47 protein-coding genes (1 of these 47 only partly in view) are annotated in these 50147 nt (G+C 45.9%); 20 read left to right on the plus strand and 27 right to left on the minus strand.

The features are described from left to right. Positions 1–527, plus strand: partial view of a bifunctional helix-turn-helix transcriptional regulator/GNAT family N-acetyltransferase gene (locus BTR1S_RS14980; protein WP_006638669.1) — the 3' portion only. It extends 391 nt beyond the left edge of the window; the window shows 527 of its 918 coding nt (coding positions 392–918); the start codon falls outside the window, past its left edge; it ends in the stop codon at positions 525–527. Between the two features lie 16 nt (positions 528–543). Then, entirely contained in the window at positions 544–1809 is a 1266-nt protein-coding gene (locus tag BTR1S_RS14985; protein WP_006638668.1) for an MFS transporter, read from the plus strand. Between the two features lie 210 nt (positions 1810–2019). On the opposite strand, the gene mmsB is transcribed toward BTR1S_RS14985, so the two are convergent. The 6 genes from mmsB to BTR1S_RS15015 form a co-directional block, all read right to left on the minus strand. Continuing rightward, positions 2020–3231: a multiple monosaccharide ABC transporter permease gene (gene mmsB, locus BTR1S_RS14990; RefSeq protein ID WP_006638667.1), complete on the minus strand. Its 1212-nt coding sequence runs from the start codon at positions 3229–3231 to the stop codon at positions 2020–2022. Then, on the minus strand, positions 3206–4774 hold the full coding sequence (mmsA, locus tag BTR1S_RS14995; RefSeq protein WP_029418933.1) for a multiple monosaccharide ABC transporter ATP-binding protein: 1569 nt from the start codon (positions 4772–4774) through the stop codon (positions 3206–3208). The genes mmsB and mmsA overlap by 26 nt, the downstream gene beginning before the upstream one ends. Before the next feature lie 4 nt (positions 4775–4778). Further along, positions 4779–5858, minus strand: a complete 1080-nt coding sequence (gene chvE, locus BTR1S_RS15000) for a multiple monosaccharide ABC transporter substrate-binding protein (RefSeq protein WP_006638665.1) — start codon at positions 5856–5858, stop codon at positions 4779–4781. A 126-nt stretch (positions 5859–5984) separates the two neighbouring features. Continuing rightward, on the minus strand, positions 5985–7187 hold the full coding sequence (locus BTR1S_RS15005) for a response regulator transcription factor (RefSeq protein ID WP_029418932.1): 1203 nt from the start codon (positions 7185–7187) through the stop codon (positions 5985–5987). Further along, entirely contained in the window at positions 7180–8943 is a 1764-nt protein-coding gene (locus BTR1S_RS15010) for a cache domain-containing sensor histidine kinase (protein WP_305765069.1), read from the minus strand. Before BTR1S_RS15010 ends, BTR1S_RS15005 begins: the two co-directional genes overlap by 8 nt. Further along, a complete protein-coding gene (locus tag BTR1S_RS15015; RefSeq protein WP_006638662.1) occupies positions 8936–9928 on the minus strand; it encodes a substrate-binding domain-containing protein in 993 nt (330 codons plus the stop codon). Before BTR1S_RS15015 ends, BTR1S_RS15010 begins: the two co-directional genes overlap by 8 nt. Before the next feature lie 482 nt (positions 9929–10410). On the opposite strand from BTR1S_RS15015, the gene BTR1S_RS15020 reads away from it, so the two are divergent. From BTR1S_RS15020 to BTR1S_RS15045, 5 genes are all read left to right on the plus strand, one after another. Then, a complete protein-coding gene (locus BTR1S_RS15020) occupies positions 10411–10794 on the plus strand; it encodes a YwqH-like family protein (protein WP_006638661.1) in 384 nt (127 codons plus the stop codon). Between the two features lie 14 nt (positions 10795–10808). After that, positions 10809–11087, plus strand: a complete 279-nt coding sequence (locus BTR1S_RS15025) for a YwqI/YxiC family protein (RefSeq protein WP_029418930.1) — start codon at positions 10809–10811, stop codon at positions 11085–11087. A gap of 16 nt (positions 11088–11103) precedes the next feature. Beyond that, positions 11104–12729, plus strand: a complete 1626-nt coding sequence (locus BTR1S_RS15030) for a ribonuclease YeeF family protein (protein WP_006638659.1) — start codon at positions 11104–11106, stop codon at positions 12727–12729. Positions 12730–13108: 379 nt separating this feature from the next. Then, the gene (locus BTR1S_RS15040; RefSeq protein WP_006638657.1) at positions 13109–13912 is read left to right on the plus strand and encodes a YfjC family protein; all 804 of its coding nucleotides are present in this window, start codon (positions 13109–13111) and stop codon (positions 13910–13912) included. 93 nt (positions 13913–14005) lie between these two features. Then, entirely contained in the window at positions 14006–14452 is a 447-nt protein-coding gene (locus BTR1S_RS15045; RefSeq protein WP_006638656.1) for a hypothetical protein, read from the plus strand. A gap of 33 nt (positions 14453–14485) precedes the next feature. On the opposite strand, the gene BTR1S_RS15050 is transcribed toward BTR1S_RS15045, so the two are convergent. Genes BTR1S_RS15050 through BTR1S_RS15065 form a run of 4 tightly spaced genes read right to left on the minus strand, consistent with a single transcriptional unit; the run spans position 14486 to position 17210 of the window. Next, positions 14486–14944 (minus strand): pyridoxamine 5'-phosphate oxidase family protein, encoded by a 459-nt coding sequence (locus tag BTR1S_RS15050; protein ID WP_006638655.1) that lies wholly within the window; start codon positions 14942–14944, stop codon positions 14486–14488. A 14-nt stretch (positions 14945–14958) separates the two neighbouring features. Next, positions 14959–15186, minus strand: coding sequence for a non-oxidative hydroxyarylic acid decarboxylases subunit D (locus BTR1S_RS15055; RefSeq protein ID WP_006638654.1), 228 nt, complete (start codon positions 15184–15186; stop codon positions 14959–14961). A gap of 19 nt (positions 15187–15205) precedes the next feature. Continuing rightward, positions 15206–16627 carry a non-oxidative hydroxyarylic acid decarboxylases subunit C gene (locus BTR1S_RS15060; protein WP_029418929.1) on the minus strand — a complete coding sequence of 474 codons (1422 nt, stop codon included), beginning with the start codon at positions 16625–16627 and terminating at the stop codon, positions 15206–15208. Between the two features lie 13 nt (positions 16628–16640). Further along, positions 16641–17210 (minus strand): non-oxidative hydroxyarylic acid decarboxylases subunit B, encoded by a 570-nt coding sequence (locus BTR1S_RS15065; protein WP_006638652.1) that lies wholly within the window; start codon positions 17208–17210, stop codon positions 16641–16643. 126 nt (positions 17211–17336) lie between these two features. Here BTR1S_RS15065 and BTR1S_RS15070 point away from each other — a divergent pair, with 126 nt between their 5' ends. After that, on the plus strand, positions 17337–18209 hold the full coding sequence (locus BTR1S_RS15070) for a LysR family transcriptional regulator (RefSeq protein ID WP_006638651.1): 873 nt from the start codon (positions 17337–17339) through the stop codon (positions 18207–18209). A gap of 181 nt (positions 18210–18390) precedes the next feature. On the opposite strand, the gene BTR1S_RS15075 is transcribed toward BTR1S_RS15070, so the two are convergent. Genes BTR1S_RS15075 through BTR1S_RS15085 form a run of 3 tightly spaced genes read right to left on the minus strand, consistent with a single transcriptional unit; the run spans position 18391 to position 20034 of the window. Continuing rightward, positions 18391–19014 carry an FMN-binding negative transcriptional regulator gene (locus tag BTR1S_RS15075; RefSeq protein WP_006638650.1) on the minus strand — a complete coding sequence of 208 codons (624 nt, stop codon included), beginning with the start codon at positions 19012–19014 and terminating at the stop codon, positions 18391–18393. Positions 19015–19038: 24 nt separating this feature from the next. After that, complete coding sequence (gene paiA, locus BTR1S_RS15080) at positions 19039–19557, minus strand: spermidine/spermine N(1)-acetyltransferase (protein ID WP_006638649.1); 519 nt, start codon at positions 19555–19557, stop codon at positions 19039–19041. A 24-nt stretch (positions 19558–19581) separates the two neighbouring features. Further along, entirely contained in the window at positions 19582–20034 is a 453-nt protein-coding gene (locus BTR1S_RS15085; protein ID WP_006638648.1) for a MarR family winged helix-turn-helix transcriptional regulator, read from the minus strand. 114 nt (positions 20035–20148) lie between these two features. Here BTR1S_RS15085 and BTR1S_RS22090 point away from each other — a divergent pair, with 114 nt between their 5' ends. After that, positions 20149–20793: a YczE/YyaS/YitT family protein gene (locus BTR1S_RS22090; protein WP_081723736.1), complete on the plus strand. Its 645-nt coding sequence runs from the start codon at positions 20149–20151 to the stop codon at positions 20791–20793. Between the two features lie 480 nt (positions 20794–21273). On the opposite strand, the gene rocF is transcribed toward BTR1S_RS22090, so the two are convergent. The 3 genes from rocF to BTR1S_RS15105 form a co-directional block, all read right to left on the minus strand. Beyond that, entirely contained in the window at positions 21274–22167 is an 894-nt protein-coding gene (gene rocF / locus BTR1S_RS15095; protein ID WP_006638646.1) for an arginase, read from the minus strand. Between the two features lie 11 nt (positions 22168–22178). Further along, entirely contained in the window at positions 22179–23573 is a 1395-nt protein-coding gene (locus BTR1S_RS15100) for an amino acid permease (RefSeq protein ID WP_236836329.1), read from the minus strand. 240 nt (positions 23574–23813) lie between these two features. Next, positions 23814–25016: an ornithine--oxo-acid transaminase gene (locus tag BTR1S_RS15105; protein ID WP_006638644.1), complete on the minus strand. Its 1203-nt coding sequence runs from the start codon at positions 25014–25016 to the stop codon at positions 23814–23816. Positions 25017–25247: 231 nt separating this feature from the next. Between BTR1S_RS15105 and BTR1S_RS15110 the strand changes: the two genes are divergently transcribed. From BTR1S_RS15110 to BTR1S_RS15125, 4 genes are all read left to right on the plus strand, one after another. After that, on the plus strand, positions 25248–26657 hold the full coding sequence (locus BTR1S_RS15110; protein WP_006638643.1) for a sigma-54 interaction domain-containing protein: 1410 nt from the start codon (positions 25248–25250) through the stop codon (positions 26655–26657). 132 nt (positions 26658–26789) lie between these two features. Beyond that, positions 26790–27596, plus strand: coding sequence for a cystine ABC transporter substrate-binding lipoprotein TcyA (gene tcyA / locus BTR1S_RS15115; protein WP_006638642.1), 807 nt, complete (start codon positions 26790–26792; stop codon positions 27594–27596). Next, positions 27583–28284, plus strand: a complete 702-nt coding sequence (locus tag BTR1S_RS15120; RefSeq protein ID WP_029418926.1) for an amino acid ABC transporter permease — start codon at positions 27583–27585, stop codon at positions 28282–28284. The genes tcyA and BTR1S_RS15120 overlap by 14 nt, the downstream gene beginning before the upstream one ends. Before the next feature lie 14 nt (positions 28285–28298). Then, the gene (locus BTR1S_RS15125; RefSeq protein ID WP_006638640.1) at positions 28299–29042 is read left to right on the plus strand and encodes an amino acid ABC transporter ATP-binding protein; all 744 of its coding nucleotides are present in this window, start codon (positions 28299–28301) and stop codon (positions 29040–29042) included. Between the two features lie 37 nt (positions 29043–29079). Here the strand turns inward: BTR1S_RS15125 and BTR1S_RS15130 are convergent, their stop codons facing one another. From BTR1S_RS15130 to BTR1S_RS15140, 3 genes are all read right to left on the minus strand, one after another. Next, complete coding sequence (locus tag BTR1S_RS15130) at positions 29080–30801, minus strand: methyl-accepting chemotaxis protein (protein WP_006638639.1); 1722 nt, start codon at positions 30799–30801, stop codon at positions 29080–29082. 15 nt (positions 30802–30816) lie between these two features. After that, positions 30817–32481 (minus strand): pyridoxal phosphate-dependent decarboxylase family protein, encoded by a 1665-nt coding sequence (locus tag BTR1S_RS15135; RefSeq protein ID WP_029418925.1) that lies wholly within the window; start codon positions 32479–32481, stop codon positions 30817–30819. Positions 32482–32815: 334 nt separating this feature from the next. Further along, entirely contained in the window at positions 32816–33673 is an 858-nt protein-coding gene (locus tag BTR1S_RS15140; RefSeq protein ID WP_006638637.1) for a LysR family transcriptional regulator, read from the minus strand. A gap of 125 nt (positions 33674–33798) precedes the next feature. On the opposite strand from BTR1S_RS15140, the gene BTR1S_RS15145 reads away from it, so the two are divergent. The 5 genes from BTR1S_RS15145 to BTR1S_RS15165 all read left to right on the plus strand — a co-directional run bounded on the left by BTR1S_RS15145 (position 33799) and on the right by BTR1S_RS15165 (position 38777). After that, positions 33799–34917: a Gfo/Idh/MocA family protein gene (locus BTR1S_RS15145; protein ID WP_006638636.1), complete on the plus strand. Its 1119-nt coding sequence runs from the start codon at positions 33799–33801 to the stop codon at positions 34915–34917. 145 nt (positions 34918–35062) lie between these two features. Then, positions 35063–35725 carry a YczE/YyaS/YitT family protein gene (locus tag BTR1S_RS15150; RefSeq protein WP_006638635.1) on the plus strand — a complete coding sequence of 221 codons (663 nt, stop codon included), beginning with the start codon at positions 35063–35065 and terminating at the stop codon, positions 35723–35725. 399 nt (positions 35726–36124) lie between these two features. Continuing rightward, a complete protein-coding gene (locus tag BTR1S_RS15155; RefSeq protein WP_029418924.1) occupies positions 36125–37096 on the plus strand; it encodes a hypothetical protein in 972 nt (323 codons plus the stop codon). After that, entirely contained in the window at positions 37026–38357 is a 1332-nt protein-coding gene (locus BTR1S_RS15160; RefSeq protein ID WP_081723735.1) for an MFS transporter, read from the plus strand. Before BTR1S_RS15155 ends, BTR1S_RS15160 begins: the two co-directional genes overlap by 71 nt. 18 nt (positions 38358–38375) lie before the next feature. Next, on the plus strand, positions 38376–38777 hold the full coding sequence (locus tag BTR1S_RS15165; RefSeq protein WP_006638632.1) for a hypothetical protein: 402 nt from the start codon (positions 38376–38378) through the stop codon (positions 38775–38777). Positions 38778–38913: 136 nt separating this feature from the next. On the opposite strand, the gene BTR1S_RS22100 is transcribed toward BTR1S_RS15165, so the two are convergent. The 4 genes from BTR1S_RS22100 to BTR1S_RS15175 form a co-directional block, all read right to left on the minus strand. Further along, positions 38914–39072 carry a YrzI family small protein gene (locus tag BTR1S_RS22100; RefSeq protein WP_081723734.1) on the minus strand — a complete coding sequence of 53 codons (159 nt, stop codon included), beginning with the start codon at positions 39070–39072 and terminating at the stop codon, positions 38914–38916. 20 nt (positions 39073–39092) lie between these two features. Next, the gene (locus BTR1S_RS23365) at positions 39093–39578 is read right to left on the minus strand and encodes a GyrI-like domain-containing protein (protein ID WP_255265721.1); all 486 of its coding nucleotides are present in this window, start codon (positions 39576–39578) and stop codon (positions 39093–39095) included. Positions 39579–39641: 63 nt separating this feature from the next. Further along, positions 39642–39863, minus strand: coding sequence for a helix-turn-helix domain-containing protein (locus tag BTR1S_RS23635; protein WP_309521056.1), 222 nt, complete (start codon positions 39861–39863; stop codon positions 39642–39644). A gap of 168 nt (positions 39864–40031) precedes the next feature. Then, positions 40032–40784, minus strand: coding sequence for an alpha/beta hydrolase (locus BTR1S_RS15175; protein WP_006638629.1), 753 nt, complete (start codon positions 40782–40784; stop codon positions 40032–40034). Positions 40785–40890: 106 nt separating this feature from the next. On the opposite strand from BTR1S_RS15175, the gene BTR1S_RS15180 reads away from it, so the two are divergent. After that, a complete protein-coding gene (locus BTR1S_RS15180) occupies positions 40891–41562 on the plus strand; it encodes a 4'-phosphopantetheinyl transferase family protein (protein ID WP_029418923.1) in 672 nt (223 codons plus the stop codon). A gap of 40 nt (positions 41563–41602) precedes the next feature. Here BTR1S_RS15180 and BTR1S_RS15185 read toward each other — a convergent pair whose 3' ends face one another. Continuing rightward, complete coding sequence (locus tag BTR1S_RS15185) at positions 41603–42952, minus strand: aminotransferase-like domain-containing protein (protein ID WP_029418922.1); 1350 nt, start codon at positions 42950–42952, stop codon at positions 41603–41605. Between the two features lie 112 nt (positions 42953–43064). On the opposite strand from BTR1S_RS15185, the gene BTR1S_RS15190 reads away from it, so the two are divergent. Further along, the gene (locus BTR1S_RS15190; RefSeq protein WP_051056692.1) at positions 43065–44012 is read left to right on the plus strand and encodes a DMT family transporter; all 948 of its coding nucleotides are present in this window, start codon (positions 43065–43067) and stop codon (positions 44010–44012) included. A gap of 29 nt (positions 44013–44041) precedes the next feature. On the opposite strand, the gene BTR1S_RS15195 is transcribed toward BTR1S_RS15190, so the two are convergent. From BTR1S_RS15195 to BTR1S_RS15205, 3 genes are all read right to left on the minus strand, one after another. Then, positions 44042–44773 carry a thioesterase II family protein gene (locus BTR1S_RS15195; protein WP_029418920.1) on the minus strand — a complete coding sequence of 244 codons (732 nt, stop codon included), beginning with the start codon at positions 44771–44773 and terminating at the stop codon, positions 44042–44044. 1 nt (position 44774) lies between these two features. Next, a complete protein-coding gene (locus BTR1S_RS15200; RefSeq protein WP_029418919.1) occupies positions 44775–48620 on the minus strand; it encodes a non-ribosomal peptide synthetase in 3846 nt (1281 codons plus the stop codon). A 60-nt stretch (positions 48621–48680) separates the two neighbouring features. After that, a partial coding sequence (locus BTR1S_RS15205; protein ID WP_082800494.1) for a condensation domain-containing protein occupies positions 48681–50147 on the minus strand: 1467 nt, incomplete at its 5' end.

Raw genomic sequence — 50147 nt, forward strand, 5'->3', positions numbered from 1 at the left:
TTGCCCGGGCGATGCAGACGGTCGAAAGCATATTGTCAGAGCAGCTGTCGCCGCAAGAAAACACGATTTCAATTAGGGATTACTATCTATCAGACGATATAAAGCTGATGATTGAAAAACAGCGGACATTTTATGCCGAGGCGCACGGGTGGGACCAGACATTTTCAGACTATCTGCAAGAAACGTTTGACGCCGACATCGAAAAAATTTGGATCGCCGAAAGTGCGGGAAGGTTCGCGGGATGCGTCGGACTTGTCAAGCACGATGATCGGACAGTGCAGCTCAGATGGTTCCTTGTCGATTCCGCTTTTCGCAATCAGGGAGTCGGCAGCCGCCTGCTCGGGGAGCTCATCGATTATTGCCGGGAAATGCGATTTGAACGGATCTTTCTTTGGACAGTCAGCACAATGGCTGAAGCCCGCCCTCTATATGAAAAATTCGGATTCAGACTGACTGAAGTCAAAGATGAGGCGCCGTTATGGGGGCAGCGGCTCCAAGAGGAACGATGGGACAGAGAATTAGACTGATGATACGGGAGGATTTATGAAACGAAAATTACACTATGCTTGGATTATCGTTTTTGTGACGTTTTTGACGCTTTTGGCCGTTCAGGGAGTCCGCCTTTCATTCGGGGCCTTTATCCAGCCGTGGGAGGAAGAATTTTCGCTGGACAGAGGGACAATTTCACTCATTTCCACGCTAAGCTTTATTATCTACGGGGTTTCTCAGCCTGTAATCGGAAGGCTGGTCGACCGGTTTGGCCCGAGGGTCATTTTGTCGTTCAGCACGCTGCTGGTGGGCTTGAGCATCTTTTTTACATATCTTGTCACATCTCCATGGCAGCTGTTTATCCTTTACGGCATCATCGCTTCCCTTGGGGTCGGCGGAGCCTCGAATGTCGCTTCAACCGTAATTGTGACAAATTGGTTTAATGAAAAACGGGGCCTTGCCTTCGGCATTATGGAAGCGGGGTTTGGCGCGGGGCAGATGCTTCTCGTGCCGGGGTCCTTGATGCTGATTCACTGGTTCAACTGGAAGATCACTGTGATCGTGCTGGGGATTTTCTTAATCCTGATCGTATTTCCGATCGTCTTATTGTTTTTGAGAAATAGTCCTTCCGAAAAAAACTTGCAGCCGATTGGAGGGGCGAATAAGGAAAGTACGAAAAGCGAACCAGCTGATAACAACCAAATTCCGTACCGGGCCGTTTTTTTCAGCAAAAAATTTTGGTTTCTCATTTTGCCGTTTTTTATATGCGGATTTACGACAACCGGATTAATGGATACCCATCTGATTCCATTTTCACATGACCACGGTTTTTCAACCGGAGTCACCAGCGCGGCTGTCAGCCTTCTGGCGGGCTTTAACATCATCGGCATTTTAATATCAGGGGTCGTCGCTGACCGCTGGAGCAGCCGAAAAATCTTATGTTTTCTATATGCCGTGCGGGCGCTGTCCCTTGTCATTCTGCTGTCAAGCCATCAGCCCGTTCTCCTGCTCGGGTTCGCGATTTTGTTTGGCCTGGTTGACTTTGCGACCGTCGCACCGACGCAAATGCTCGCGACCCAGTATTTCAAGCAGTATTCCGTCGGGTTTATTCTCGGCTGGCTGTTTCTCAGCCACCAGATCGGTTCAGCGCTCGGGGCTTATTTGCCGGGCGTGTGGTACAGCCAAACCGGCAGCTATTCTCTGTCTTTCTATTTGTCGATCATCATTTTGGCAGGAGCAAGCATTTTGAACATCCTGCTGCCTGAGCCTAAAAAGATCAGCAGCACGCTTGAACATGATCACTCCGTCCAGCAGAGCTAATGATAGAAACCTGTTTTTGCCTGTTCAAAAACAGGTTTTTTTATGTTATTTGCCGCCACCTCTTGAATGCTTTTTAAATTGGTGAACGGTTTCCTCAAGCTGATCAGCTATATTTTATAGACTTAAAGAAATAGCCTCCTAAAAAATAAGCATTTATGTTTTTTACAGACAAAAACATCTCCTTTCTCAATCCGAAAGGAGATGTTTTCATTACGATACTTTATTTTTATTGTATATATCAAAAGCGACGGCGATGAGAAGAACAAGTCCTTTAATAGCCTGCTGCCAGTCAATTCCGAGACCGAGCAGGGACATGCCGTTGTTCATGACGCCCATGACAAGACCGCCGATAATCGCTCCGCCGATCGTGCCGATTCCGCCGTAGGCCGAGGCGCCGCCGATGAAGCAGGCCGCGATGGCGTCAAGCTCAAACAGGTTCCCCGCCTTCGGCGTCGCCGCATTTAGACGCGCGGCAAAGATAAGCCCCGAAAGCGCGGCCAAAACCCCCATGTTGACAAAGACCATAAACGTCAGCCGTTTTGTTTTGACCCCGGACAGCTCGGCCGCTTTTTCATTCCCGCCAATCGCATAGATTCTCCGCCCGGCTACGGTTTTTTTCATGACAAATGTATAGCCGGCTATCAAGACAAACAGCGTGATCAAAATAAGCGGGATCCCTTCATAGGTTGCGAGAATGTAAGTGAACAGATTGATGATGGCGATGATAAAAAATACTTTGGCAGCAAACAGCCCTTTTCCCTGTATGTCAAACTGAAATTTTTTCTGCATGTTTCTTTGCTGCAGCTGATACACGATATATATAACCGAAGCCACGATCCCGACCGCAATCGTCGTCAGATGAAAAGCGCCCCCGTTCAGCCAGTCCGGGATAAACCCGGAGGCCATCCGCTGAAAGGAAATGGGGAACGGCGCGATCGACTTGCCTTCAAGAACGATCATCGTCAGCCCTCTGAACAGAAGCATCCCCGCCAGCGTTACAATAAATGCCGGAATCTTCACATAAGCGATCCAAAAACCCTGCCAGGCGCCGATCACCGCGCCCAATAAAAGCGACAGTACGACAGCGGCAAAGATCGGCATGTCATTCTCGATGATCATCATCGCCGATACAGCGCCGACGAAAGCGGCCACCGAACCGACCGATAAATCAATATGCCCTGTGATAATGACAAGCATCATCCCGATCGCCAAAATAAGAATATAGCTGTTTTGCAGTACGAGATTGGTAATGTTCAGCGGCCTGAGCAAAATCCCGTCCGTCAGTATTTGAAAGAGCAGCATGATAAACACGAGCGCAATCACCATGCTGTATTTCCGGATGTTCTGTTTATACATGTCGCGAAACAGCTGTAAATATCCGGGCTGCCCCCGGTCTTTATCGGTTTGCACCGGTGTCTGCATACGCCTCTCCCCCTCTCTCCATCCGTATTGTCATGTATTTCATCAATAGCTCCTGATCGGCTTCTTCTTTGGCGAATTCGGCGGTGATCGCCCCTTCGCACATCGTATAGATCCTGTCGCACATGCCAAGCAGCTCAGGGAGTTCTGAAGAAATGATAATCACCGCTTTTCCTTCCTCAGCCAGCTGATTGATGATCGTATAGATTTCATATTTGGCCCCGACATCAATTCCCCGGGTCGGCTCATCGAGAATTAACACATCAGGCTCTGAAAAAATCCACTTGCTCAGCATGACCTTCTGCTGATTTCCCCCGCTCAAGTTTCCGGTTTGCTGATAGACGTCCGGCGTCTTGATGTTTAATTTCCTGCGGAACGCTTCCGCTTCATGTTTTTCTTTCCGCTCATCCATCACAAGGCGGTGTGATACCTTTTCCAATTTTGCCAGGGTGATGTTTTCTTTAATGCTGTCCATTAAAATCAATCCGTTGCCTTTGCGGTCTTCAGTGACATAAACGATGCCGTTTTTGATCGCTTCCCCGGCATTCCTGAGCGTCAATTCCCGGCCGTCTTTGTTAAGCGTGCCGGAAATGTTTTTTCCGTAGGATCTGCCGAAAATGCTCATCGCAAGCTCTGTTCTTCCCGATCCCATCAATCCGGCGATTCCGGCGATCTCGCCTTTTCTGACGGACAGATTAGCGGTTTTCACCACTTTCCGATCCTGTCGAAGAGGATGGTGCACAGTCCAGTCTTTTACTTCAAAGATGACCTTTCCGATCTCGGCGTTTCTGTCAGGGTAGCGGTTTTGCAATTCCCGGCCGACCATGCCCCTGATGATCCGGTTTTCAGTCAATTGCTCGCTTTTGACATTAAGCGTTTCAATCGTCTGTCCGTCACGGAGCACAGTAATCGAATCCGCCACTTTCGTAATTTCATTTAATTTATGCGATATCATAATCGAGGAAATCCCTTGTTTTTTCAGCTCCAATAAAAGCTGAAGCAAATTTTCGCTGTCAGACTCGTTCAAAGCGGCCGTCGGTTCATCTAAAATCAACAGCTGAACCTTTTTTGCCAGCGCTTTCGCAATTTCGACCAATTGCTGTTTTCCGACGCCGATTTGGGAAATCAGCGTGTCCGGCGATTCCTGAAGGCCGACCTTTTTCATCAATTCGAGCGTTTCCAGCTTTGTTTTCCTCCAGTTGATCACACCGCTTTTAGCCTGTTCATTTCCCAAAAAGAGATTTTCCGCAATAGAAAGTCCGGGGATCAGTGCAAGTTCTTGATGGATGATGACAATCCCCGCTTCCTCGCTTTGCTTAATATTTTTAAACTGGCAGACCTCTCCTTTGTATAAAATATCGCCCGTATACGTTCCACAAGGATAGACACCGCTCAACACCTTCATGAGCGTCGATTTGCCCGCGCCGTTTTCCCCGCACAGCGCATGGATTTCGCCCGCTTTGACGCGCAGATGCACGTTATGAAGCGCTTTGACGCCGGGAAATTCTTTTGTGATTCCTCTCATCTCTAAAATGACATCTGACATGGCATCACTTCCCTAATTCCGATTCTTTGTAATAGCCGCTGTCGACCAAAACCTTTTGATAGTTTTCTTTATCAACGACGACCGGCTCAAGCAAATAAGACGGGACGACTTTTTCCCCGTTGTCATATGTCTTTGTGTCATTAACCTCGGCTTTTTTGCCCTTTAAGACAGATGTCGTCATCTCAACGGCTTTTTTCGCCAGTTCTCTCGTATCTTTAAAGATCGTTGACGTCTGTTCGCCTTTTATGATCGAATTGACGGAAGCAAGCTCCGCATCCTGCCCGGTGATGACAGGCAGCGGCTTTTTATCCGTTCCATAGCCGGCTCCCTTTAATGAGGAAATGATTCCGATGCTGATCCCGTCATATGGTGAAAGCACCGCATCAAGCTTCGCCTTTGTATAATGGGCGCTTAGCAGATTGTCCATGCGCGATTGCGCGGTCGCGCCGTCCCATCTCAATGTCGCCCCTTGTTCAAAAGAGGTCTGGCCGCTTAAGACTTTCAGTTTTCCGGAATCGATGTAGGGCTTCAATACAGACATTGCCCCGTCAAAGAAATAATGCGCATTGTTATCATCGGGCGACCCGGCAAACAGCTCGATGTTAAACGGCCCTTTTTTGTCTTTTAAACCAAGCTTTTCTTCAATATATTTCCCCTGGAGCTGACCGACCTTATGATTGTCAAATGTCGCATAATAGTCGACATGCTTGCTGTTCATAAGCAGCCTGTCGTAAGAAATAACCTTGATATCCTGTTTATTCGCTTTTTCAAGGACATCTGTCAGCGCTTCCCCGTCAATTGAAGCAATGACGAGCACATTGACACCTTTTGTTATCATGTTTTCGATTTGCGATACCTGGTTCTCGACTACATCTTCCGCATATTGAAGATCTGTTTTATACCCGAGTTTTTCAAATTCTTTCACCATATACTTTCCGTCATACACCCAGCGTTCCGATGATTTTGTCGGCATTGAAATTCCGACGTAGCCTTTTTCTCCCCCTCCGCTCGCCTGATTGCCCGAGCAGGCGGAAACCATTAAACAAAGCAGCAGTGCAGCGATCAACAGCCAGCTTTTCTTCACGCTTGATATCCCCCTTTTCATTTCTCCCATCGTGAATCAAGCCAACTGTACCACTTCTGATCGTTTTTCGTCTTTTGAATTAATTAACTATTTTTATAAAAATCAGACTTTTTTAAAGCGCTTACATTACAATTTTCCACCTGTCCGTTCAATTGTCGACATGCGGCGGTACTGATTCGGTGATGCTCCCATCGTTTTTTTAAATACGGTGCTGAAATAGTGCTGTGTATCATAGCCCGTCTGTTCAGCGATATCATGGATCGGCAAAGCCGTTGTCTTCAAAAGATGCACCGCTTTTTGCATGCGCATTTCCGTCAGCAGCTGAATAAATGTCACTCCGAGCTCACGCTTCATCATCCGGCTCAAATAGACAGGCGACACTTGCAGGGCATCGGCCGTCTGCTTTAAGGAAAATGACCGTTCAGCAAAATGCTTTTGCATATATTCCCTGGCCCGGGCCACAACCGGTGATACGTCTAACGCCTGCGCGGCCTTTTTTCTGCAAAATTGATAGGCTTGAGGTACGGTTTGCCCCGTCTCCGCAAGATTTACGAAGCAGAAAGTAACACCAGTCTGCAGTTCGGCCCGCATCTCATCTCTAAACGCCTGCTGCTCTGCTTCTGTCAAAACGCGCCACAAGCAAATGCCGATCAGATGTTCATCACCAGAAAAAACCGCTTTTTCAGGCTCTTCTTCGAAAAACCGTTCAGCCTTTTCTTTTACACGATCCGCCGCGGGCGACTTGAGCGACAAAGTCCCAGTGCCGACAACGCCGAGCATATCGGGCATCCGCGCCGGGAGCTGAAGACATTCGAGCTGCTGGTGCACATCCTCATCCCGGACCCGGCCGTGAATCCAATTGTTAAAAAAATGCTCTTTGAGTAGGCCGAGATTGTGCTGAATATGGCGTTCTGCGAGTATTTGCTCGCGCTGCTTCTGTTTTTCACTTGCAAGCGAGCTGCTGATGTTTCTCAGCACTTTGTCGAGCTGGCCGGGCTCCACAGGCTTGAGCAAATAGTCATCGACCTGAAGGCGGATCGCTTCCTGGGCGTATGAAAACTGATCATAGCCCGTCACAATAACAAACCGGCAGCGAGGCAGCGCCTGGCGCAGTTTTTTCATCAGATTCAATCCATTCACGATCGGCATGTTCAAATCGACGATCAATAAATCGATCGAATGTTGAAGGGCAAGCTCAAACGCTTCTTCTCCATTTTCCGCTTCAGCCGACACCTCCATATAATAACGCTCCCATGAAACGGCATCCCGTATTCCCTCCCTGATCCAGGGCTCATCATCGGCGATCAGCACACGCCATTTGTCATTCAATTGCATCCACTCCTTTTTTTAAAATCGGCAGACGAATCGTGACGGCGGTTCCGGCTCCTTTTTGGCTTTCAACCGTTAAACCGTATGCCTCCCCAAATGTGAGGGCAATCCGTTCATGAACATTGATCATGCCGTAGCCTTCTGTGCTTTCCCGCTTTTTCAATTGATCGGAAATTTGTGCTAATGCATCCCCGTCCATTCCGGCTCCGTCATCTTCAACGCGTATGATCAGACAGCCGTCTGTTTCCTTTCCGGTGATCGTGATATGCCCAGGGCCCTTCTGTTCTTTAATCCCGTGATAAATCGCGTTTTCTACAATGGGCTGAAGGACGAGCTTGAGAATCAAGCGCTCTTCCCCAATGGCTGGGGCCACAATCTCATAATTGAGCTTATCGCGGTATCTCGCTTTTTGGATTTTCAAATAGTTTTCTACATGTTCGAACTCATCTGATAAAGGAATGATGTCCCTGCCTTTGCTTAAGGAGATGCGAAACAGCTTTGATAAAGCCTGTACCAGATCCGTGACCTCATGGGCTCCCTTTTTTCTCGCCATCCAGTTGATCGTATCCAGCGTGTTATAGAGAAAATGGGGGTTGATTTGTGCCTGCAGCGCTCTCAATTCCGCCTCTCTTTTTTGCCGCTCCTGTTTTTCGGTTAATGACATCAGCTCCTTGATTCTGAGCATCAAGCTGTTGAAGCTCCTTCCCAAAAGCCCGATCTCATCCTGTCTGTCCTCTTGGTAAAGCGTTGAAAAATCGCCGCCTTCCGCTTTCTGCATAAAAGAGTTCAGCTTCAAAATCGGCTTTGACATCGAATGGGATAAATAATAGGAAGCGGTCATCCCCAGAAAAGCCGCCGCCAATAAAAACAGCATCACATATAAGTGGATTTCCTTCACCTCGCTGACCGGTTCACCCGCCTTAAACACACCGACTGTCGTCCAGTTTGTAAAAGCGGACGTCTCATAGATAAGCTGATATTCCTCCCCCTTGATCCGCTTTGAAAAAGCCCCGGAGCTTTTTTTCTGAAACCACCGCTTCGGTAAAAACAGCTCTGAAGCTTCAGGCAAATAAATATTCCCGCCATTCTCATCCATGATCAGCAAATAGCCCGTTTTTCCCAACCGGATATGTTTCGTCGCTTCAGCCAGCACCCTCAGCTTCAGATCGATTAATATCACGCCTTTAACACGCTGTGTGTCCGGATCGATCACGGCTTTGACCGCTGATACGACTTCATCTTCCCTGTAGTGCACATGGTTTCTGATATTCCGGTTGACGGGTTTACCGATCATTTTGAAAATCCCTTCATTTTTTACAGCCTCTTGATACCACGGCTCCTTTGTCAAATCTGTCTGCGTCCGTTCATACATCTCATTGCTGATCATGTCCCCTTTGTCATTTACAACGAGAATGCCTGCCGCCTCAGAGTATAAAGAAGTAAGCCCCTGCAAAAATGACCGCCGTTTGTAATCCGCTTCACCGTCATCTGTCTTGTGATCAAAAAACGCTTCCATTTCTTCATTCATTGAAATCAAATATGTCAGGTTCTGCATGTGGCTGACATAGACTTCCGTCGTTTTATTCACTTCACCGATCAATTGCAGCGTATGATCGATCACCTGTTTTTCGATAATGTTTTCAACCGCCCATCCCGACAGAACACCCAGACCGATCGACGGCAGCATGCTGATCAACAGCAGAAGGCTGATCAGTTTATAGCGGATCGGCGCGTTGTTGATAGAGCGTTTAATCATTCGCATAGTAGGCTTCCACATTTTCCTTTGTGATGATCGTAATTCCTGTATCGATTGAAGACGGGAGTGGGCGCGGTTTTTTCAAATGATGGTTTGAGAAAAACAGCATATGCAGCGACCAGTAGCCCATCTGCCATGTGTCCTGGCCGAGGGTGGCGGCAATCGATCCGTCTGTAATCCCGTCAAGTGTTTTTTTATCTTTATCAAACCCGATGATGTTCACTTTTCCTTTTAATCCGGCCGTTTCCACAGCCTGTGCCACTCCGCTCGCACCATTCGCTTCAGTCGTGAAAATTCCCTTGATGCGCGGGTTTTGCTTCAATAGCGCTTCAGCTGCTTTTTTCGAAGTGAGTTCATCCCCTTTGCCGTCCAGAACAGCCGAAACCTTCATATTCGGATAGCTTTGCTCAATCGTTTTCCGAAATCCTTTCGTCCTTTCCTGATGATTGTATTGATTCGGCTGGGTGATGACGGCCGTTTCCCCTTTTCCCTCCAAAAATTTGGCCATTTCCCGGGCGGCGGCTGCGCCGGCTTCCCTGTTATTGGTGCCGATGTATGTCGAAGCATTGCTGAGGGGCGCGTCTGAGTCAAATAAAACGACCGGAATCCCCTGCTCGCGCGCCTTATCGATAACAGGGTTCAGCGCCTCGGGATCAATCGCCGAAACGGCAATCCCCGCTGGTTTTTTGGCGATGACCTGCTCCAGCACGGTCGTTTGTTCATGGGCATCATAATGAGCCGCACCGCGGTATTCGACTGATACATTGAAAAGCTGTGCAGCATCTTCAAAGCCTTTCAAACCGCTTTTCCAGTATTCAATCCCGGACTGAAATGTCACCATCACATACTTTTCCGACAGACTCCCTGCTAAAGGCCCGCTTTCCTCCCCTTCGTTTGAACCGGCTTTTTCACTGTGTGAATAATCGTAAACATATACAAAAAACAAACAAAGCATGACCGCATACAAAGCCAACAGCTTTTTCATCTTCCTCCCCCAGTTGATCAGGAACATGACAGCGGTTTCCAATCATCAATAACTACGTATTTTCCAACAAATATTCAATAGCGTTCAGTTGCGGCAATTGACAGGAAACTCGTCCCGTCCCCTTTTTTCATCACAAATAGACAATGATCCCCCTTGTGCATATGAAATACCTAAACTATTTGACATTTCGTGTGAAAAACCTTGTTCGGCCATTTTTTTCTTAACATAACCTTAAATTTCTCGAAAAAGTAAATAAATATCATAACGGAAGAACTAGGCCTATAGGTCTATCCATTAGTTGATCGAGAGCATATTGCTTTTTATTTTCAGCTTTTCCATATTCCACGCGATTTTAAGGGTTATAGTAACGGTTCATTTTTCCTATTCACCTTATTTATACCATGTAGTAACATTAAAATGGTCCTTTTCCGAACAATTACAGGTATGCCATTTGAATCAAATTCATCAGGAGGTGGCAGATCATGATCTGGGAAAAAACGAAACTATTTACAATGCAAGGCATGCTCAATGCCAAAGAAGAAGAACTGAAACAGTTAAAACATTGCAAAACTGACTTAGAACACATACAAAGGGAATTCAGCGATTCGAAAGGCAGCATGAAAAAGCCGGAACTATCATCGACAACGTGGCAGGGCAGCCTTGCCGATTCTTTTAAAAACGTCAGAAATGATATGAAATCAGACTATGATGATATTTGCGGGAAGCAATTTGATGATCTGTTCAAAAAATTAAACGAGCGCATCAACTCTTTAAAGAATGACATCCACTCGCTCGGCCAAGATATCAGCTCACTTCACAAAAAGATTGAGAAACTGGAAAAAGAAGCGAAAAAAGCTCACCACTAAAGGAGTCTGAAAACATGAGCCAAGAAATCAAAGTCAAAACAGGTGAAGTCAAACAAGCACTCTCAAAACTGAAACACTCGGCCTCCGCGATCAAGCCGGCCGTTCCGACGGACATCAAAGGCCAAAATAAGCTCGATGTCGTCGACAAAATCGAAGACATGAACAAAGACTTAAAAAAGCTGACAACGGCCTATGCTTCGGCACTCTCAAAACAAATCGTCCAAACCGAATCAGCCGTAGAGATGATGAAAGATACAGACAAAAAACTGGCATCATCGATGAAAGCAAAATAGAAGGAAGGGAATCGCATTGAAAACATTAGATGTTCAGACGTTTCAAAACGGCCTTGACAAAACGCTCTCCGAATTGAAAAATCAGAAAGACGACATTTCAAAAGTCAAACAAAGCGTCAAAGGCATCACCTCTCTCGACGATGCTTTAAAAGGCTCAGGCGGCGAAGCGATCCGTTCCTTCTACGAAGAGTGCCACACCACTTTTCTTCTTTTTTATGAATCTTTTATCTCAGACTATAAAGGAATTTTAGAAAAGACGAAAAGCGCCCTTCACTCCCTCGAACCGAACCATAACGGCTTCATCTCACAGAGCTTTCTCGAAAATGAACTCCATGACGGCGTCAGCCAGGCCGAATCATTGACAGCCAAATTGACGGCAAAAGCCAATCAGACAGCCGCCACGGTCAGCCACATTGTCGATCTGCCTGATCTCGACGATTCCGCTGTCAACGAAAACGCAAAAAAAGCCAAAAGGCAAATCAGCGAAACGCTCGAAAAGCTCCACACCTTCGACCGCGAACAAACAAACGCGTTAAAAGCGGCAAGGCAGGATCTCGATACGATGAAGCAGTATGTCGAGCAGCTGGAGAAGATGTATACGGGGCCGAAGATCGAGATTCAGGATTATCAGAGCGGGTCGATATTGGAGCCGCAAGACGATTCAACAATCAATCAAGCTTCCGGCGGCTTGCAAAGCGGTGTGCAGAACACCGGCAAAACGCCAATGGAGAAAATGCTTGGACGATTGGAAGAAAAAGCGGAAGCGTCATTAAAGAAAACCGATAAACAAGATAAGGACAAAACGAGTACAGCACACGAAATCCTTAGTTATTTTGAAACAATCGGAGAACCGTTAGATGTCGGCGATAAAGCCTTATTAGGGTATCACGCAGCAAATGCAACAGCATCAATCGCCTGGACGCGAAAGTTAAAAATTTATTATCAAGGAGGAAAACCGACTAAGTGGCAACGAATTAAAGGGGAATATAAATTCCAGGTCATGACACATCGCTCTTGGACTTCTCAAGGGGATCACAGTTCTAGAGTAGCGAGAACCATTAAAAATATCTCTAACTCCAATCCTAGCAACCCATTACTGAAAAAAGCGCAAAAATTTGTCGCTTCTTATGATAGTCCTTCCATGCTATTTAAACATGCTGTTGGTTTTCCTAAAAATCAGCACAGTTTTATAGATGGAAAAGAGTTTCGCGGAAGAATTGCATCAAGGACAGCAGCAGGGACAGCTGATATAATGGAATCTGCAGCTAAAGCTAAAGGACTTGCAAAAATAGGAGAAAGAATCCCAGTGGTCGGTAATGCTATTGCTGTTGGATCTAATTTAACAGAATTCACAGATCCTGATAATTCCGACAAAACTGCTGTGGAGAAAACCGGGCGCTTTATAACAGGTACAATGACAGATATTGGTGCTGTAACTGTTGGTGCTGAAGTTGGAGCCACAATTGGGAGTGTCGGTGGTCCTGTAGGAGTAATAGTAGGGGGAGCAATAGGTGGAGTAGTCGGCGCTGTAGCAAGTTCCCAGTATGGGGATGCACTTAAAGATGTTGGTGAGAAAGTTGCTGGATCGATTGAAAATGGAGTAAAGAGTGGTCTTAATTCTATTAAAAAATGGTTTAGCTAAGCAGGAGGGATTATGACACCCGAAATTTTTGTTGAATATTCAGAATATGCGTTATGCGCTATTTTAGGCGCTCAATTTGGTTACGGATTATTACTATTAATACTTGGAAACTTAATGATAAATAATTATGAACGTGGAACATTTGAAATACCTTCAAACTTGTTCAAAAAGATTGTTAATTTTTATACTGGTCTCTTTTTCGGTGCTAGTTACTTTGTATACAAACGACTATACAAGTATAACTGGTTCCTGAGAAAACTATATTTTTCCCTCTACCTTCTGGGGAGCGGTATTTTAAGTATCATCATTTTCTATATTTTATCTTTTATCCTTCACTTCATTTTCAAGGTTTAAGTTTATAAACAAGGATGTGAAAACAATGAAACATCTCATCACATGTACATCAGAAGAGCTTGCACTTTTAGTAGGGTTATGCGACTACCCTGGTGTTGGAAAAGGAATTCTTGAATCATCGCTAGGAAAAAAATCAAGAAAAGAATGGGACGCAATTGCAGCCGCAACCGTCAACCAGCTCATTTTAAAACAATACTGGAACGAAGAAAAAAGCGCCAAGGATGAAAATCCTTTAAGCGAAGAGATGCAGAAGTTCATCGTTTCCTACGTGAATTCAGAACAAATGATCCGCTGTTCCAATCTTGATAATAAAAACACTTTAATGCTTCACCATTTTGAAAATGAAACATGGCTTTTCCATATGATTGACCGCGACATCATCCACGAGTTTGCGTATGCCGACGAGCAGGAAATTGCCGAGCTGATGAAAGACTATTACCACTTTTCAGCTGACGAAGAGCATGTCCCTTTAAAACTGCGTCTTTCAGATAAGTGCTTTGACTGGCTGAGTAATAAAGACATGACAGAAAAGGTTCGGAAGAAAAGTTCTTTTTCACCGGAGGAAGAACATAGCTTTAATCAGTTGATAGCAGATCTTGAAGCAAACCAATGGTCGCTACACAATATCTCACATTTTTACATCCCAAGCTTAGAAGATGGGCCATTCTTGCAAAATATCGTCTTCTTCATTCCATCTGCCCGCGGCGTTTGGGTTGCTCAGTATGATGAACACAATGAAAAACCTGTACATATTTCATTAAAAACACTTGAACAATGGAACCAATTATTAAAAGGGCTTGAGTATACAGTATCATTTCAAAATACATAATGCAGCAATGCGAGAATGAATAATTTCAAAGCATCTCATCCCCGGGATGCTTTCTCTTATGCAAAAATCTCATTCAGGACTGGAGAGATAAAAATGTCCAATTTTTTTCAGAAACCGAGAAACAAAGCGATCTTTGGCATCTACCTGTTTTTCGTATGCGGTTCCCTTATCACCATTCCCCTTAACCCTGACATGGGCTGGGGGGAAAAACTGTTTATGATCTGTTTTAATATCATTTCGGCAACGATATTCGCGTTTATCATTTATATCTTGCTAAATAAATTGATGAAACATGAAGACCGCAAACATCCGTCTGATCCCGCCAGAAATGGGATCAACCAAGTGATTTGGATGAAATACAGAAAGCCGCTTATCCTGTTTTTTTATTTTGGCAGTCTTTTTGCCGTCTGCACCGCTGTCTTTCTGATGCCGATGTATACCGTTGCCGAAAAGCTCGTGATCCTTTTGATCGCAATTGTTTTGATCACAATAGCTTGCATCCTGGCCTACAAAGTGACGAATAAAATGCTGCAGAAATAATGGAAAGGACCATGGTTCGCCATGGTCCTTTCTTCATTTCCTTAATTCTTCAAGCGTCTCTTCCCACCGCTTGATAACCGCCTCTTCATCCTTTAATTCAATTTGAATCCCTGATATGATGTCAGCGTATTTCGCAATGTCTTCCCGGGTCGATTCGACGGTGCCGGAGAACCGTGCTCTCGGGTGTTTCGCACCTTTTAATTCGGGCAGTTCGGATAGGGACAGCCTGACATAATGGGCTTTGCCTTTCCAGCATGTGACAAGCATCGCCCGGCCTGTGCGGACGATATTTGCCGTTGTTGTGGTGCCTTTCCAGAGAGCCAGGCGGATATCGGTTCCGTTCAGGGCAATGATTTCGCCGGCGCTGATCATGGCCGTGTGGGGCCATCCGTCTTCTGTGACGGTTTGGAGCATCATCGCTTCGTGCCGTTTAGAAGCGAGGTTTTTGCCGTTCAGCAGCTCCAGCAGTTCGCTTGATATTTGAAGTGGCATGTCGGACACCGCCTTTAGTTTTTTCGTTTCGGAACCGCCGGTACTTGGACGGCGGTTTCAACTTCGGCCGGATCGATTTTAAATGATGGATTGTATTTTTCCGGGTTTGTGATCGTATCCGGTTCAGACGATCTCCAAGTGAAAAAGCAATGCTGGCATTGGTAGGCTTCCCATGCACCTTCTACTGGAGACTTGCTGACGGTTTCCGCTTTTTTCGAATCACAGCGTGGACATGTATGCATATTGAAACACTCTCCTATCTTATCGATTTAATAGATCCATTAATCTCTTTTCCCATTCCTTCGTATTGACTGGGGAATCAAGCGGCTGTGAATAGTGTCCTCTTGTTTCCGGTGCAACAGGTGTTGTGGCGTCCAAGATCATTTTGTGGGTAATACCCGCAGGTTCAGAACCTGGATCAAGCGCCAGAACAGATAAATCCGGGATGATGACTGCATCGTGTTTTGGATGCATTTTCGTTGATAGCGCCCACATGACCTGCGGGAGGTTAAACGGATCGACGTCTTCGTCAACGACGATCACCATTTTGCAGTAGCCGAGGCCGTGCGGGGTTGTCAGCGCGCGCATGCCGACTGCTTTGGCGAATCCGCCGTAACGGCTTTTCGTTGAGACAATGGCGATCAAACCGTGGGTATACATCGCGTTTACTGCGACAATTTCATTCGGATATGCTTCTTTTAGCTGCTGGTAAAGCGGCACGCATGTATTAATGCCGACCATATAGTCAACCTCAGTCCAAGGCATGCCTAAATAAAGATGTTCAAAAATCGGGTTGTTGCGGTGGCAGACGCGCTTGATTTTGATGATCGGCATGCTGCGTCCGCCTGAATAGTGGCCGGTAAACTCGCCGAACGGACCTTCATACTCGCGTTCGCCCGCCAGGATTTCACCTTCGAGCACCACTTCCGCTCCCCACGGGATGTCTAAATCGGACAGTTTTGATTTGACGATTTTATAAGGTTCGCCTTGCAATGCGCCTGCCATTTCGTATTCTGATTGATCGTATAATAGCGGTGTGGACGCCGCCGTTGTAATGACCGGTTCACAGCCGAGCGCGATGGTGACAGGCAGGTTTTCGCCGCGTTCTTCAGCCTGGCGCAAGTGGATCGCAATGTCATGCTGAGGGACGGGCTGAATGCCGAGGCGGTCTTTTCCTTTTACCTGCAATCTGTACATGCCGACGTTTTGCTTGCCGAAGTGATCCGGATCCTCGACGTCTCTGGAAATGACGCACGCCTTGTCTAAATAAAAACCGCCGTCGCCCTGATTGATACGGAAGAGCGGCAGTATGTCAAACAGATTGATGTCTTCTGTGATTTCGTTTTCGTGAAACGGCGCCGTCGCCTCTCTTTGCACTTTGACAGGAAACTGATCATAGCGGCGGGCAAATTCAAAGAATTGTTCTTTGACGGGCGTGTCTTTTGGAAGGCCGAGCATTAACGCGTGGTTCGGCCAGGAGCCGATGACATTCAGCGCGATTTGGGCATTGTTGTAGCCGTAAATGTTGTTGAATAAAAGAGCGGGCGACTTGTCTCCGAGGTTGTTTGCGGCGCGCGCGGCGGCTCCCAAATCGGGTTCCGGTTTCACCTCTTCCTGAACTTCAAGAAGCTGTCCTTCTTGTTTTAATGAGTTTAAAAAATCTCTAAAGTCTTGATAAGCCATTCTTTCATCCTCCTTATTTTTCCTGTTTCATTCCTTCCCAGCGCTTCGCTTCCGATAGATGGATGCCAAACTGGTCCAGCGTGCGGAATACGATATGGTCGACCATTTCGGTCAGATTTTGGGGATGGTTATAAAAAGCCGGCATGGGCGGGAGAATCATCGCACCCATTTTGGTCAGCTCAAGCATGTTTTCGAGATGAATCTGGTTGAGCGGGGTTTCCCTTGTTAGCAGAACGAGTTTTTTCCGTTCCTTTAGCATGACATCCGCCGAACGGGTCAAAAGATTGTCCGCCAAACCTGTACGGATGCCGGCCAATGTTTTCATACTGCACGGTGCCACAATCATTCCGTCTGTTTGAAAGGAACCGCTTGAAATACGGGCAGCCTGGTCTTTATGGGAATACGTAAAAGACGCGAGCGCTTCTAAATCTTTTATGGTGTATCCCGTTTCATGCCGGATGGTTGCGCCAGCCCACGGAGAGATGACAAGATGCGTCTCAACGCCGGCTGTATTCAGCCACTCCAGCATCCGCACGCCAAAGATAGCGCCGGTCGCGCCCGTGATTCCGACAATGATCTTCATATGCGTCCTCCTTTCTCTTCTGTGATGCCTCCAACTCAAATGATACGCCTCTATTTACCATATTGAAAATATCTATTATATCTATATATAATACCTTTAAGGTATATAAGGAGAGTGCTGCCGAAAATGGATATCCGTCAGTTAAAATACTTTGTCACGATTGCGGAGGAAGGAAAAATTACAGCGGCGGCAAAGCAGCTTCATATCGCCCAGCCGCCGCTTTCCAGACAGTTGAAGCAGTTGGAGGAAGAACTCGGAGTCGTGTTGTTCGACCGCAACAAGAAGAAGAATCTGACGCTGACCTATGAAGGGGAAGTCTTTTATAAAAGGGCGAAAGACATTTTGCATAAACTGAGGGATTCGATTCTCGAAGTGCAGGAATTGCGTGAGGAAGTCGCCGGAACGCTCGCCGTCGGCTCAACGATCTACTGTGCCGCGCTTTTATTGTCAAAGGTGTCGCAGATCAGAGAGAAGCATCCCAACCTGATGTTTAACATTTGGGAAGGGGAGCCCTCACGGCTCCACAAACTGCTGGAGAACCGGCAGATTGACGCCGCCATTACGACAACGCCTTTTTACAGCAAAAACATCGAATCGAAAAGTCTTCCCGACATCCCCTGCAAGCTTGTCCTTCCGGGGAATCAATCATACGGCCTCAGCGGAGATGCCGACATGAAAGAAATTTCAGAACTGCCGTTAATCCTCCTCAGGCCGTCACACGGAAAAGGAATATACGACAAGGTTATCGAAGCTTTTCAAAAATCAGGCGCAGAGCCGAAGGTCGTCTGTGAGTGCCATGACTCAACAACGCTGCTCAGCCTCGTCACCTCGGGGTTTGGAGCCACGATTCTGCCTTTATCAATGCTTCCCGAGCATTTTGCCCGTTACGTTCAGACGTTGGAGATCAAGGACAACCCGTTTATTTTGACGCCGTCGGTCGTCTGGCGGGCCAACAGCTTTTTGCAGAAGCCTGTGAAGGAGTTTTTGGCTTTGTTTTAAGGACAATTAGTTAAGGTCTGTATCGTAGATTAGCGAGTAATCATTGATACAGGCTTTTTTTGAAAATTTCTCTTCAACTAAGGCATCCGTTACTTTAAGTACAATCTGAAGAGAAGCCGCCAATATGACAGCTCCGTTCCGTTCTTTAGTTCTTGCATCTGAGGGTTGAATAAAAGTGGGCTTATATTTGATTTTTTAATCTTTTTTCCATCAGCTCTGCCATTTGTTTCGAATTTGGATTTCCTTCATTTCGTAATTGATCAATGATGTTAATATAATCCGTTTCATTTCGGTTCTGACTTAACTTATATGCAGCCTGAATTTCTCCCACCTTAATCTTAAATCCAACAATACCTTTCAGTTGACTTTCTAAGAGTTGAGGAGAAAGTTGATCCCATAAAATCGGATTTTCTCGATGTTTTTCGTATTTTTCCATCATCATTGTTAATTCTGCTATTAATTCATCTTTCTCTAAAATGCTTGCTTTACCATATACATGGACGGCTTGATAATTCCATGTTGGAACATCTTCATGCCCATACCAAGAAGAAGAAATGTAAGCGTGCGGTCCCTGAAACATAACAAGCACATCTTCACAGGTTTCAAATGTTCTCCACTGGGGATTTCCATAAGCCATATGCCCGGTGAAATAGTAATCATCACCTTTTTTATGTAATCCCAAGGGCAAATGAGTGGCAATTGGTTTCCCTTGTTCTGTCGTGACAATCGTGCCAAAAGAGTTGTCTTGTATAAAATCCCAAATTTCATCAGCATTTGTGACCTTATAATATTTTGGAATATACATCATTATCCCCTCCCCTAAAAAAAGTTATATGATTGTTTTGGTCATGATAAAGTCTGTTTGTTCTTCATCACCCATATAAAAAGAGTGGGCTCCGGTTTGAACAAACCCCATTTTCTTATAAAAAGCAATAGCATTTTCGTTTTTTTCCCATACACCCAGCCAGATTTTCTTTTTATTCAGTTCCAGCGCAATTTCCTCAGCTTTATTTAGCAGATACTTACCAAGCCCATGTTTTTGAAATTTGTTCTTGATATAAATCCTCTCGATTTCAAGTGATTCATCACCCATTTTTTCAGACTGAGCATGATCGGTGTTGACCTTTAAATATCCAGCGGCTTCATTATTAAAATAAACAAAAAAGAATTGCGAAGAAATATTGGATAATTCTTTTTCTAATTGTTGTAAGTTAAAAGCCTTTTCTAAATAGGCATTCATATTTTCAGGTGAATTCTGATGCTTAAATGTCTCATTAAATGTTTCACAACTAATTTCTTGAAGTTTGCGTAAGTCTTTAAGGGTACACTTTTTTATATTTATAGTCATTTAAATATGTCACTCCTTATAACATCAATAATTTCTCTTGTTTCCCTTTTTTACAAATTCCCAGTCTTTTTCGATATTTTTTCTTACTCTTTGAAGAAGATTGAAAATGGTTTCCGCTTCTCTTTCGGAAAATCCCGCTAATGCAACATTATTCGAATGCTCATTTTCTCTTTTTATAAAAGGAAATACCTTTTTTCCCTTTTCTGTTGGAAAGAGTTTTTTTATTTTTTTGTTATGTTCATCATCTTTCTTTTCAATAAAGCCCTTCATTTCAAGTTTTTTGATTGCACGAGCTGCGGTTGTTCGGTCTACTTTAATCATCTCAGCTAACTTTTCCTGAATGATTCCCGGGTTTTCACATATTCGGACAAGGTACAAATACTGCCCTTTTGTAAGGTCATATTCTTTAAATTCGATATTGCTTATGGAATCTAACGCCCTGGCAATCATTCCAATTTCACGAAGAATTTCTTTCATAATTTCCTCCTTGGCACATATTTTTGTTGCAAATGCAATAAAAAGGGTATACATTGAATATAACCCAACTTTGTTGCATTTGCAATAAAAATCATGATCAAGAGGTCGACTAAAATGAAATATGTTTTTTATGTATTAGGAATTTTAATATTATCTCTTGGTATTTCTTTCACGATCCAATCAGACTTTGGAACTTCACCTTTTGATGCACTTTTGGTAGGACTGTCTATAAATGTCGGGCTAACTGTGGGAAGTTGGGAAATAATAATAGCTTCCATATTGATATGTTGTAATTCATTTTTAAAAAGACAAAAACCAGAAGTTTTGGGGTTGTTAACAGCATTTATAACGGGTATTGGTATTGATATGTGGCTTTTTTTATTGCACTCTTTTGTAACACCTGAATCTTTGTACAGTAAAGTTGTTTGTTTTGGAATCGGCTTAGTTGTTATAGGATTAGGAACTGCAACATATTTACACACAAATTTTGCACCGATTCCAGTTGACCGATTAACATTAATCATACAAGAATTAACGAGGACAAATATATTTTTTTCGAGAACATGCATTTACCTCGTATTCTTGATAATGGCAATGATTTTAAATGGACCAATTGGCGTTGGAACTGTATTAACCGTTTGTTTAGGCGGGCTAATACTTAATTGCTTTATGCCATTTACCGGAAAAGTATTAGATCGCATATTAATACACTCTAGTACACCACCAAATGAGGAAAAAGAGGAAAACCATTCAATATAAAATGCAGCTTACATGTTTTTTCCTACAAGCTTTTGATCACTCGTCCATTTTTTATGTTCAGAAAGAGAAAAAGCCCTCCCGCACACCTAGCCAAGCTTGGCCGGTTGAGGGGGGCTCTTAGCGGCGGTGAGGGGAACTTGTTCGCTCACATATTGTCTTCCCCTCAACCGGCAGTAGCGCAGCCAATGCAGCTGTTTTGAATATGCAAAGCTTCGCTCTATTTTTTCTTATTTTGCAGAGGATTTTTCCGGAGTCAAGTCTTGAGAAAACCTCCTGATGATTTTTCGATCTGATATAGTTCTCAAGCGAGGGCTTGAGACGACAAACTGATCAAACAACACCGGGAAGAATTCCTTGTATTGAATATGGACACAGACATCGTCCTTTTAGAAGGTTTTTCTTTGTTATAAAATGGTGAAATGAATAAAAAGGCTGTCGATTTTCTCGACAGCCTGAGAGCGATGATGCGTTCTTTTTTGTTTACAGCAGTTTTTTCCCCAGCAATGACTCGACCAGCTCGACGGCCGCTTCACCGGTTTTATTTTTATGATCCAGTATCGGATTGACTTCGACAAATTCTGCGGAAGTAATGATATCCGCATCATAAAGCATTTCCATCGCCAAATGGCTTTCCCTGTAGCTGATGCCGCCGACGACCGGTGTACCCACTCCGGGAGCGTCGCTTGGATCAAGGCCGTCCAAATCCAGGCTTAAATGGATGCCGTCGCAATTGGCCGACAGGTATTCAATCGTCTCCTCGATCACCTTCGACATTCCCAACCGGTCGATTTCATGCATCGTATAGACCTTCATTCCGGTCTTCTTGATATATTCCCGCTCTCCTTCATCAAGAGAACGGGCGCCGATGATGACGACGTGCTCAGGTTTGATTTTCGGGGCGTACCCGTAAAGATTGACAAGCTTTTCATGGCCCAGGCCAAGGCTTACAGCAAGCGGCATGCCGTGGATGTTGCCTGAAGGCGATGTTTCCAGCGTATTTAAATCTCCATGTGCATCATACCAAATGACACCGAGCTGTTGATAATGCTTTGCCACACCGGCCAATGTCCCGATGGCAATGCTGTGGTCTCCCCCCAGCACGAGCGGAAAACGGTCCTGCTCAATGACATGGTCGACAATATCGGCCAATTTTTGATTCCCTTCCAAAACAGAGGCTAAATTTTTTAATCCTTCGTCATGTTTAGGCTGGTCGCGGTTGATCGGCACATCCCCGAGGTCATGAATGTCGTATCCCAACTCAGCGATGCGTTCCACGATATTTGCGTAGCGGATGGCGCTTGGCCCCATATCCACTCCGCGCCTTGACTGTCCCAAATCCATCGGCATACCAATTAAAGAAATGTGTTGATTCATCAGCTTTCACCTCATTGTTGATTTTGTTTTGGGTAGATCATGACGTTTTCCTGTTTTTGCTGCGCATCCATGCGTTTCTTTCTATAAAACAAATGATAGACAAAATAGCAGCCTGCCATAAATAAAATCCCGCAGTATAATGCCATCCTCTGCTCTGAATCAAAGGCTAAGCTGACCAGCACGGTGCTGTTTAAAATAAACCCGGCAAGCGGCAAAAACGGATAGAAAGGCGTTTTGAATTTCAGATCTTCCACCTTTCCGCCTTCTTGCACATACCGTCTGCGGAACAACAGCTGCGACAGCGTGATCGTGATCCAGCCGACCTGCGCGCTCAAACCGGCAAGCGACAGCAGCCAGATATATAAGGTTTCTGCGGCGACAACGCTTGAAACAAGAGACAGTCCCGCAAAGCCCAAGGTGATCCAAAGCGCGTTCATCGGGATGCCCCGATGATTGACCCTGCTTAAAGCAGAAGCGGCCATCCCTTCTTTCGCCAATGAATACAGCATCCTCGTCGATGCGTATAAACCCGAATTCGCAACCGACAGCAACGCGATCAAAATGACGAAATTCATCAAATCGGCGGCATAAGGAATCCCAATCTGTTCAAACACGATGACAAACGGACTTTCGACGACTCCTGCTTTTTCCCACGGAATCAACCCGGCAAGCACGAATACGGACAAGCCGAAAAACACGAGCGTCCGCCATACGGTTTGCTTAATGGAACGCGGCACCGTCTTTTCGGGGTTTTCGCTCTCCCCTGCCGCAATCCCGATCAGCTCGGTTCCCTGGAAAGCAAAGTTGACGGTAATCATCGTAATGAAGATGGCGCCGATCCCGTTTGGAAAGATGCCGTCACCCACCAAATTGGAGAAAAACGGTGCAGGCTGCCCTCCTTTCATGTCAATCAAGCCGAACATCGCACCTCCGCCAAGAATAATGAACAGAAGAATAACGATGATTTTAATGCCGGACAGCCAAAATTCGGATTCTCCAAAAGCTTTTGCAGACAGCGCATTCAGCATAAAAAGCAGCCCCCCGAAAACAAGGCACCATATCCAGACATCGACATGGGGAAACCACCTTTTCATCAGCTGCCCGGCGGACAAAAATTCCAAAGCGACAGTCACCGACCAGCCGAGCCAGTAGATCCATCCGACGGCAAAACCAGTCGCGGGTCCGATAAACTTTGTCGCATATGTCTGAAATGATCCTGACACCGGCATGGCCACCGCAAGCTCTCCAAGACAGAGCATCGTAAAATACATAATCATCCCGCCCGCCAAATAGGAGAGAATCGCTCCGATGGGCCCCGCCTCATTGATGGTATATCCTGTACCCAGGAAAAAACCCGTCCCGATCACCCCGCCGAGCGAGATCATAAATAAATGCCTTGACTTCATCGTCCTTTTCAATGTATATTGCTGATCTTGTTCACGATTCAAACATTCCACACCCCTTCTGATTCATTTCTCCCTGTTTTTTAGCACCCTTTGTCAGACATCAAAACTGTCCTTGCATATGACAAAATAACTATTTTTTCAATCTTCTGAACATTTTCCTTATATTTCAATTTTTGACAAACTTCGCAAAACAGCGAAAAAAACAGGCTGAACAACCCCTTTATTGTTCAGCCGTTCCCCTTACTTCGACAAAACACGGGTAATCTTTTCAATGGCCCAGTCGAGATCCTCTCTAGAGATCACCAAAGGAGGCGCAAAACGAATGACCGTCTCATGCGTCTCTTTGCACAGCAGCCCTTCTTCTTTCAATTGTTCACAATACGGACGCGCTGCTTCGGTAAGCTCCACTCCGATAAAAAGGCCTCTTCCGCGGACTTCCTTAATCTTAGGATGGTCGATTTGCGAAAGCTTTTCTTTAAAATAAGCCCCAAGCTCCAAAGAGCGTTCGGCAAGCCGCTCATCTTCCAAAACCTCAAGGGCGGCGATGGATACGGCGCATGCCAGCGGATTTCCGCCGAAGGTCGACCCGTGAGAGCCTGGATTAAACACGCCCAGTACATCACGGTTTGCTGCAATGCATGAAATCGGAAATACGCCGCCTCCAAGCGCTTTACCCAAAATGTACATATCAGGATCGACTTCCTCCCAGTCGCAGGCAAACATCTTGCCCGTACGCCCCAGTCCGGACTGTATTTCGTCGGCGATGAACAAGACATTGTTTTCCTTGCAAATCTCAGCGGCCTGTTTTAAAAAGCCTTCAGGCGGAATGACGATTCCGGCTTCCCCTTGTATCGGCTCGAGCAAGAAAGCCGCGGTGTTTGGCGTGATCGCCTTTTTCAGCGCTTCCAAATCTCCGTACGGAATCAGCTTGATGCCCGGAAGCATCGGCCCAAAGCCGCGCTTATATTCTTCTTCTGATGAAAGGGACACGGCCAGCATTGTCCGCCCGTGAAAGTTTCCTTCACATGCGATGATTTCCGCTTGATTGTCGGCTACGCCTTTGACATCGTAAGCCCAGCGCCGCGCCGCTTTGATTGCGGATTCAACCGCTTCGGCCCCGGTATTCATTGGGAGCACCATGTTTTTTCCAGTCAATGCTGCAACCTTTTCATAAAAAGGACCGAGCCGGTCATTGTGGAAAGCTCTTGACGTCAAGGTGATTTTATCGGCCTGGTCTTTCAGCGCCTGAATGATCTTCGGATGTCTGTGCCCTTGGTTGACGGCGGAATAGGCGCTCAGCATATCCATATATCGATTTCCTTCAGGGTCTTTTACCCATGCCCCTTCAGCCTCTGAAATAACGATCGGCAGAGGATGATAGTTGTTTGCACCGTATTGTGCTGTTTGCTGCATAATTTCTTCGGACTTAGATAAAACAGTCATTATGATTCCTCCTTCTTGTTATAGGACAACAGCCAGATGTCATTTTTTCTGTCTCGCTCTTCTTAATTGCAAGTTTCATGCCAAGCGACAAATTACCGGAAATTCAGGCAATTCGCGCAACTCATATGCCAATTTTTTTGCACTTTTACATCGTATATGCATGAAAATTTTGCACCCCGGAACATTCTTCGCTTAAAATAAAAGCAGATTGGGACAAAGGGGGATATTCATATGCTGATGGATCTTGAACTCCTGCAGCTTATTTTTCAGCGAATCATCAATGAAATTGATATCGGCCTGCACATCGTCGATGAAAACGGCACATCGGTCGTATACAACAATAAAATGAAGCAGATTGAAGGAATGGATGTGGAGGATGTGCTCGGCAAAAACCTTCTCGATGTGTTTACATTTGCAGAGCATGACAGTACGCTCCTCCAGGCTCTTCAATACGGCAAAACGATCAAAAACGTGAAGCAGACGTACTTTAATAACAAGGGCCAGGAAATCACAACCGTCAATCATACGTTTCCCATATTGAAAAACGGGAACATTAAAGGTGCGATCGAGATCGCAAAAGATGTCACAAAGCTGGAGCGGCTGATCAGAGATAATATGAATAAAACGGAAAATGCAAAGTATACGTTTGACAGCCTGATCGGGGACAGCCCGGCGTTCAGGGAGGTGTGCGAACACGCAAAACGGGCGACCCGCACCTCTTCATCGATTCTCATCGTCGGAGACACCGGAACCGGAAAAGAGCTGTTTGCCCAAAGTATACATAATGGAAGCCAAAGATCAACAGGGCCATTTGTCTCACAAAACTGCGCCGCTCTCCCCGAAAGCCTTGTCGAAGGCCTTCTGTTCGGAACGACGAAAGGAGCCTTTACAGGCGCTGTCGACCGTCCCGGCCTTTTTGAACAGGCAAATGGCGGTACACTGCTGCTTGATGAAATCAATTCACTGGATTTAAATTTGCAGGCCAAACTTTTGCGTGCCATCCAGGAGAAAACGATTCGGCGGATCGGCGCTTCCAAAGACACGCCGATCGACGTCAGAATCATTGCGACGATGAACGAAGATCCCGTCGATGCCATCAGCGCCCAGCGGCTTCGCAAAGATTTGTATTACAGGCTGAGCGTCGTCACCTTGTTCATTCCTCCATTAAAAGATCGAAAAGAAGATATCCTGCCTCTCGCACTCCATTTTATCGATAAATACAATGCGCTGTTTCAAATGGAGGTCAAAGGCATGGAGGATGAAGTCAGCGAATTTCTGCTTTCTTATGATTGGCCTGGGAACGTCAGGGAGCTTGAACATTTGATCGAAGGCGCGCTGAATATGATGTCATATGAAGAAACCATCGATCTTACACACCTTCCCTTTCAATACCGGACAAAATCACAGACAAAAGACCGGCTGCAAAAACACTACGGCTATGAATTTTTTGCAACGCTGCCTTCCGGTTCCGCTCCCCCTTTAAAGGAACAGATTGAGAATGCCGAGAAATATTTTATTCAAAAAACGATCAAAAAATGCGACAACAACATATCAAAGGCGGCAAAAACACTGGGGATCAGCAGGCAGAGCCTTCAATACCGCTTAAAAAAATGGGGAATCCGGCCGGATCAAGAACGGTGATCACCTTCAAACGCTTTTCATCACTAAAAACGAATTTCTTGACTCATACTAAAAAAAGTTTATGCTTTACTTTTGGAAGGCCCTTAAGTAAAATCATATCAAATAAATCCAATCAGAAAAGTGGGGAATAAAATGAAAAAAGCAATATTCGCAGCGCTCATGACACTATTGATCGCCGTAACAGCGGCTTGCGGAGCCACAGGTGATAATGCTAAGGATCAAAACACAGGGGGCGGCAAAAACCTTTGGTCTCAGGTGAAAGATAAAGGTGTACTAACAATCGGTACGGAAGGAACGTATGAACCTTTCACGTTCCATGATAAAAAAACCGACAAACTGACCGGATATGATGTAGAAGTCATGCAGGAAGTCGCAAAACGGCTCGGCTTGAAAGCTGAGTTTAAAGAAACGCAGTGGGATAGTATGTTTGCCGGCCTGAACTCAAAACGTTTTGATGTCATCGCCAACCAGGTTGGTAAAAAAGGCCGTGAAGACAAATACGAATTTTCCGATCCATATACGACTTCCCAGGCTGTCGTCGTTACAAAAAGCGGCAGCGAATTGAAAGCTGAGAACGATGTCAAAGGAAAAACAGCGGCACAGTCATTGACGAGCAACTATAACGATCTGGCGCAAAAAGCCGGCGCGAAAATCGAAGGCGTTGAGGGCATGGCCCAGGCTTTCCAGCTGATTCAGCAGGGCCGTGTTGATCTTACTTATAATGACAAGCTCGCGGTGCTCAACTATTTGAAAACATCAGGCAACAAAAATTTGAAAATCGCTTTTGAAACAGGCGATCCGCAAACAACACATTTCACATTCCGAAAAGGAAGCGGCGAGCTGGTTGATAAAGTGAATGGTGCGCTGAAAGAAATGAAAGAGGATGGTACGCTGTCTAAAATCGCGCAGAAATGGTTTGGCGAAGATGTTTCTAAATAATATGCAGGCGGCCATCGGAACAGCCATCCCGTGGGATCTTGTCCGGGAGTCGTTTTGGCCGATTTTTTTAAGGGGAATCTACTACTCGATTCCCCTTGCCATTCTCTCTTTTATATTCGGAATGATCATCGCGCTCATTACGGCGCTGGCGAGAATGTCAAAATCTCGGATTTTAAAAGCGATTTTCAGCATATATGTCTCAGCGATCCGCGGAACGCCGCTGCTCGTTCAGCTGTTTATCATCTTTTACTTGTTTCCGGCGTTTCAAGTGACGATCGATCCTTTTCCAAGCGCTGTCATCGCGTTTTCTCTTAATGTCGGCGCCTATGCGTCAGAAATTATCCGCGCTTCCATCCTGTCGGTTCCAAAAGGGCAGTGGGAAGCCGCTTATTCGATCGGGATGACCCAGAAAACGGCGCTCTCACGAGTCATTTTGCCTCAGGCTGTGCGCGTTTCGATTCCGCCATTATCAAATACATTTATCAGTTTGATTAAAGACACATCTCTCGCATCACAAATTTTGGTTGCCGAATTATTCCGGAAAGCCCAGGAAATCGGCGCTGCCAATCTTGATCAGATTTTAATTATCTATATAGAAGCCGCATTTATCTACTGGATCATCTGCTTTGTTCTTGCGCTCGTTCAGCAGCAGATCGAACGGCGCTTAGACCGGTATGTGTCCAAATAAGGAGGGATATCTCAATGCTTGCGATAAAAGGGCTGAATAAATCTTTTGGCGAAAACGAAATCTTAAAAAAGATTGATTTGAATATCGAAAAAGGGAAAGTAATCGCCATTTTAGGGCCTTCCGGTTCGGGAAAAACGACGCTGCTTCGCTGCCTGAACGCGCTTGAAATTCCAAACCGCGGAATCCTTTCATTTGACGACTTTACAATCGACTTTTCAAAAAAACATAAGCAGGCCGACCTGCTTCGACTGCGGAGAAAGTCGGGAATGGTGTTTCAAGCCTATCACCTGTTTCCACACCGCACCGCGCTTGAAAATGTGATGGAAGGGCCGGTAAAAGTGCAAAAACGCGACAAAGCGGAAGTCAAAAAAGAAGCGATTCAGCTTTTAAAAAAAGTCGGCCTCGAGGAAAAAATGGACCTCTATCCGTTTCAGCTTTCAGGCGGACAGCAGCAGCGCGTCGGCATCGCCCGCGCCCTAGCCATCAAACCTGAGCTGATGCTGTTTGATGAGCCCACATCCGCCCTTGACCCTGAGCTGGTCGGAGAGGTGCTGAAGGTGATGAAAGATCTGGCAAACGAAGGCTGGACAATGGTCGTCGTCACCCATGAGATCAAATTCGCGCAGGATGTCGCGGATGAAGTCGTGTTTATCGACGGAGGCGTGATCGTTGAACAGGGACCGCCGGAGCAAATCTTTTCGGCGCCAAAAGAAGAGCGGACAAAACAGTTTTTAAACCGGATTTTGAACCCGGTGTAAGCAAAACAGCCTGATCTTAGATCAGGCTGTTGCTGTTTTATTCGGCTAATTTAAACCGGGACGCCGCTTCTTTCAATTCTTCAGACAGCGAGGACAGCTGCTCAATGGCTGAAGCGATCTCTTGCATGCCGGCGCTTTGCTGCTCGGCTGCGGCGGCCACTTCTTCAGAGCCTGCCGCCTGCTCCTCGGTAACGGCAGATATCTGCTCCATGGCAGAAGAAATGTTCTGATAGGATTCTTTCACTTTTAACAGAGATTGCAGCAATTGATCCGTTCTCTCGGCAAATTGAGAAATCCCTTGAAAGATGCCTGAAAAATTCTCATATGTTCCATTAATTAAAATCTGGCCTTTATCGACCGCTTCACTGCCTTCATGAATGCGCTCCATGACAAGACGGCTGCTCTCCTGCGTTCCCGCTACAAGCTGTGAAACGGATAATGCGGCTTCTGCCGAGCGCTCGGACAGCTTTCTGACTTCCCCGGCGACAACCGCGAAGCCTTGTCCTTCTTCACCGACCCGCGCAGCTTCAATCGAGGCGTTCAGCGCCAGTAAATTCGTCTGTTCGGCAATTGAAGAAATCATTCCAATGACTTTTTCGATTTCCTCTGTATGGTTGTGCATGTCTTGGGCCGCTTGCTTTGACTCTTCCATAACGTTTTTGATTGTATTGGTTTGCTGCAAAGTTTCTTCCACAAGCTCCTGCCCTGTCTTGGAATCTTTGCTGACACCTTCTGCAACCTGCTTCATCTCGTTCACCTTGTCGGTCACGTGTGAGATCTGCTTATCGATTTCAGCTGCGGATGTATGACAATCCGTAACAGATGAGACGACTTCATTGATTCCCTCGCTCATGCTGTTCATCGATTCCGCCACCTGCGCCGCGCTCTCACTTGACTCGGAAGATACATTTTTCAGCTGAAGGCTCGTGTTTGACACCTCTTGCGAAGAGGCGGATATGTGCCCGATCAAACGTCTTAAATTATCGCTCATCCGCTCAAAAGAGGCCGCTAATTTGCCGACTTCATCGCTGCTTTTGACGGACACTTCGGCAGATAGGTCACCGTCGGCGATTTTTTCCGACGCCTTCATCAACTGTCTGATCGGCTTGGCAATATACGTGCCGAGGAAATAGGCCATCAGCATTCCGATCAGTATGACAAACAGCGAGATCCCCAGCGTATACCATTGCGCTTTTTCAGCTGTTTTTGGGATCACGGAAGCATCAAGGTCAATGCCCAATATACCGGTCTGCTCCCCGGAATCGTCCGTAAGCGGCAGAAAAATCGATTGATGAATCCCGTATTTGTCTTGATATACGTCGCTTACCATCGTTTTATTGTCGGCTATCGCCTTTTTCATATCGGATGAAAAAGCATACGCCGTCCCGAAATCATTCTCTGTATCAGATAAAGCGATGATTCGTTCTTTGCCGCCTTGGTTGGAAAGAATATAAATATTTTCGAGCTTGTTTTTCTTTTTCAGCTCATCAAGGGCTTTTCTCGTCTCCTGGTACAAATCGCTGTCAGCGGATGTAATGTTCAGCTTATTGCCTTCAATGCGGTTAATCTGGCTTTCTGCAAGATGGATATCTGTATAAAGCCGGTTTTCAAACTGCTGTTTTAATTGCTCTGACAAATCTTTGCTGATCACGTTGAAAATAGCTGAAAAGCATGCAATCGTAATGATCAGGACCAAAGCGACGCCGAGCATGATTTTGACTGAAATGTGCCCTGTTAACTTTTTCTTTAGCTTGTTCATCATCCATATCCCCTTTTACTTCATCACCGTGACAGTTTCAAACTGCCGGCAGACATCCTCGATGTTTTCTTTTAAGTAGTCGATGATTTGCGGTACATGCTCAGGCAATGTATAAGGAGAAATCACGAAAAATTTGCTGACGTACAGCGGAATCTCAGCACCTTCACGCGTTCCCGCCAACAGGTGCTTTTTCGTATCTCCGAAAAACATCTTGTCCCGATTCGCACCCAGCTTCTCGAATAGCTTCTCATTCAAACGGTTGTTTCTTTCAAGCTCTTGAACGGTGCATTGTCCCGATATTTCATCGGCAAATCTCGGCGCTCCTTCAGGATAAATCCGAAACAGCGTAGACATGCCGTGGTTATCAGGATTCATAATGTCCGCCTGCGGTATGCGGCGGATGAGCTGTTCACGAAAATGAAGATTCACTTCAAGGAACTGGCCGAGCAGTTTTTGATACCCTTCGCGCCCAAATGCCATCAGCGCGCTGTACATGCTGATGGAGCTGGCCATCCGTGAACATTCCAACGTATAGCCTGTATGATAGTCGCCGTAGCCGCGGTGGCCGACATAAGGCGTCTCCTCAGGATCAAGGTCGATCCGTTTCAGATCATTTGCTTTTTTGACAAGGAACAGGCTTGTGACATAAGGCGTCTGGCCCAGCTTCTGAAAATCAAAGCAAAGCGAGTCGGCTTCATGCAAGTGCTGCATTTTATCCTTGATCGCCTTGATCATGCCAAGGACGCCCGGACTGAAGGATAAAGCGTTCTCATCCACATCATAATCATTGAAAAAAGCAAAAAATCCGCCCAGAGCAGAATCTGCATGAATATGCGGAACAGGCAGATCAAAATCACCGGCTATTTCCTCAGCGGCTGACCGTACGGCCCGGACATCATCGATCCCGATCGCATCCGTCGTTCCCGTCGTGGCGACGATATAAACCGGAATACCGCCATTTTCGCAAACTTCTCTCATTTTTTTCCGCAAATCGTCCGTGTCCATGGAGTGATCAAGGTGCGTTTTGACTTTGATCAGGCGGTCGCTGCCAAGACCCGTCGCCTCCATTGACTTATACAGGCTGTAATGAGCCGCTTCTGAACAGAAGGCATAGAAGTTTCCGGGAACTCCTTCCTTAAGAGCCGAAGGCGACATTTTCGCAATCGCGATCCGCAGCCCCGTGTAAACCGCGCCTTGTCCGCCCCAAGTCGTATAGCCGCCGCTTGTCTCGGCATCATAGCCCGCCAGCTTCGACATCATCGCGGTGACCTTCACTTCAGCCTCCGCACCGGCCGGCCCGTACACATCCCATAAATTATTGCCATTGACCATAAAGGCGGTGAGCATGCCTAAAATTCCCGGAATGCTGGCCATCGGAAGAATATTGGTAAAAAAGTATTTTGTATGGTACGGATGGCTGTGCAAAAGCTTCAGCAGCTCTTCATTGACATCTTCCATCGGACGTCCTGAAACGGGAATTTTGCTTTCGGAAATCAATTTTTCATAAAAAAGGCCTTCCCTGTTCTTTTCCCCCTTGAGGTTGACCTGATCCGGATGTTTTAAATCGTCGACTCCGCGGATCAGCTGCTCGATCAGAGATAAAAATTCGCTTCTCTTCGCTGCATTTCCGTCTTCGCTCGGAAACCATTTCTGTACATCTGATGTCTTGCTTTGCTGCATGTTTCTCTCTCCTGACTGTATTTATGTTGATTTTCAAAAAAAATATCTCACTCGCCATATCGGGCAATATACCTAAATTTTTAGGATTTCGAGCCAATTTTCGTGAAAATGTTTTATTTTTGCGGTTTTTGCGGTAATGTAAAAAACTTCTTAACGTGTTGTTAAGAAGCTTATGTGAAATTATGCTTAAAAACCTGTTCCATTGACCTATAAAAAGAAGCTTCAGATTGAGGAGCGTAAACACGGGACAGAGACGGATGCAAACATACCGGCTAAAAAACAAAATACAGCACCATGAATCTCCATTCTTTTTCAGTTTGAAAAATCTCAGTTTCTAGTCATTGTACATAAGCGACTGGCTCAGCTCTCTAAACTGCTTTTCGATCGGTGTCAGCTGATGATGCAAACGGGTGATCATATACGTATTGACGTATCGATATGAAGGCGGCGCCTCCAAATACGGTCCGGTCTTAAAGCGTTTTGCGACTCTTTTGGAAACGAGGGAAATGCCCATGCCGATTGAAGCAAGCTGAACGAGCGTCTGGATGTCGCCGACCTCGATCGTTTCGCCGCGGGTTATGTTCATGTCTGCGAACATATTGTTCAAGATCGAGAGGTACAAACATTTATCTGAAAGGATAAGGACGCTTTTGCCTTCTATATACTCTTCCAATCTCGTGTTTTCTCCAATCCCTTCTCCGATGATAACCATTTCCTCCACACCCAATTGTTCGTAATGGATGTTCTTGTTGCCCATTGATCCGATCGCATGCGCAATATCAATATTTCCCAGAAGAAGCTGTTCCTCGATATATTCCGTTGATCCTGTTTTCAGCGTCACCGATAAGTTCGGATGCATTTGATAAAGCGTGCTTAATGAACCCGCCAATTGCCTTCCGCCGACCGATATCATCGTGCCGATCCGGAGTACCGGATCATATTTTTTCATTTTATTTTCTGTTTCTTCCCATAGAAGCAGCATTTTTTTAAACTGCTGATAGAGAACCTCGCCTTCTTTAGTTAATTGAACACCCTTTGAGCTTCTGATGAGCAATTCTTGACCGTAATGGGCTTCAATTTTTTTCATCTTGGCCGTCATATTTGATTGCAGATGATTGAGCTTGACCGCGGCAGCCGATATGCTGTTCAGCTCCGCAACGGAAACAAACGCCTTCATGTTTTCGATATCCACCGATTTTCGCCTCCCATCAAAAAAAGTGATATCAGCATCATACATTAACATTTTTCATGATCATGATGTCTCATTATACTTGAATTACATTTAATTGCCACATCACGGCATTGGAGGGAACATTCATGAATCATCATGTAATCAAAACGGGTATTATCGGCGGCTCTATGAATAATCAGTGGGCCAGCCGGGCCCATATACCGGCTCTTACAGAGCATCCGGATTTTCAAATCACGGCGATCGGAACATCCAACATGGAGTCTGCCAAAAAAAGCGCGGCGGCTGTCGGCGCGCCGCTCGCTTTTGCGGATATCCAGGCATTGGCTGAATCAAAAGATGTCGATTTAGTCGTCGTCAGCGTAAAGGTTCCGTTCCATTATGAAGCTTCCATCGCGGCGATCGAGGCGCACAAGCATGTGTATTGCGAATGGCCGCTTGCGATTGACACAAAACAAGCGAAGAAGCTGGCGGAATTGGCGGAGAAAGCGGGCATCCATCATGCCGTAGGCCTGCAGGCAAGGCAATCCCCTGAAATCAACTACTTGAAGCAGGCGGTGCAAAAAGGCGAGATCGGAAAGGTGCTGTCCTGCACCATGCATGTCGCTACTCAGGGAAAAGGCGGGATAACCGATGAGAAAAGCAGCTATCTGTTATATCAAGAAAACGGCGCCGACTTGCTGGCAATCAACGGCGGACATTCTCTTGATGCGCTATGCTATATCCTTGGCGGCTTTAAAGAGCTTTCCGCTTTGACGAATATCAATTATCCGGAAGCCATTGTACAGGAATCCGGTGAACGGATTCACAAAAACACCGCTGATCAAATATTAATAAACGGAACCCTTACAAGCGGCGCATCAGCTTCCGTTCATATTCAAGGGGGCGTTTATCCGGCATTTCGTTTAGACATACAAGGAGAGAAAGGCGCTTTCCGCCTGTCACAGCAGCGTTCTGCCGGACATGTGCAATTCGGCCGGCTTACGCTTGAAAAACTGTCCTATTCCGACAGCTCGGCTCTATTCACAGATGCTGAAGAAATCCGCTGGGAAAGCGTAAGACAGTCATCGGAAAAAGACGCGCATCCGGCGGGCTACGTCAAAAAAGCGTTTCATGTGCTGGCGGGAGATATTGTTGAAAACAAACGGGACATTCCCGACTTTCACGACGCGGTGAAGCTGCACATGCTGTTGGATGCGGTTCGCGAGTCGGCTGAGACAGGACGTAAAATCGTTATCGCACAATGATCGGAAGGGCTTCATCTTGCCGGCGCAACGGTTCATTCCTCTAAAACGCTTGTTCCACGGCATTCAGTGAATAATTCCTATTCTGCTCCGCATCTGATTATGATACAATAACACTCGATTGTGTTTTGGAAAGAGGGGAATCCATTTGAAGCGAGAACTTGTTCTGCGCTGGCTTTTTTATTTTGTCGGATTGCTTGTATTGTCTTTTGGGGTTTCTCTAACGATTGAAGGCAAAGTGCTCGGCATCGGTCCGTGGGACGCGTTCCATTACGGGCTGTTTGAGCTTTTGGGGCTGTCAGTCGGCCAATGGGCGATTATTGTCGGAGCGGTTATCGTAGGCTTGACATCGCTGTTTACAAAAGCTTGGCCGAAAATCGGCGCCGTATTGAACATGCTGCTGATCGGTATTTTTATAGATTTCTTTAATTATATTCTTCCTGATCCGAAAACGCTTGCCTCAGCGACCGCCGTTTTTCTGTTAGGGGTGGTTTTCATCGGCTACGGCGTCGGCATTTATGTGTCGGCCAATCTTGGCGCGGGTCCCCGCGACTCCCTGATGCTTTTGATTTCCGAGAAAACGGGCTGGAATGTGCAATGGGTCCGCAACGGAATGGAGCTGACGATATTGTTTATCGGCTGGCTTCTCGGCGGTCCGATCGGCATCGGAACCGTATTAACCGCGATCATGACAGGCGCGATTTTGCGCTTTTCGCTGCCGCAGTCCAAGCGGCTCCTTGCATACGCCGTATCAGGACGCCGGGTGGAAGCGGTCCGGCCTGTTCAGTTTTCATTGAAGAAAAACGGATGAAATATATCATCCGTTTTTTTAGTGCTTTCAGGTTAAATATTCAAAATATTATAAAATTTTTTATTGACTCATTTATTGGAATTAATGTATTATTTATACATATTAACAAAGCAAGCTATTTTTATGATTGTCATCGGAGATATCACCTACATATTTCATGTTCTCTATATACATTAAGTCATACTTAATGTATTGAGAAATAAAAATTTTGTTGGGGAGGAGGTATAGAAATGAGTATTCAAAATAAGGTGAAAAAGCTTACACAGCGCCTAGATCACATGGTTCCTGATAATACACCCGTTAAAAAACCTGCTAAATAAGTAAATGACCCTTAAATGGAGAATCCTAGACTGTAAAGTTAGGATTCTCTATATAAAATGAGTAAGGAGATGGTCAAAAATGTCCATACCCGGTTTGGTTCATTTTAAAATTCCTAAAGGTTCATTCTTTGATATACAAAAAAATGAATGTAAGGAAAAAAAGGAGTACCTTTCCCATTTGCATTTAACAGCTGAACTGACTGGAATTCCTCATCCTGATCAACACTTATCATCGATTGATGGAGAAAAATTAAAAGTTGGCAATGATACATTTTTCATGATTACAAAACTGCCTGAGATGATATGGAACAAGCTTCCTATAACTTCACATGAGATTCTGCAAGCTACAAAGGAACAAAAAGAACTGCTTTCTATGGCACTTCATCATTTGAAGAGAAATTATTCTAGAGCTTATCAGTTGATAAAAGAATTTGTCAGATCCATAGTATGGGTCAGGATACGGAAGAATTTTGTCGATAAAGACACTCAAATAACATCAGCTTCCTTTCCGATTATGCCGCTTTGTATATACATATCTGATAAAGCTACATTTCATATTCCGCCAAATAGTCTAAGCACAATACAATCCTTCCGATTTTTAGCAGAAAACCTATACCACGAAGCTGTACACCAAGTCATCAACATGAACTTACTGCTTTGTGATATTTTCAATGAAAATTACGACAGCAAAACATCAGCTAAAATAGAAATACCTTGGAGAAATACGCAAGCTATTCGCAATCAATATTGGGAATTAGATCGAGTTTTTCATGCAGCCATTGTATACAGTCAAATGCTGAAGCTTCGCATCTCTGAATTACATGAAAGCAGTCTTCATCATGAAGAGCGTAAAATTTTTGAGGAAGCGGCAGCTTCAGGATTGCAATCGGCACAACATTTAAGTGAATCACTATTAAGTCATAAAGATTCTTTTACTTCTGTTGGCATTAAACTGATCGAAGAATTGGCAAACGACATTCATGATACCGCCAAAAAATGGAATCACATTCAGTCTTTTCATTTATCGGATCAGGAGGGAGTCAATAATTAAAACGAATAGTAAAATTGAACCTCAGCAGTCTGTCATTACAAAAAAACATTCGCTAAATCATTATTTTTATTTATTATGGTCAAGCCAAACGATAGAATCTTTCGGAAGACAGATTACCATTATCGCATTGCCTTTAATTGCAATAAATCATTTAAGCTCAGGTAATTTTGCCGTGAGCCTGATCAGTTTTCTTTCTTTTCTTCCAAATTTGTTGCTCGGTTTTCATGCAGGTGCATTAGTTGACCGAATGAATAGGAAACGAGTCATGTTGTTTTGCCAATCGATGAACGCATGTCTTTTATTGATTATTCCGATCAGTTATCTGCGTGGATTTTTATCCATAGAAGTGGTTCTGGCAGTTGCTTTTCTAACCGGATGCTGTTCTATTTTTTATCAAATTTCGTATTCATCTTACCTGCCGGAAATTGTCCCCTCTCAATCTTTACTGAATGGAAATGCAAAACTGGAAGTCACCAATGGTGCAGCTCAAGTCGCAGGACCTGGAATTGGAGGATATATCATTCAATTGTTAACAGCTCCGATCGCTGTTTTTCTAGATGCAGTCAGTTTTATCATTTCTTTTATCCTAACGCTTTTTTTACCTGAAAGCAGAGTAAAAAAAAGAGATCCTTCAAATAGGCAAAGCGTCTGGAAAGACATTGGAGAGGGCATTGCATTTACCTTTCAACACCAGATATTGCGTCCCATATTGATCAGTTATAGTTTAAGCGTTTTATTTATCGGATTGTATCAATCCATTTCAGTCATATATATGACTCGATCACTAAATTTTTCCGCAAGCGATATTGGCGTCATTTTAGGTCTTGGAAACGCCGGCTTTCTTGTAGGCGCTCTGATAAGCAGAAAATTGGCCGAAAAGCTCGGAGTCGGTCGTGTGATTGTGGGTTCGTTGGGGCTGTTGGCCGTCGGTTTTTTAATTATCGGCAGTGTACCAAACAACCAATACACACTATATTTGCTCCTTCTTGGACAGTTTTTATTAAGTATGGGAGTCCCTATATATAATGTGAATTTGGTGAGTTTACGCCAAGCGATTACACCCGGACATCTTTTGGGGCGAGTCAATTCAGTATCAAAAGTATTCGGACGAGGTTTAGTTCCCGTCGGCGCGGTTATAGGAGGTATTCTCGCTACAACAATTGAGGTTCGTTATGCCGTCATTGCGGCAGGGATAGGCGGAATACTATCCATTCTGCCTGCCTTATTTTCAGAAGTCATCAACATGAAAACGATTGATTAGAAAAGGAGAATCGATGATATGGAAAAAGAATGTATCGTTAAAAAATTCAGCAAAGAAGATTACATTCCAAAATTTGAAGAAGATTTTGAAGAAGTTTGCCGACATTTACAAGCCCATAGCCAAAGGCTTTTTGAATTATTGCCGGATATCTCACTTTCCCCTGATGAAAGGCTTGAAAGGCTGGCACGCGTAATACCGACCAGTATTTTAAAAAGCGCCAATCATAAAACGGCAAGAGAAAAACTAAACGGTTTACGACACAGGCTTGATGAATTAATTCCTGATCAAAACATGAGCTATTATGATAAGATCGAGTACCTTGTTAACATCGCAGATGAAATGGTGCCCGGACAAATGAAAATGTATGAAAAATTAGAAAAAATAGGTGACAAACGCTGGTCTGATATCGGCCGTTCATAGAACCATAAAGAGCAGCATTAGGTATAGCTTGTAGAGAAAACACTACTTTCTCTACAAGCTTCCCTCACTTAATCGTTTAGAAATATGAAATATCAAAAACAAACCTTTGACAGACTTATGCCCTTCATCCACATCATCATTTGTATATCCTGGCCGCCACCTCAATCCCGGATCTATAAAGATACCTTAACCATCGATCTCTCATCTCATTGTATATTTCCTCAATCTCGTATTCTTCCGGATTTTTACTTTTTTCGCGGATGGTCAATGTGATAAAGAATAAATCAATCGTCATAGCGCAAGTATCATATATGTTTAGCGTTTCTTTACAATCGGAATCCAAATCTGCGTGACATAGTCGTCAGCCGAGATATTTCCGCCTGCCCGATAGGCTTCAAATTCTGGAGCGTCTGCATGCTCATAACCTGTAGCCGGAAACCATTCCGAGAAAATTCGCTCCCATGTTGCTTGAACGGTTGGATTCACGGGACCTACGGCATCGAACACGGCCCATGTTGATGCGGGGACTTCTTTCACGATACAGCTCTCAGGGAGGTTTTCGGCCGTTTTTTCGATGCCGATAACATAGGTGAATGTGCCGTCCCGCTCATCAAAATCCATGCAGACGCCCAGAAAGCCGAGCGGTCCGGCAAATGGTTTCAATGAGCCGGTAAAGCCGTTGTGGTTTACCTCTTTCCAGAAAGCCGGAATCTCCACTTTGTTTTGCGCCTTGTCCATAGTCGTCTGAATCGCTTTGCCGGCGATCTGAAAGGCTTCTTTTTCAACAATTTTGCATTTCATATCCTCTGCTCCTTTGATTTGAATTTGAAAGGAAAGACGGGGAAATGCCTTGAGCATCCGGCCTCATACACGGGCCTGCGAAAGGCTCATGCCGTGAAGGTTGCTGAACGCTTTTGAAAACGATTCAGGGGTGTGGCAGCCGTACTTCAACGCAATATCAACGACTTTTGCATCTGTTGCGGCGAGTTTCTGGGCCGCGACTGTCAGCCTTCGTTTGCGGATATAGTCGGCCTGCTGCCCGTCAGCATGTAGAACATGCGCTGAAAATGAAATTTTGAACAGCAGGCGATTTTCGCTGTATCTTCATGCTGCAGATCCTGGTCCAGATTTCGATAAAGTCGATGCTTTCAGCCAAACGTTTCAGGATATCCATTTTTTCTCCTTTCGGCTTCTACCTTACCAGTCCGGTTCGACGATTTCCTGTCATTCTGTGCACTTCTGTGACAGGGAAAGTCAGCTGCCTGCAAACAGCCATTTGACCGCTTCGGGAAAACGTTTCGTAAACCGCTCAAGCCGGTGGGCTCCACCTTCATCAATGACAAATTTGAGATCTTCCGGCGACACTCCGTTTTCAATTAAAATACGGAAGGCTTCCTTCGTTCTTGGAATCATTTCTTTCTGAAGATTTTCGCGGTCAGTGCCTTCCGTGCTCCCCACATCCATATAGATGCGCAGATTGGCATTTTCAAAGGATTGTGAGCGCATATATTCGGTTATACCTTGAAACCAGAAAGAACCTGACAGACTTCCGATCTTGCCGAAGGTTTCAGGGTGCAGACAGGCTGTATACATCGAAATGAGCCCGCCGAACGACTTCCCGATGATCCCGGTGTTTTCGCGGCTCCCATCTGTAGGGTAGCTCCGGTCGATAAATGGCTTGAGCTGCTTGGCCAAAAATGCGGCGTAAAGAGCCCCGTTTCCGCCATATATATGATCTGTTTTCTTTACATGAGGCTGCCGAAAAGGGGTATATTCGTTTTCCCTGTCCGCTGAAGCCACGCCGATCAAGATTAATTCAGGCATTTCTCCGCGCTCGCAGAAATGTTCAATTCTTTCTAAACTATCGCTGAACCCGGGATCAAACAGATCCCCCCTGTCATGAACATAAAGCGCGGGATAGCGTTTTCGGCCGCTTTGATATGAAGGGGGCAGATAGATGAAAAGCTCCCTTCCGGAAAACATGTCGTTGATCAGTGTGCCATTCATGATTTTTAGCTCCTTCCGTTTTGGTTCAAGAGACGCGGGTCTATCTTTCACACTCCCTGTTTGCTACAATCAATATAGACTACATATCGTAAAGAGGTTGCATGTGATGAAGATTTACGCCGTTTATATGAATCAGCTGCCAAAGCCCGATCAGTTTGAACGAATGATGGCCATCGTACCTGAGGAGAAGCGGGAAAAAGTAAACAGATACAGATATCCGGAAGACGCCAATCGGACGCTGATCGGAGACGTTCTGGCGAGAAGTATCATCAGGGAAACTTTCGGTTTGCCGTATGACCGCATTACATTCACTGCCGGACGATATGGGAAGCCGTCTGCCGAAGGCCTTCCCGATTTTCATTTCAATATTTCCCACTCTGGTTCTTGGATCGTATGCGCAGCCGGCGATTGTCCGGTTGGAGTGGATGTAGAAAAAATCAAACCGGTCAATTTTGACATCGCAGAACGGTTTTTTTCACCTGAAGAGCACCGCGACCTGATGGCAAAAAGCGAATCTGAACGCCTATCCTATTTCTATCATTTATGGACGATGAAAGAAAGCTTTGTCAAACAGGCGGGAAAAGGGCTGTCACTGCCGCTTGATTCGTTTACCGTCAAGCTCGCAGAAGACGGCCGTGTCTCACTCAAAACGCCTCCGAACTATCCGCCTTGCTATATAAAAACATATGAGCTTGATCCCGATTACAAAATGGCGGTCTGTTCCGCCGCTCCCGATTTTCCCGAGGAAATTGTGATCAAAGGGTATGATGACCTGTAAAGGCCGTGACAGATTCACGGCCTTTTTTTAAGTCCGCTCCTTAATAATAGGATGTTTCGATCGCTTGCTGCAGCCGCTTGATTCCGCGCCGGATGTCTTCCTCCTTTACATTGGTGGTGTTGATTTTTAATAGATTTCTTTTTTGAAATCCGGGTAAATAATGGGCGTCCACCGGTTCCAAAAGGATGTCGCGCTTTTTTAAGCTTTTTATGATGCGGGACGCCGGGAGTTTGCGGTCCAATACAAGATGGGTATGAACACATGGCTGATCAGGAGGATGAAACTCAACAAGACCTCCCGATGATTCGGACAGCTCCTTTAGCAGTGCGTGCAGCAGGCGCGACCTTTTTTCATAGGAAGAACGGATTTTTTGTTTATGCCTTTCAAACATCCCGCTTTTCAAATAGATTTCCAAAGCGGCCTGCGACAGCATCGAACTGTCGATATCAGTGAGTCGTTTGTATTGGTTGAACACCTCTGTCAATGAGTCCGGCAGCACGGCAACACCGACGCGCAGACCGGGAAAAATGATTTTAGAAAAACTTTTCAGATAAATAACCCGTGAAGAAACATCATATGCATATAACGGATCAGCCTTTTTATTTCCTTCCAAATCTCCTAAAAAATCATCCTCGACAATATAAACGCCGTACATTTCGGCAAGCCGGACGATGCTCTTTTTTTCTTTTTCAGAATAAGAGCTTCCAAGGGGATTGTGAAACCTTGGCATCGTGTAAAAAAATTTAATGTCTTCCGTCCGAAAAAGCCGCTCCAATTTCTCGACATCGATTCCCTGCGACGTTCGTTCAATTCCGATCACCGGAAGCTGATGAACTTCGAGATATTTGAGCAATAAATGATAAGTCGGCTGTTCGATCAATATGTTCCGCTTCTGATTGGGAAAGGGAATCGAGGCCAGCAGAGCCAAAGCCTGCTGGACGCCTGACGTGATAAAAATATTGTTTTCGCCGGCGAATACCTGGCTATTCGCCAGCTCTTTTTGAATGACGGCTACTAGAGATGGAAGCCCTTTGGGCGTTCCATAGATAAATAAATCATTTTTATACGTATCGATCGCTTTGTTGATGCAATGCTGAAAATCGATGTATGGAAAAACATCCGGGTCAGGAGCGGATGCGGCGAAATCAATCACCGTCCTTTCCCTGTTCTGCTGCCTGTTTGTTTTTTTGACGACGTAATAGCCGCTTTTCGGCACTGAATAGATGATATGCCGTTTTTCCAGTTCGCCCAGCGCCCGAATCACCGTGCTTTTGCTGACGCGAAAGTTCTCTGCAAGCGTGCGGATGGACGGCAGCCTGTCACCTTCTTGAAACGAACGGCCTTCGATCAGCGCCTCCAGTTCATTCATCAGCCCGACGTATTTTTGCATGTTCTGCTCCTTTATCCAAAATCTGTATCGGTACAGATCTGCTTTTTTTGTATTGTATCAAACTTTGCTTCCATATAAGATGACAAAAGCCGGCAAATCAAAAACGTATTGCATGCATACGCTATGGAGATGGTCATTTTTGCACAAAACTGCTTATCTTGCAGCTGTCTTGTACGCTTTTATAATTGGGTTTTCATTTTTCTTTGTGAAATTGGCGCTTACAGCGGCGGGTCCGCTTGATATACTCGCACACCGCTTTACAATCGCCTTCTGCGCTGCGCTCGTGCCTCTTTTATGCGGATGGGTTAAAATCGCGATCCGCCCGAAGGATGTGCTGTTTATGCTGCCGCTGGCTTTATTTTATCCGGTGATGTTTTTTGCTTTTCAAGCCTTTGGACTGGTCTATACATCTTCTTCGGAAGCAGGCATCATTCAAGCCTCGATCCCGATTTTGACGATGATGTTGGCCTCCTATGTTTTAAAGGAACGCTTCAGCAAACGGCAGTTCTTTTTCACCGTATTATCAGCGGCGGGCGTGGCTTGCATTTTCTTGATGAAAAGCGCAAACATTGAAGCCGCCAATCTAAAGGGAGCCGCACTGATTTTGCTGTCGGCTCTTTCTTCGGCGGGCTACAGTGTATTGGCCAGAAAGATGACCAGGACATTCGGCTCACTGGAATTAACGTATGTCATTACAGCCGCGGGCTTCCTCTTTTTCAATGGAATCGCCGTCTTCGGCCATGCGGCGGACGGGACGCTTACCGGATTCTTCGCTCCTTATGCTCACCCGGTCTTTGTCCTGGCGATTGTTTATTTGGGCGTGTTGTCATCATTTGCGACATCCTTTTTGTCAAACTACGCTTTATCGAAAATTGAAGCCGCGAAAATGAGCATGTTTAATCATTTGGCAACATTGGTGACGATTTTGGCGGGGATTGCATTTTTGGGGGAAACGCTTGAATGGTTTCATCTCATCGGTTCCATCATGATCATTGCCGGAATCGCCGGCGCTGCTGGAGAAAAAAAACTTCCTCAACTGAAAAAGCGGAAAATCGGCTGACAGGCGCCGATTTTCCGCTTTTTGCTGATTTATTTTTGAGGCTGGCCGGCGGCCGCGATGATCGACCTGATAAGCGCGGATATCTGTTCCGTTTGCGAGAGGAGAAACATATGGCCTCCTTCAAAAGAGTGAAACTCGGCTTCCCGCACCCACTTTTTCCAGCCGTGAGCGTCCTGCATACATTTTTCATCCTTGTCCCCGTTCAATATATAAACAGGCGAGCTGACAAGCGTATGATCGGTATGGAGAAACGACTCCAGCGCACGGTAGTCTGCTCTGAAGGATGGGAGGAAATAATCCATCACCTCCCTGTTTCTTACAAGCTCATCAGGCATTCCCCCCAGCTGGATGATATGGTCAAGAAAGGCATCATCATCATAGTGGGAAACCTTTTTCCGCTTTATATCCGGCGGCTGAATCGCCGAAATGATGACGGCTTTCGGGTATATCCCTGCCTTTTCAAGTTTCTGCGCCATTCTATAGGCGACCATCCCTCCCATGCTGTAGCCAAACAACACAAACGGGCGTGTGAGCTTTGGCTCAAGTGCTGTTTGATACATTCCGACGAGTGTCTCAAAATCATCTACTAGGTCCATTTGATTTGTCCCATGGCCGGGCGGTTCGATCGCCAGCATATCGCAGTCCGCTTTTAAATGCTCATATAGCGGCCTGAATGATGTGGAATAGCCTCCTGCAAATGGAAAACAAATCAATTGCATATCGTTTGAAGCCGGTCCGAAAGCTTTTATTAAATCGTTCATATCATACACCTCCGTTTACTGCAGCGGCCCGCTCGCTTAAAATCTGTCTGATGATCTCCGTATTGCGTTTTACGAAGTCTTCAGCCAGCATTTCATCATGTTTTCCATAACCTTGATATTCTTGATAGGATGCCCGTGTTCCTTCTTTCCAGGAAGAAAGCCATGAAGGGAGCGGTTTTTGATATTCTGATTTAATAAAATGGATATCCGTGCTGACCTGCCCGTTATTGATCAAGCTGACAAAGTACGAATAATATGCTTTCAGCTTTCTCGCGATGCCTTCTGCGACGGCCTCGATCCGCAGGTATTCATTTTCTTTGTTCGCCTCAAGCAGTGCGGCTACGTCAGCTTCGACAGTCCGGCCCTCCAAATCGCTGATATTGTTTTTCATGTACGAATCGATCATGATCAGCTTGCCGACTTTACGGCCGCTTCTTTCAAGCTGCTGGGCCACTTCAAAGGCAAGACCGCATCCCGCGGAATACCCGAGCAATGTCAGCGGCCCTTCAGGCTGAAGCGTCATGATCGTTTCCGCAAAACGTCCGATCCGATCTTCGCTTTCGATAAAATCAAAAGCATACAGCTTGTATTCGCGCAGCTGTTCGGCCAGTTTGCCGTACATGATCCCGTACCCGAGAACGGGCGGGAAAGCAAATACATTTTGGCTGCCTTCCGGATTAAACACGGTTTTTCCCGCTTTATTCGCCATGCCGCCGTCTATATAAGCGGCGATTGCCGCTATCGTCGGAGATTCAAACATGACGTTCACCGGAACTTCCACGCCGAGCTCCTTCAAGATCCGGGAAGTGACGGCCATCGCCTTCAATGAATGCCCCCCGATTTCGAAAAAGTTCTCATCTATGCCGATATGGGCCCGGCCCAGCACCTCTGACCACATTTTTCCAAGCTTTGCTTCCGTTTCATTTCGCGGCTTCTTGAGCTCTGTTCCTGCTGACGCTTCCTCCCCTGCTTCCGGAAGAAGGCGGCGGTTCACTTTTCCGTTCGGTGTCAGCGGCAGCTCATCCAGCATGATATATACCGGTGGAACCATGTAAGCCGGAAGCTTTTCAGCCAAACGGCCGCGAAGCGATTCTTCCGTGACGGCGGCTTTCGCCATAGGGACGACATAAGCGGCGAGGGCGGCATCACCGCTCCCGTTCCGTCTGGCAAGGACAACGGCTTCTTTCACGCCGGCGCACTGGAGAAGCTGTTCTTCAATCTCGCCGAGCTCGATCCGGTGTCCGCGAATTTTCACCTGATCATCAACGCGTCCGATAAAATCGATATTGCCGTCAGGCAGCCAGCGGGCCAGATCGCCCGTGCGGTACATATTTTCTCCCGGAATAAACGGATGCCGGACAAACTTTTCCGCTGTCAGATCAGGCTTGTTCAAGTATCCGCGCGATACCCCGGCTCCGCTCAGGCACAGTTCGCCGACCGCTCCCAGCGGCTGAAGCTGGTCATGTTCTGTCAGAATGAAAGCCGAAGTCTGATTCAATGGCTTGCCAATCGGTATGGAAACGGCTGTGCCGCTTACATTGTCAACAGGATAAAATGTCGCAAACACGGTCGTTTCCGTCGGACCGTACACATGGATGAGCTTGCCCGGCCCCATCTCAGCGAGCGCCTTTCTGACATGGCTGACGGAAGAACGCTCACCTCCGAACAGCACTTTGCGCAGACCTTTCATCCAACTTGTCCCGGCATCGACGAGAAGATTAAACAGCGCCGTTGTCACAAACATGACCGTAATCTTTTCTTTCTCAATCGTTTCGGTGAGCTTTCCAATATGAAGAATGGTTTCCTTGGCGGCAATCACCAGTTTTCCCCCGTTCAGGAGCGCACCGTATAAATCAAACGTAAATCCGTCAAAAGCGTAGTTTGAGAGAGACAGCAAGGTGTCCTCCTGGGAAATATCAATATAATTCGTCTGTTTGACGACCCTTGTAATGTTGGCGTGGGTTGTCAGATTGCCCTTCGGTTTTCCGGTCGTGCCCGATGTATACATGACATACGCGAGATCATCAGGGTGAACGTCCGTCTCAAGGTTTTCCCCGCTTTCATCGGAAACGGCGGGATCATTGATCAACACCGTTTCTTTTGAAAAAGACGCACCCTGTCCGGCGAGCTTCTCCTCGGTCAGCAGGCACACGGCACCGCTGTCTTCAAGCATATATCGAATGCGGTCCTCCGGATATTCCGGGTCAATCGGCAAATATGCCCCTCCCGCTTTTAAAACGGCGAGAATGGCGATCACCATATCCGGAGAGCGGCGGAACAAGAGTGCGGCGACATCGCCCCGGCCAAACTGTTTTTTCCGCAGGACACGGGCCAGTCTGTTGGCCTGTTCATTCAATCTGCGATATGTAAGCGTGCTGCCTTCGGCTGACACGGCCGGTTTATCCGGCATTGATAAGGCATAGTGCTCAAACCATTGCGGAATGGCCAGTCCTGCTTTTGCTCCATCCGCCTGGGGATTAAAGTCAAACAGCAGACGCTTTCTTTCTTTTTCCGGAACGATGGAAATCTCGTCAAGCGGCTGGTCCGGATGTTTGACAATCTGGCTGATCGCTTCAATGAGCTGCTCTTTTAAGCGGCCGATGAATTCCGGATCATAGACATTCCGATTGTACGCCAGCTTGAACAGCATTTCTTCACCGGGTGATGCAAGCAGATTCAAATCATAATTCGATTTTTCAAAAACGCTGACATCGCCCATTGAAAAGCCGGGATTCTCTTCCTCCTGCTGTTTGTTCGCCTCCTGAAGCGGATAATTTTCAAACACGATGATATGATCGATTAAATCCGGCGATGCAGTTTTGCTTTGTATGTCGTACAGCGGTACATACTGATGCGGTTCGGATTCGAGCGATTGCTTCTGCAGGCCGGCGATCAGCTCCGTAAAGCTCGTTTGCCCGTCAAATGTGACCCGTTTGGGAACAACATTGATAAATAAGCCGACCATATGCTCCACACCTTTAATGGCAGCCGGACGCCCTGAGACAACCGTTCCGAAGATTAAATCCCTGGAGCGCTGATAGCGGCTTAAAAGCACCGACCATACTGCCTGAAGCGCCGTGCTCAGCGTGGTATGGTGCGTTTTTGCGAGCTGTGCGAAAGCTGCTGTTTCCTCTTTTGGCAATGTAAACAGCAGCTCTTCGGGCCGATGCCCGTTTTGATTTGTTCTGTTGCGCTGTTCGCTGAATGTCGTCTGTCCTTCAAAGCCGTCTAAATATTCTTCCCAATATGCCAGTGATTTTTGTTTATCCTGTTTTTCGAGCCATTTGATATATTCTTTATAAGGCTTGACCGGGTTTAGCTGGTACGGCTTGTTTTCCCGGAGTGCATTGTAGACTTGAAACAGTTCCTGAACGACAACGCCGAAACACCATCCGTCAAGGAGGATGTGGTGATAGCTCCACACCCATTCATACGTATCCGCTCCCGTTTTGAAAATGGCGGTTCGCATCGGGATGTCTTTTGATAGGTTAAAACCTTTTATTTTATCCTTTTGTTTATAATCTTCGATATGTTTTTTCTGCTGTAGTTCGGGAAGCCCCGATAAATCGGCCTCCTCTACTTGAAAAGACCTTTCTTTTAAGACGACTTGCACCGGCCGTTTCATTTTTTCATGAACGAAAACGGTCCTGAAGATGTCATACCTGTCAATGATCACGTTCATGCTTTTTTCTAATAGATCTTTTTGAAAAGAGCCTTTCACCTGCATGCTGATCTGTTCGATATAAAAGCTTTGTCCCGGATGAAGAAGGGTATGGAACAGCATCCCTTCCTGCATCGGAGATAAATAATAAATATCCTGCACATGCTCTTTCTTAAACTGGCTCATGGCTGGTTCCCCCTTTCAAGAGGTTCACCCGCTTGATCAGCGGGTGAATCCTGCAGATGCTTATTTCAAATTTTCTTCTAGTACGTCAAACAGGTCTCCCATCTCTTCCATTTCCAGATCGCCGGCGCTGAAGTCGCTTGGCGTGAATTCACGTTCTTCTTTAGCCGTGCAATGGTCAATCAATACAAGCAGATAATGCTTAAACCGTTCGATTCTTTCCTGCACGGTCTGTCTGTCAAACTCCCTCGTATTAAAGGAGCATGACATGATCAGCTTTTCTTTGCTGATGATGCCGCTGAAGCTTAGGGCGTAAAGGGCTTCCGACTCTACTGAAACCTGTCGTCCCATATCATATGGGGACAGACCGAAACATTCCGTCTGTATGTCACTGTCAATCTGCCCAAGGTAGTTAAAGCTGATCTCAGGCTTGATTGAGAAATCAATAGCGGCTGTTTGCCGGTTTGTTAAATAGCGAAGGATGCCGTAGCCGATTCCCTTATCAGGAATTTGGCGGAGGCTTTCCTTGACGGTTTTAATCGTTTCAGGCAAGCCTCCCGTTTCAGCGCCTTTTAGAACAACCGGATATTGCGCGGTAAACCATCCCACTGTTCTCGAAATATTCATATGCGGCATGATTTCTTCCCTTCCGTGCCCTTCCATATTGATGCAGACCTCCGGATCATTCGTCCATTCCCTGATCATCAGACTGAGGGCGGACAGCAGAATATCATTGATATCCGTTCCATATGGCTTATGGACATCCGTCAAAAGCAGCCGCGTTTCAGCTTCACTCAGTTCGAACGAAACAGCAGCCGAGTCTTTGATTTTTCTTTCAGCGACGGCGCGGTCTTTCGGCAATTCAGGCACAAGCTCTTTTTCAAGCTCGCGCCAATAGGTGCATGTCTTAAGGAACGGTTCGGATTGGGCATAAGATTCAAGCTCCCGGGCCCAATCTTTAAACGAATTGGTTTTGTCAGGGAAGACAATCTCCTTCTGCTGTCCGGCTTGCTGATAACCGGATGCAAAATCTTCGAGCAATATCCTCCATGACACACCGTCAATGACTAAATGGTGAATGACGATCAGCAAATGATCCCCTTCGGCTGTCCGATACTGCTCCGCCTTTATTAACGGCCCTGCTCCGATATCAAGGCTTGCCTGTAATCGCTCCGCTTGGGCGGCGATTTCCGTTTCAATGTCGGCGACATATTGAAGATTGACAATTCTGAAGGCAAAAGCCTTTTCATTCACGCCGCGGTTATATTGAATCACGCGGCCGTTTTCCCGCCTGTACACCATGCGCAATGCATCATGATGCCGAGTTAATTGTTCCAGCGTTTGTTCAACAAGATCAGGATCAAATCCTGACGGCGCATGAAGCATGACCGACTGGTTCCAGTGATGCTCGTTTGTAAAGCGGCGTTCGAAGAACCAGCGCTGGATCGGCGTCAGCTCGACTTCACCTTCGACAGGTCCTTGATCAATCGGTTGGCCGTCCGTCCATTCGATATATGAACTGATGTGCTC

Origin of the sequence: Bacillus sonorensis NBRC 101234 = KCTC 13918 (assembly GCF_001592005.1) — a bacterium.
GTDB classification, from domain to species: domain Bacteria; phylum Bacillota; class Bacilli; order Bacillales; family Bacillaceae; genus Bacillus; species Bacillus sonorensis.

Bases quoted from the DNA above. Each gene is read 5' to 3' on its own strand.
- BTR1S_RS14985 (WP_006638668.1), top strand. From the start codon at position 544: ATGAAACGAAAATTACACTATGCTTGGATTATCGTTTTTGTGACGTTT.
- mmsB (WP_006638667.1), bottom strand. From the start codon at position 3,231: ATGCAGACACCGGTGCAAACCGATAAAGACCGGGGGCAGCCCGGATAT.
- mmsA (WP_029418933.1), bottom strand. From the start codon at position 4,774: ATGTCAGATGTCATTTTAGAGATGAGAGGAATCACAAAAGAATTTCCC.
- BTR1S_RS15010 (WP_305765069.1), bottom strand. From the start codon at position 8,943: ATGATTAAACGCTCTATCAACAACGCGCCGATCCGCTATAAACTGATC.
- BTR1S_RS15015 (WP_006638662.1), bottom strand. From the start codon at position 9,928: ATGAAAAAGCTGTTGGCTTTGTATGCGGTCATGCTTTGTTTGTTTTTT.
- BTR1S_RS15020 (WP_006638661.1), top strand. From the start codon at position 10,411: ATGATCTGGGAAAAAACGAAACTATTTACAATGCAAGGCATGCTCAAT.
- BTR1S_RS15025 (WP_029418930.1), top strand. From the start codon at position 10,809: ATGAGCCAAGAAATCAAAGTCAAAACAGGTGAAGTCAAACAAGCACTC.
- BTR1S_RS15040 (WP_006638657.1), top strand. From the start codon at position 13,109: ATGAAACATCTCATCACATGTACATCAGAAGAGCTTGCACTTTTAGTA.
- BTR1S_RS15045 (WP_006638656.1), top strand. From the start codon at position 14,006: ATGTCCAATTTTTTTCAGAAACCGAGAAACAAAGCGATCTTTGGCATC.
- BTR1S_RS15050 (WP_006638655.1), bottom strand. From the start codon at position 14,944: ATGCCACTTCAAATATCAAGCGAACTGCTGGAGCTGCTGAACGGCAAA.
- BTR1S_RS15055 (WP_006638654.1), bottom strand. From the start codon at position 15,186: ATGCATACATGTCCACGCTGTGATTCGAAAAAAGCGGAAACCGTCAGC.
- BTR1S_RS15060 (WP_029418929.1), bottom strand. From the start codon at position 16,627: ATGGCTTATCAAGACTTTAGAGATTTTTTAAACTCATTAAAACAAGAA.
- BTR1S_RS15065 (WP_006638652.1), bottom strand. From the start codon at position 17,210: ATGAAGATCATTGTCGGAATCACGGGCGCGACCGGCGCTATCTTTGGC.
- BTR1S_RS15070 (WP_006638651.1), top strand. From the start codon at position 17,337: ATGGATATCCGTCAGTTAAAATACTTTGTCACGATTGCGGAGGAAGGA.
- BTR1S_RS15075 (WP_006638650.1), bottom strand. From the start codon at position 19,014: ATGTATATTCCAAAATATTATAAGGTCACAAATGCTGATGAAATTTGG.
- paiA (WP_006638649.1), bottom strand. From the start codon at position 19,557: ATGACTATAAATATAAAAAAGTGTACCCTTAAAGACTTACGCAAACTT.
- BTR1S_RS15085 (WP_006638648.1), bottom strand. From the start codon at position 20,034: ATGAAAGAAATTCTTCGTGAAATTGGAATGATTGCCAGGGCGTTAGAT.
- BTR1S_RS22090 (WP_081723736.1), top strand. From the start codon at position 20,149: ATGAAATATGTTTTTTATGTATTAGGAATTTTAATATTATCTCTTGGT.
- rocF (WP_006638646.1), bottom strand. From the start codon at position 22,167: ATGAATCAACACATTTCTTTAATTGGTATGCCGATGGATTTGGGACAG.
- BTR1S_RS15100 (WP_236836329.1), bottom strand. From the start codon at position 23,573: ATGAAGTCAAGGCATTTATTTATGATCTCGCTCGGCGGGGTGATCGGG.
- BTR1S_RS15105 (WP_006638644.1), bottom strand. From the start codon at position 25,016: ATGACTGTTTTATCTAAGTCCGAAGAAATTATGCAGCAAACAGCACAA.
- BTR1S_RS15110 (WP_006638643.1), top strand. From the start codon at position 25,248: ATGCTGATGGATCTTGAACTCCTGCAGCTTATTTTTCAGCGAATCATC.
- tcyA (WP_006638642.1), top strand. From the start codon at position 26,790: ATGAAAAAAGCAATATTCGCAGCGCTCATGACACTATTGATCGCCGTA.
- BTR1S_RS15120 (WP_029418926.1), top strand. From the start codon at position 27,583: ATGTTTCTAAATAATATGCAGGCGGCCATCGGAACAGCCATCCCGTGG.
- BTR1S_RS15125 (WP_006638640.1), top strand. From the start codon at position 28,299: ATGCTTGCGATAAAAGGGCTGAATAAATCTTTTGGCGAAAACGAAATC.
- BTR1S_RS15130 (WP_006638639.1), bottom strand. From the start codon at position 30,801: ATGAACAAGCTAAAGAAAAAGTTAACAGGGCACATTTCAGTCAAAATC.
- BTR1S_RS15135 (WP_029418925.1), bottom strand. From the start codon at position 32,481: ATGCAGCAAAGCAAGACATCAGATGTACAGAAATGGTTTCCGAGCGAA.
- BTR1S_RS15145 (WP_006638636.1), top strand. From the start codon at position 33,799: ATGAATCATCATGTAATCAAAACGGGTATTATCGGCGGCTCTATGAAT.
- BTR1S_RS15155 (WP_029418924.1), top strand. From the start codon at position 36,125: ATGTCCATACCCGGTTTGGTTCATTTTAAAATTCCTAAAGGTTCATTC.
- BTR1S_RS15160 (WP_081723735.1), top strand. From the start codon at position 37,026: ATGATACCGCCAAAAAATGGAATCACATTCAGTCTTTTCATTTATCGG.
- BTR1S_RS15165 (WP_006638632.1), top strand. From the start codon at position 38,376: ATGGAAAAAGAATGTATCGTTAAAAAATTCAGCAAAGAAGATTACATT.
- BTR1S_RS22100 (WP_081723734.1), bottom strand. From the start codon at position 39,072: ATGACGATTGATTTATTCTTTATCACATTGACCATCCGCGAAAAAAGT.
- BTR1S_RS23365 (WP_255265721.1), bottom strand. From the start codon at position 39,578: ATGAAATGCAAAATTGTTGAAAAAGAAGCCTTTCAGATCGCCGGCAAA.
- BTR1S_RS15175 (WP_006638629.1), bottom strand. From the start codon at position 40,784: ATGAATGGCACACTGATCAACGACATGTTTTCCGGAAGGGAGCTTTTC.
- BTR1S_RS15180 (WP_029418923.1), top strand. From the start codon at position 40,891: ATGAAGATTTACGCCGTTTATATGAATCAGCTGCCAAAGCCCGATCAG.
- BTR1S_RS15185 (WP_029418922.1), bottom strand. From the start codon at position 42,952: ATGCAAAAATACGTCGGGCTGATGAATGAACTGGAGGCGCTGATCGAA.
- BTR1S_RS15190 (WP_051056692.1), top strand. From the start codon at position 43,065: ATGCATACGCTATGGAGATGGTCATTTTTGCACAAAACTGCTTATCTT.
- BTR1S_RS15195 (WP_029418920.1), bottom strand. From the start codon at position 44,773: ATGAACGATTTAATAAAAGCTTTCGGACCGGCTTCAAACGATATGCAA.
- BTR1S_RS15200 (WP_029418919.1), bottom strand. From the start codon at position 48,620: ATGAGCCAGTTTAAGAAAGAGCATGTGCAGGATATTTATTATTTATCT.